Here is a 57671-nt window from a genome sequence, read left to right on the forward strand (position 1 = left end):
CGCTCGGCGCTTGCCGTTCCCGCAATCGAAACCGCGACGACGCCGTCCCGACCACAGCTGAGACTCGTCTAATGAACAATGGCTTCATGACGCCTTCCTTCGAAGGCCTAAGAGCGCTGATCCTGCACCGCCAACACGCCAATACCGAGGCGCTGGAACGCCAGTTCGCGCGCATCGGCGTCAGCGCCGTGACCGTCTGGCCGGAGCTTGCGGCCGAACAGTCGTTTCAGGATTTCGACGTGCTGATGTTCGACGCAGACATGGGCTATGATGAGCAGTTTCCCTGGAGCGCCGGCGAGGCGCCCATTCCAACGATCGCCCTGATCGGCAGCGAAGCGCCGGGACGGATCACCTGGGCCGTCAGCCACGGCGCCGACGCGCAGCTGCTGAAGCCGATCGGCAGCTCGGGCGTCTATAGCGCGCTGGTCATTGCCACGCATGCGTTTAAACGCCGCAAGTCGCTCTCAAGCGAGGTCGCAACGCTCTCCGAACGTTTGGCGAACCGGGAAAACCTTGCCGAGGCCACCGCGATCCTGATGGTGCGGGAGCGGCTGCCGGCCAACGCCGCCTATGCGCTGCTTCGCCGCCGCGCGATGGACGAACGCCGAACGATCGACGAGGTCGCTCAAATCATTCTGGAGAAAACCGGGTTGAACGAGGGCAAGCGCCGTGGCTGAGGTCGCCATCTCCGTCCCTGTTGCCCCGACACCTGGCGTCTTTCGCCGCCTCCTGAAGCGCAAACTTGCCGTTTTCGGGCTGATCGTCATTGCACTGATCGTTTTCGCTGCAGTGTTTGCGCCATGGATCGTTCCTTACAATCCGGATGAACAGTTCTTCGAAGGACTGACGCTCGAGGGCGCGCCGCTCGCGCCGACCGCGCAGTTCTGGTTCGGCACCGATCTGGTCGGCCGCGATCTCCTGAGCCGCATCATCTACGGCGCGCGAACCTCGCTGATCATTGGCGTCATCGCCAACGGCGTTTCCGTCCTCATCGGCTCGGCGATCGGTATCACTGCCGGCTATTTCAAGGGCTGGGTGAGTACTGTGCTGATGCGTTTCACCGATCTGATGATGGCATTTCCGGCGCTGTTGCTTGCCATCGTGCTTGCGGCGATCTTCCGCCCGAGCCTCCTGATCGTTGCCATGGTGATCGCCATGGTCAACTGGGTGCAGATCGCCCGCGTGCTCTACACGGAAACGCGTTCGCTTGCCGAGCGGGATTTCGTAGAGGCTGAACGGGCGCTCGGAGCAGGGACTTTCCGCATCCTCACCCGCCACATTTTCCCGCATCTGGTATCGACCATCGTCGTCTATGCGACGCTCGGCATTGCAACGACGGTGCTGCTCGAGGCGACGCTCAGCTACCTCGGCATCGGCGTCCAGCCGCCGACCGCCTCCTGGGGCAACATCATCTTCGAGAACCAGACCTATTTCACCAGCGCGCCCTGGCTCGTCTTCATTCCGGGTTTTGCGATCATCTTGCTCGCGCTCGCGTTCAATCTCGTCGGCGATGCGCTGCGCGACATCCTCGACCCGACTCAGCAGGGGCACCACTGATGATCTCCTACATCGCCCGCCGCCTGCTGCAATCGGCGCTCATTCTGGTCGGCATCAGTCTGGTCACCTTCGTGCTGCTTTACCTTTTGCCGGCCGATCCGGCCCGCCAGATCGCCGGGCGCAGCGCGACGGCCGAGACAGTGGAAAGCATCCGTCAGCAACTCGGGCTCAACCTGCCATTCTACCAGCAGTATCTGCGCTATGCGACCGGACTGCTGCACGGCGATTTCGGCCGCTCCTACCTGCAGAAAACCGAGGTGGTAGAGCTGATCGCCTCGCGCCTGCCGGCAAGCCTGCTTCTGATGGCAGGGGCGATCACCTGCGAACTCATTCTCGGCATCGCCATGGGTCTCGTCTCGGCGCTGCGCCGTGGCTCGGGGCTCGACAACGGGCTGATGCTCCTTTCCTTCGTCGGCGTTTCGGCGCCGCAATTCGTTATCGGCATCCTGATGCTCTACGTTTTTTCCGTGCAGCTCGGCTGGTTTCCGATCGGCGGCTACGGCACCTTTTCGCATCTGGTGCTCCCGTCGCTCACTCTCGGAGTGCTGGGAGCGGGGTGGTATGCGCGCATGATGCGTTCCTCGATGATCGACGTGCTGCGCCAGGATTTCATCCGCACGGCTCATTCCAAGGGGCTTGGCCGCGCCACGGTGATTTTCCGCCACGCGCTGCCCAACGCCATTCTGCCGGTAATTGCGATGATCGGCATCGACATCGGGATGTTCATGTCGGGCATCGTCGTCGTCGAAAGCGTATTCGGGTGGCCCGGTATCGGCCAGCTTGCCTGGCAGGCGATCCAGCGGGTGGACATTCCGATCATCATGGGAGTCACGCTGGTCTCGGCCCTGGCCATCGTCGTCGGCAATCTCATGGCGGACCTCATCGCTCCGATGATCGATCCGCGCATCAAGCTTCGCTGACGATCGTCGGCGGATAACGTGAACAGGTACAAAAAAACCAGAGGAGAATTGCAAATGCGTAAGACACTTCTTGCAGGCGTGGCGTTCTTTGCCATTGCCGCAGCGGGCATGACGGCGGTACACGCCGATGACATCAAACAGGGCGGCCAGATGGTCGTGACCTACAAGGACGACGTGTCGACGCTCGATCCGGCCATCGGCTATGACTGGCAGAACTGGTCGATGATCAAGAGCCTGTTCGACGGTCTCATGGACTACGAACCCGGCACTTCCACACTTCGGAAAGATCTCGCCGAGGACTACACCATCTCCGACGACGGCAAGACCTTCACCTTCAAGCTGCGCAAGGGCGTGAAGTTCCACAACGGCCGCGAAATGACTGCCGAGGACGTGAAATACTCGCTGGACCGCGTCACCAACCCGGCGACCCAGAGCCCCGGCGCCGGCTTCTTTGGCTCGATCAAGGGCTTCGACAAGATGGCCGACGGTTCGGCCAAGTCGCTGGAGGGCGTCACTGTCGTTGATCCCTACACGATCAAGTTCGAACTGACCCGTCCGGACGCCACCTTCCTGCATGTCATGGCGATCAACTTCTCCTTTGTCGTCCCGAAGGAAGAAGTCGAAAAATGGGGCGCCGATTTCGGCAAGCATCCGGTCGGTACGGGCGCGTTCAAGCTGGGCGAGTGGACGCTCGGCCAGAAGCTCGTGTTCGAGCGTAACAAGGATTACTGGAACGCTGGCCTTCCGAAGCTCGACCAGATCACTTTTGAGGTTGGCCAGGAGCCGGTTGTGGCACTTCTGCGCCTGCAGAAAGGCGAGGTCGACGTCGCCGGCGACGGCATTCCGCCGGCGAAGTTCCTCGAGGTGAAGAACGATCCGACCTATGCCAAGCTGATTGTCGAGGGCGGTCAGCTGCACACCGGCTACGTCACCATGAAGACGACGATGAAGCCCTTCGACAACGTCAAGGTGCGCCAGGCCGTCAACATGGCGATCAACAAGGATCGCATCATCCGCATCATCAACGGCCGCGCCGTTCCGGCGAACCAGCCTCTGCCGCCGACCATGCCGGGCTTCGCCAAGGACTACGAAGGCTACAAGTACGACGTGGAGGGCGCCAAGAAGCTTTTGGCGGACGCCGGTCTGGCGGACGGATTCGAAACCGAACTCTATGTCTACAACACCGACCCGCAGCCTCGCATCGCCCAGGCGATCCAACAGGATCTCGCCGCCATCGGCATCAAGGCTGAAATCAAATCGCTGGCCCAGGCCAATGTCATTGCCGCCGGCGGTGAGCCGGACCAGGCGCCGATGGTCTGGTCGGGCGGCATGGCCTGGATCGCCGACTTCCCGGATCCGTCCAACTTCTACGGCCCGATCCTCGGCTGCTCGGGCGCGGTCAAGGGTGGTTGGAACTGGTCCTACTACTGCAACAAGGCGCTGGAAGAGCGCGCAACCGCGGCCGATTCGATCACCGATCCGGCCAAGAAGGCTGAGCGCGAGGAAGCCTGGCGGTCGATCTTCCTCGACATCATGAAGGATGCCCCGTGGGCACCGGTCTTCAACGAGCAGCGATTCACCATCCGCTCCGAGCGGCTCGGCGGTCCGGACGCGATTTTCGTCGATCCGGTCCACATCCCCATCAACTACGAGCAGGTTTACGCCAAAGATGTGCAATAACTGTAACTACACCATCCACGGCGCGCATCATCACTTCGGGTGGGATCGTTCGATCCCGCCCGTCGAGAAAGTCGCGCCAGGCTCGACGATCCGCTTCGAATGCATGGATAGCGGCAGCGGGCACTTCAATCCCAACAGCACCGCGGCCGATGTCGCGACGCTGGATTTCTCGAAGGTCAATCCGGTCACCGGTCCCGTCTATATCGACGGGGCCGAGCCCGGGGACGCGGTCAAGATCACCATCCACGAGTTCGAGCCGTCCGGTTTCGGCTGGACAGGGATCATTCCGGGTTTCGGACTTCTGGCGGATCAGTTCACCAGCCCGGCCCTGACGGTATGGAAATACGATCCCGTCAGCATGGAGCCGGCCATGTTCGGCAAGAACGGCCGCGTGCCGTTGAAACCGTTCGCCGGCACGATCGGGCTGGCGCTGGCGGAAGAAGGGCGTCATTCGGTTGTTCCGCCGCGGCGGGTGGGGGGCAACCTCGACATCAGGGACCTGTCCTCCGGCTCTGTGCTTTACCTGCCGGTTGAAGTCGCTGGCGGCCTGTTCTCGATCGGCGACACGCACGCTGCACAGGGCGATGGCGAGGTTTGCGGCACGGCGATCGAAAGCCAGATGAACCTCACGGTGACGCTGGATCTCGTCAAGGGCGCCAAGCTGTCCATGCCGCGCTTCACCACGCCCGGCCCGGTGACCCGTCATCTCGACGCCAAGGGCTACGAGGTGACGACCGGGATCGGAGCGGACCTGATGGATGGGGCCAAGGCCGCCGTTTCCAACATGGTCGATCTGCTCGGCAAGCTTTACAACCTCTCCGCCGACGACGCCTATATGCTCTGCTCGGTCTGCGGCGACCTGCGCATCAGCGAAATCGTCGACATGCCGAACTGGGTCGTGTCGTTCTACTTCCCGCGGATCGTGTTCGAATAAGCCATGCGGAGCCGCGTTTCAGACGCGGCTCCGCTTCTTTCACCCTTATTGATCGCAAGCCATGACGACGACGCACAAGACATCCTCAGAACCGCTACTTTCTGTTCGCGATCTCGTGACACAGGTGGCGACCCCCATGGGCGCGAAGACCGTCGTCGACGGCCTGAGTTTCGATCTCATGCGCGGCGAAACGCTGTGCATCGCCGGCGAAAGCGGTTCCGGCAAGTCGATGACGGCACTGTCGCTGATCCAGCTGCTGCCGAAACCGATGGCACGGGTCGCTTCCGGCCTGGCTCTGTTCAAGGGCCGTGATGTCTTCGCGCTCGACGACGAGGGATTGCGCAAGCTGCGCGGCAAGGAAATCGGAATGATCTTCCAGGAGCCGATGACCTCGCTCAATCCGGTGCTGACGATCGGGCGCCAGCTCGTCGAAGCGATCACGGCGCAACGGCCGATGAGCCATGCCGAAGGCATGGCCGAGGCCCTGCGGCTTCTCGAACAAGTGCAGATTTCAGACGCGGCACGGCGGTTAAGCCAATACCCGCATGAACTTTCAGGCGGCATGCGTCAACGTGTGATGATCGCGATCGCGCTGTCGCAAGGCCCCGATATCCTGATCGCCGACGAACCGACCACGGCGCTCGACGTAACCGTGCAGGCGCAAATCCTGAGCCTGATCCGCCACCTGCAGAAGGAGCATGGAACCGCGGTGATCATGATCACCCACGACATGGGCGTCGTCGCGGAAATGGCCGACCATGTCCTGGTGATGAAGAATGGCAAAGCCGTGGAATACGGCACCGTGCACGATATCTTCGAAAGACCGGGCGCGCCCTACACCCAGATGTTGCTCGAGGCGGTTCCAACGCTCGGGGAAATGCACGGCATCGACACGCCGAAGCGTGCAAAACCGATCCCGGCGGTTCCCGCTTCTGCCGCCACGGGGGCTGCGGCACGGACCGACGGGGCGCTGGTGGAGGTGAGGGATCTCACCGTCCGCTTCGACATCAAGGGCGGTATCCTCCAGCGTCCGGTGAGCCGCGTCCATGCGGTCGAGGGCCTGAGCTTCGAGATCGCGAAGGGCGAGACACTCTCGCTGGTCGGTGAAAGCGGCTGCGGCAAGTCGACGACCGGCAAGGCGCTGATGAACCTGATCCCGTGGACAGGCTCGATCCGGGTTGCCGGAAAGGAGACGAGCGGGCTCGGTCGCCGGGCGATGAAGCCGATCCTCCGCGACGTGCAGATGGTGTTCCAGGATCCCTATGCCTCGCTCGATCCGCGCTATCGCGTTGGCGATCTCGTGGCCGAGCCGTTGGTAATCCATGGCCTTGCCAAGGGGTCCGAGCTCAAGGACCGGGTGGAGTACTTGTTCCGCCGGGTTGGTCTGTCGCCGGATCAGATCAACCGCTATCCGCACGAATTTTCAGGCGGCCAGCGCCAGCGCATCTCGATTGCGCGCGCCTTGTCGCTGTCACCGAAGGTCATCATCGCGGACGAAAGCGTCTCGGCGCTCGACGTGTCGATCCAGGCGCAGGTTCTTGATCTACTGCAGGATATCCAGAACGAGACCGGCATCGCCTATCTGTTCATCTCCCACGACATGGCCGTGGTCGAACAGATCAGTCACCGCGTCGCGGTGATGTATATGGGCCAGTTCGTGGAAGTGGGAACCCGCCGGCAGATCTTCGAAAACCCGCGGCACAGCTATACCCGCCAGCTGCTCAGCGCGGTGCCGGTACCGGATCCACGCCGAGAGCGCCGGCTTTATGACGCCGCAGCGCGCGAGATCAAAAGCCCGATCCGGCCGCTCGGATACCAGCCGGTCTACAATCAGCTGACGGACATCGGCGATCGGCATCTGGTCGCGGCGGCCTGAGGCGATCACGGGCAGGGGACGGTGTTGCCCGCATTGCTGGGCGTCCGCCCACTTTGGTCATGAGGGATGACGAGTGGCGCACCTCACTCCAATAACCCTCCGCGACGACGTAACCGAAGATTTTGAGTGGGAGAGAAATCATGGATTGCGGCTCTCACCCCAGACCGGCCGCCGCGGCGATTTGCTAGACCGCCTTCAGATCCCCGAGCAATGTCGGAATGAGTTCGGACACGGTTGGATGGATCGGCACCGCCCATTTCAGCACCGGATAGGGCGCCTTGGCATTCATCGCGTCTATGAAACCGTGGATCGCCTCGTCACCCTCGATCCCGAGGATTGCAGCACCCAGGATCTGCTGCGTTTCGGCATCGGCGATCACCTTCATGAAGCCCTTGGTCTCGGCGCGCTCGTTGGCGCGGCCGACACGGCTCATCGGCCGTGTGGAGATCATGATGGTGCGGCCCGACGCCCGTGCTTCCTTCTCGGTCATCCCGACGCGACCGAGCGGCGGGTCGATATAGAGCGCATAAGCAGGAATGCGATCGCTGACCTTGCGATCCTCGCCGTCGAGAAGGTTCGCGGCAGCGATCTCGAAGTCATTGTAGGATGTGTGGGTAAAGGCGCCTCGGCCATTGCAATCGCCGAGCGCGAAGATCCCCTCGACATTGGTGGCAAGCTTGTCGTCAACGGTGATGTAACCGCGCCGGTCGGTGGCGACGCCTGCCTTGTCAAGACCGAGGTCGTCGGTGTTCGGCGTGCGCCCCGTGGCAACCAGCACGTGGCTCGCCTCAATGGCCGGCTGACAATTACCGATGCTGACACTGATGCCGTTGGCCGTCTTGGCAAATCCGATCCCGTCGGCATCCGTGTGTACGGCAATGTCTTCCGAGCGCAGGATGTCAGCGATCGCGTCTGAAATGTCGGCATCCTCACGCGAGGCAAGCTTCGGCCCGCGTTCGATCACCGTCACCTCAGCGCCGAACCGGCGGTACATCTGCGCGAACTCAAGCCCGATATAGCTGCCGCCGATGACAGCAAGGTGCCTCGGAAGACGGTCAAGATGGATGATCGAGGTGCTTGTCAGGTAGTCTATGCCGCCAATGCCGGGCATATCGGGAATGGTCGGCCGCGCGCCGACATTCAGGAAGATCTTTGGGGCCGTCATGATCTCGCCGTTGACGATCACGCTATGGGCGTCCTCGAAGCGGGCATGCCCATAGATGACGGTCATGCCGTCCATCCCGGCGAACCAGTTGATCAGGCCGTTGCGGGCGTTCATCGTCACGGTTTCGGCACGCTTGCGCACGACAGTCATGTCGATGCCCACGCCACCCGGCAGCACCACGCCGAAGTCCGCGCCGCGCCGCGCCATGTGGGCGGCACGGGCACTTGCCACCAGCGTCTTGGTGGGCATGCAGCCGGCATTGACACAGGTGCCGCCCAGGAACTTGCGTTCGATCAACGCCACCTTCATGCCATTGGCGACCATGCGCGCGGCGAGGAAGGGACCGGATTGGCCGGCCCCGATGACGATGGCGTCGAAACTAGGCATCACACTGCTCCCACGATGATGAGCGCGCCGATGATCGCAACCGCATCCTCGATCAGCGCTGCCGGTGTATCCTTGCCGAAGGCGGCGGCGAGTTTACCACGAGCCGCCGCTCCACCGAACGTGCCAATCGCTGCGCCAACGACGCCCGCAATCAGTCCGCCAATGAGTGAGACGCCGGTAACCCCGATCGTGGCGCCCGCCAGCCCGCCCATGATCAAGCGGGCGGCAAATTGCATCGGAACCTTGCGGGACGGGGTCGAGGGCAGCTGGTCGGTGATCAGCTCGACCACAGCGAGCAGGGTGAATACCCATGGGGCCCAACGGTATCCCATGAAGGCAAGCGGCGTCTGCGAAACGTCAAGCCAGCCGAGAGCAGCCGCCCAGGCAACGGCGGCAGGCGCCGTCATGGCCCTGAGACCCGCGATAATTCCAATCAGAAATGCAAGAAGCAAAAGCATGTGCAATCCCCCATGCCGCGCACAATCTAAGCGCGGTCATGGGAAGCTTGCACATTGTCGCGCAGGTTTCAATTTGCGCGATGGTTTACGTGTTTCAATTGGCGAAGGCGGCGATGCCCGTGACGGCGCGGCCGAGGATAAGGGCGTGGACGTCGTGGGTCCCCTCATAGGTGTTGACCACCTCGAGGTTGACGAGATGGCGGGCAATGCCGAACTCGTCGGAAATGCCATTGCCGCCGAGCATGTCGCGCGCCAGCCTTGCGATGTCGAGGGCCTTGCCACAGGAATTGCGCTTGACGATGGAGGTCAGTTCCACGGGCGGGTGCCCGTCCTCCTTCATGCGGCCGAGCCGGATGCAGCCCTGCAGGCCGAGCGCGATTTCGGTCATCATGTCGGCGAGCTTCTTCTGGATGAGCTGGTTGGCAGCCAGCGGCCGGCCGAACTGCTTGCGGTCGAGCACATATTGACGTGCCTTGGCATAGCAGTCCTCGGCAGCGCCGAGCGCCCCCCAGGCAATGCCGAAGCGGGCCGAGTTCAGGCAGGTGAACGGGCCCTTGAGGCCCGAGACATTGGGAAGCAGGTTCTCCTCCGGTACGAACACCTCATCCATCACCACCTCACCGGTGATCGAGGCGCGCAGGCCGACCTTGCCGTGGATCGCCGGCGCCGACAGGCCCTTCCAGCCCTTCTCGAGGATGAAGCCGCGTATGACGCCGTCTTCGGTCTTGGCCCAGACGACAAATACGTCGGCGATCGGGGCATTGGAAATCCAGGTCTTGGCGCCGGTCAGGCTGTAGCCCCCATCAACCTTTCTCGCCCGCGTCACCATCGAGCCCGGATCTGAGCCGTGGTTGGGTTCGGTGAGGCCAAAGCAGCCGATCCACTCGCCGGTCGCAAGCTTCGGCAGGTACTTCTGCTTCTGCGCCTCGGAGCCGAAGGCGTCGATCGGCACCATGACGAGGGACGACTGCACGCTCATCATCGAGCGGTAGCCGCTGTCGACGCGCTCAACCTCGCGGGCAATCAGACCGTAAGCGACATAGCCCAGGCCGGCGCCACCATACTCCGGCGCGATCGTCGGCCCGAGCAGTCCGAGTTCGCCCATTTCGCGAAAGATCTCCGGATCGGTCTTCTCGTGACGGAAGGCTTCGAGCACGCGCGGCGCCAGCTTGTCCTGTGCGTAAGCCTGCGCCGTCTCCTGCACCATGCGCTCCTCGTCGGTCAGCTGCTCGACAAGGCGAAACGGATCGGCCCAATCAAAGATCTCGCGGGTATGCTGCATGGTCACTTCTCCTCATTTACCTGCTGGCACCAACATCCTTCGGGCATAGACCCGGCCGTCGAATGGGTCAACTCGCCAAGAACACTGCTCGGTGGCGCCTTATCGCTTCACCCAGGGCGGGATGAACCTGACATCCTCGCCGGTCACCGCCTCGCGCAGGAAATCGATGACCGCACGCACCCGCGGCGACTGGCGAAGATCGCGATGGCAGGTGATCCAGTAGTGCCGCCTGAGATCGACCTCTTCAGGCAGAACCCGCTCGAGTTCGGGGTAGCGACTTGCGAAGAAATAGGGAAGCACGCAAAGCCCAAGACCGTTTCTGGTCGCCGTCAGCTGCGCAAAGATGCTCGAGCTCTGGAACTGCGGCTTGATGCGCGGATGCACGTCGCCAAGATAGTCGAGGCCAGGGGCGAAGATCATTTCCTCTATGTAGCTGATGAACGGGTGCCCCAGGAGGTCGTCGCGGCAGGTGATGGGCGCGCTTCGGTAGAGATAGTCCCGCGAGCCATAGACCTGAAGGTGGTAGTCGGTGAGCTTGTCGGAGAAATACGGTCCGCCCTTAGGCTCATCGAGAACGACGGTGATATCGGCCTCCTTGCGCGACAGCGACATGATCTGCTGGATCGTCACAAGTTCGAGCGACAAATTCGGATGCCTTGCGACGAACTGCGGCAACACACGCGCGAAGAAGAAATTGGAGAAGCCCTCGGGCGCACTGAGGCGTACCACGCCGCGTTGGGCCGTTGCGCCGTCGGTGAGGTCGGCGCGCAACCGCTCGGTCTCCTGCTCCATCTTCTCGGCTGTCTCGACGAAGCGGGCGCCCATCGCCGTCATCACATAGCCGCGAGGGTTGCGTTCGAAGAGCTTGACCTTGAGCGCAAACTCCAGCCGGTCGATGCGGCGCGACACGGTGGCGTGGCTGCTGCGCAATTGCCGCGCCGCAGTCGACAGCTGTCCGGTGCGGGCAACCGCGAGAAAGAACTGCAGGTCATCCCAGGTAAATTGCGGCGGATTGTTCATTCGGATCCCCCAAATCGGCGCTTGCATCATCCAGCCGTTCGATATTGGTCTTTCGTCTAATGCACCCCAGCCTGCACGTCGACGTCTTCCGCCCTAGGTTCCAACGCAAGCGCCCTAACGATCTGCATTCATTGGGGAACCGCGACAGACCAATAGTTCTGTTCAAAAACGAACAGATACTGTTTGGAATTAGTTGTAAAGCGGCCTTGCCTGATTGGTGCAATTCCTTGATCGTGGGGCATGCGCTGGCGGCCTTGAGGAGGGCGGCTGGCCAAATTTGAACAGATCCGCATTCTGGCCAATCTCTGGGAGGAGAGACATATGCGAAAGAATCTCATTGCGTCGCTGGCATTCCTGCTTGCAAGCAGCACTGCCGTGCTTGCCGATGGTGCATCCGACGGCAAGGTGAAGATCGGCATCCTGAACGACCAGTCCGGCGTCTACGCTGATTTCGGCGGCAAGTCCTCCGTCGAGGCGGCCAAGATGGCGGTCGAGGATTTCGGCGGCAAGGTGCTTGGCGTGCCGGTGGAGATCGTCGACGCCGACCACCAGAACAAGCCTGACATCGCCTCCAACATTGCCCGCCAGTGGTACGACACGGAGCAAGTGGACGCGATCATGGAATTGACCACCTCGTCGGTGGCGCTCGCGGTTCAGGCGATCGCGAAGGAAAAGAAGAAGATCAACATCGTCACCGGGGCCGCGACCACGGATCTCACCGGGAAGGCCTGCTCGCCCTACGGCTTCCACTGGGCCTATGACACGCATGCGCTTGCCGTCGGCACCGGCGGTGCGCTCGTCAAGCAAGGCGGCGACAGCTGGTTCTTCCTGACGGCCGACTACGCATTCGGCTACTCCCTGGAGCAGCAGACGAGCGATTTCGTCAAGTCCGCCGGCGGCAAGGTCGTTGGTTCTGTCCGCCATCCCCTGTCGAACCAGGATTTCTCGTCCTTCCTGCTGCAGGCACAATCCTCCGGCGCCAAGGTGATCGGCCTCGCCAATGCCGGCCTTGATACGTCCAACGCCATCAAGCAGGCTGCCGAGTTCGGCATCACTCAGGGTGGCCAGCATCTGGCGGCACTGCTCTTCACGCTGGCCGAAGTTCACGGCCTGGGGCTCGAGGCAGCGCAAGGCCTGACGCTGACGGAAGGCTATTACTGGAACCTCGACGACAAGAGCCGCGAATTCGGCAAGAAGTTCTTCGCCCGCACCGGCAAGATGCCGAACATGATCCACGCCGGTACCTATTCGGCCGTGCTCCAGTATCTCAAGGCGATCGACAAGGCCGGCACCGACGACACCGAGGCTGTTGCCAAGCAGCTGCACGAACTGCCCGTTGACGACGTCTTCGCTCGCGGTGGCACCGTCGGCCCGAATGGCCGCATGATCCACGACATGTACCTGCTGCAGGTCAAGAAGCCGGCCGACAGCAAGGAACCGTGGGACTACTTCAACGTTCTCGCGACCATTCCGGGCAAGGAAGCCTATATCGATCCCGCCAAGAGCGGCTGCGCCCTGGTGAACTAGGCGATGGCGGTTTCCGCGACCCAATCGAACGCTATGCCGCGGGTGGTCCTTTCCGCTCGCGGCCTGCGTCGTGACTTCGGCGGCTTCACTGCCGTCAAGAATGTGGATCTCGACGTCCATGACGCGAGCGTGCATGCCCTGATCGGCCCCAACGGCGCGGGAAAGACGACGGTATTCAACCTGCTGACGAAGTTCCTGCAGCCGACATCGGGCACCATCACGCTGATGGGTACGGATATCACCAGAACGGCACCCGACAAGGTGGCGCGCATGGGGTTGGTGCGATCATTCCAGATCTCGGCCGTGTTTCCACATCTCAGCGTTCTCGACAATGTGCGGGTAGCGCTGCAACGGCCCAACAAGCTGTCAACGCAATTCTGGCGCCCACTATCAGCACTCGACGCATTGAACGATCGCGCCGAACAGCTGCTTGCAAAGGTCGGCCTCTTCAAGGAGCGCGACGCCATCGCCGCCGATCTTTCCTATGGCCGCAAGCGTGTCCTTGAGATCGCAACGACCCTGGCACTTGATCCAAGAGTGCTCCTACTCGACGAACCGATGGCCGGCATGGGGCACGAGGATGTCGGCGTCGTCTCCGCTCTGATCCGCGAGGTGGCGCGCGACCGCGCCGTCCTGATGGTCGAGCACAATCTGTCCGTCGTCGCCAACATCTGCCAGCATGTGACCGTGCTGCAGCGTGGTGAAATCCTTGCCGAAGGCGACTATGCGACCGTCAGCGCCGATGAGCGGGTTCGCCAGGCCTACATGGGCACGGAGGAGGGCTGATGGCGACACTTCTGGACGTCCAGGGGCTCAACGCCTGGTACGGCGAAAGCCACATCCTGCACGGTGTCGACATGCGTGTCGGCGAGGGTGAGACGGTTACCATTCTTGGCCGCAACGGCGTTGGAAAGACGACGACGCTGCGCACCATCACCGGCATCGTCCGCACCCGCAAAGGCAAGCTGACATTCGCAGGTAAGGACATGATGCAGGTGCCGTTACACAAGACGGCGCATCGCGGTATCGGCTTCGTGCCGGAGGAGCGCGGCATATTCTCGACGTTGACGGTGTCCGAGAATCTGCTGCTGCCGCCAGTCGTTGCCTCGGGCGGCATGACGGTCGAGGAGATCTACGAGCTGTTTCCAAACCTTTACGAGCGCCGCAACAGTGCGGGCACGAAGCTGTCGGGCGGTGAGCAGCAAATGCTGGCAATCGCCCGCATTTTGCGCACCGGTGTTCGCATGCTCCTGCTCGACGAACCCACGGAGGGGCTGGCGCCCGTCATCGTCCAGCGCATCGGCGAAGTGCTGAGGCAATTGAAGGAGCGGGGCATGACGATCCTGCTTGTCGAGCAGAATTTCCGTTTCGCTAGCCGGATCGCCGATCGCTTCTATCTTATGGATCACGGGCAGATGGTTTCGGAGTTCCCGGTGGGCGAGTTGCCCCAGAGGATGGATACGCTGCACAAGGTTCTGGGAGTGTGATCTGAATGACAATGATCTTCGGCATTCCCCTGCAGGCGTTCATGGGCCAGTTGCTGATCGGTCTGATCAACGGCTCTTTCTATGCGCTCTTGAGCCTCGGGCTCGCCATCATTTTCGGCCTGTTGCGCGTCATCAATTTCGCGCACGGCGCGCAATACATGCTCGGCGCCTTCGCCGCCTACCTTCTGCTTGCCTATGCCGGCATAGGTTACTGGCCATCGCTGATCCTTGCCCCCGTGATCGTCGGATTGGCCGGCGCGGTGATCGAACGCTTGTTCCTCCGTCGGCTCTATGATCTGGACCCACTCTACGGGCTGCTCTTCACATTCGGTCTTGCCCTGACGGTCGAAGGCACCTTCCGTTACCTCTACGGCTCATCCGGCCAACCCTACGCGCAACCCGCTGCGCTCACCGGCGCCGTCAATCTCGGCTTCATGTTCCTGCCGATCTATCGCGGCTGGGTGGTCGTCGTGTCGCTTGTGGTCTGTCTCGGCACCTGGCTCCTGATCGAGAAGACAAAGCTCGGCGCATATCTCAGGGCCGCCACCGAGAATGCAACGCTCGTCCAGGCATTCGGCGTCAACGTGCCGGTTCTCCTGACATTGACCTACGCACTTGGAGCCGGTCTTGCAGCCTTTGCGGGTGTACTGGCCGCGCCGATCTATCAGGTGTCGCCGTTGATGGGCTCCAGCATGATCATCGTCGTGTTCGCCGTCGTCGTGGTTGGTGGCATGGGCTCGATCATGGGCGCGATCATCACCGGTTATGTACTCGGCATCGCGGAAGGCCTGACCAAGGTCTTCTATCCGGAGGCGTCCAACATCGTGATCTTCGTCATCATGGCAATTGTTCTTCTCATCAGGCCCGCGGGCCTCTTCGGCCGGGATGCCTGACGATGACAGAGATCACCGAAACCATCCGTCCGGAAAAAAGCCGCACCGCGCTATCGGTACAGGCGGCATTCCTGATCATCGGCCTGCTGCTCCTGCTATTGGCGCCGTTCTTCTTCTACCCGATTTTCCTGATGAAGCTCTTGTGCTTTGCGCTGTTTGCCTGCGCCTTCAACCTGCTGCTCGGCTATACCGGCCTGCTGTCGTTCGGTCATGCGACCTTCTTCGGCGGGGCGGCCTATTTTACCGCCCATGCCGTGAAGGAATGGGGGTTTTCGCCGGAACTCGGCATCCTGGTCGGCGTCGCAGGTGCGGCCATCCTCGGCCTCGTCATGGGTTTCTTCGCGATCCGCCGTCAGGGTATTTATTTCGCGATGATTACGCTTGCCCTCTCGCAAATGTTCTTCTTCTTCTGCCTGCAAGCGGCGTTCACGCATGGCGAGGACGGTATCCAGTCCGTGCCGCGCGGTCAGCTGTTCGGCGTCCTCGATCTCAATAGTTCGACCAACATGTATTATTTCGTGCTGGCCGTCTTCGTCGTCGGCATCCTGATTATCTGGCGCTTCATCAATTCGCCGTTCGGCATGATCCTGAAATCGATCCGCGAGAACGAGCAGCGGGCGATATCGCTCGGTTATTCCGTCGCGCGCTACAAGCTGGGCGCCTTCGTGATGTCGGCGGCACTCGCGGGCCTGGCCGGGGCAGTAAAATCCCTCGTCTTCCAGTTCGCGACCTTGACCGATGTCGCCTGGCAGATGTCGGGCGAGGTGATCCTGATGACCCTGCTTGGCGGTATTGGTACCTTGATCGGTCCGCTGTTTGGCGCGGGCCTTGTCGTCACGCTGGAAAACTACCTTGCAACATCGGAATTCCCGGTGACGATCATCACGGGCATCGTGTTCATGGTATGCGTGCTGATCTTCCGCCGCGGCATCATCGGCGAGTTTTATGCGTCGCGTCTCGGTCGGAAGCTCGGCTTCGTCTACCGCCGCTAACCTGCGGGGTGGCATTTGCATGGATCGCTTCGACTACATCATCATTGGTGCCGGCAGCGCCGGCTGCGTTCTCGCCAACCGGCTGTCCGAAGATCACAACACGCGCGTTCTGCTGCTGGAGGCCGGTGGCAGCGACAATTACCACTGGATCCATATTCCTGTCGGCTATCTCTATTGCATCAACAACCCGCGCACCGATTGGTGCTTCACGACGGTTCCGCAGCAGGGATTGAACGGGCGCGCCCTCAATTATCCGCGCGGCAAGGTGCTCGGCGGCTCATCCTCGATAAACGGCATGATCTACATGCGCGGCCAGGCACGCGACTATGATCTCTGGCGGCAGATGGGATGCTCGGGCTGGAGCTGGGACGACGTGCTTCCCTTCTTCCGCAAATCGGAGGACTACTATCGCGGCGAGACCGAGATGCATGGAACAGGCGGCGAGTGGCGGGTGGAAAAAGCCCGCGTTCGCTGGGCGGTACTCGATGCGTTCCAGGCCGCCGCCAGGGAGGCCGGCATTCCGGAAACGCCCGACTTCAACACCGGCGACAACGAGGGATCAGGCTACTTCGACGTCAACCAGCGGTCCGGCATTCGCTGGAATACGACCAAGGCCTTCCTGCGTCCGGCCATGCGGCGAGGCAATCTGACGGTTCTGACGAAGGCGCAGGCGCGCCGGCTGCTGATCGAGGAGGGCGCTGTCACGGGCGTCGATTATCAGCATGCGGGTGCTACCAAGCGCGCCTACGCGAGGCGGGAAACGATCCTCGCGGCGGGCGCGATCGGTTCGCCACACATCCTGGAGCTGTCCGGTCTGGGCCAAGGCGAGGTGCTGAGACGCGCGGGCGTGGAGGTCATTGCCGAGGTAAAAGGCATCGGCGAGAACCTTCAGGACCACCTGCAGCTTCGTATGGTCTACAAGGTCACCGGCGTTGCGACGCTGAACGAGAAGGCAACAAGGTTCATCGGCAAGGCTCAGATCGGCCTGGAATATCTGATCAGACGTTCCGGGCCGATGGCAATGGCGCCAAGCCAGCTTGGCATCTTCACCCGCTCCGGCCCCGACAAGGAGACACCGGACCTTCAATACCATGTACAGCCGGTGTCGCTCGACAAGTTCGGCGATCCAGTTCACCCATTCCCTGCCATCACCGCGAGCGTCTGTAACCTCAGACCCGAAAGTCGCGGTTCGGTCCATGTGGCGAGCCCGGATTTTGCTCTCCAGCCGACGATCAGTCCGAACTATCTCTCGACCGAACGAGATCGCGACATAGCTATTCGCGCGATACGCATGACGCGGAAGATCGTCGCGCAGCCGTCCTTTGCGCGGTTCCGGCCCGAGGAGTTCAGGCCTGGCCCGAATTACCAAAGGGACGCGGAACTGGCGCAGGCAGCCGGGGATATTGGCACGACGATTTTCCACCCTGTCGGAACATGCCGGATGGGTTCCGATCGCGAAAGTGTCGTCGATCCTCGCCTCAGGTTCCGGGCGTTGGCGAAGCTCCGGATTGCAGACGCCTCCGTGATGCCGGCCATCACGTCGGGCAATACCAATTCGCCGACGATCATGATTGCCGAAAAGGCAGCTGCGATGATCCTGGCGGACAACAGATAGGAGAACGGCATGGCACGGATTGCATTTATCGGGCTTGGCAACATGGGCGGGCCGATGGCCGCCAACCTCGTCAAGGCTGGCCATGACGTCACCGGTTTTGACCTCGCCGCCCCCGTCCTGCAGGCTGCGGAAGAGCACGGCGTGAAGGCGGCAGGCCATATCAGCCAGGCTGTTTCGGACGCCGAGATCGTCGTGACGATGCTGCCGCAGGGCAAGCATGTGCTCAGCGCCTGGACTGACATCCTTCGCTCCATCCCCGCCGGGACGCTTGTCATCGATAGTTCCACGATTGACGTCGACAGCGCCCGCCAGGCGCACGTAATGGCAAGCAATGCCGGTTGCCTTTCCCTCGATGCACCTGTGTCCGGCGGCACCGGCGGGGCCGGCGCAGGTACACTGACCTTCATGGCCGGCGGATCGGACGAGGCGTTTGCGAAGGCAAAGCCGGTCCTGGAAGCCATGGGTAGGAAAATCGTCCATTGCGGGGACGCGGGCGCAGGGCAGGCAGCGAAGATCTGCAACAACATGATCCTTGGCATCTCGATGATCGGCGTCTGCGAAGCTTTCGCGCTTGGCGAAAAGCTCGGTCTTTCGCATCAGGCGCTGTTCGACGTCGCCTCGACCTCATCGGGACAATGCTGGTCGATCAGCACCTATTGCCCTGTCCCGGGACCGGTTCCGACATCGCCCGCGAACAATGACTACAAGCCTGGTTTTGCGGCCGCACTGATGCTGAAGGACCTGCGCCTGTCGCAGGAGGCGGCACTGTCGACCGGCGCCTCGACGCCGCTCGGCGCCGAAGCTTCTCAGCTCTATGCGCTTTTTGAGAAGCAGGGGAATGGCGCGCGCGATTTCTCTGCAATCATCGAAATGCTGCGGGGCAAGACCGAATAGCCCTCTGCCGTGGCTTGACACTCCCGCTGATATGCGCGACGCCGCCGGCTGCCGCGATGCGGCGACCGGCAACAGGAATTCCGACATGCAACCGCAGCCTACCGAGACCGGCCTCAAGAACTTCGTGCTACTGGGCGTTGTTCTGATGCTTCTCGGGGACTTTCTCTTCGCGCTCAATGACGCGATGGGCAAGTGGCTCGTGACGAGCTTCTCTGTCGGCCAGGTGTTGCTGATCCGCTCGTTTGGATGCTTCATCATCCTGGGACCCCTGATTGCCAGGCAGGGCCCAGCCCAACTGTTCAGGGTAGAGCAGAAGGGGCTGCAGTTTCTTCGCGTGCTCTTTGCAACACTCGATGTCGGCCTGTTTTACGCTGCCGTCGCCTACCTGCCGCTCGCTGACGTCATGACCTTCTACATGGCCGGACCGATCTATGTCGCCGCGCTCTCGCATTTCTTCCTCAACGAACGGATTGGCTGGCGCCGTTGGCTTGCGGTCTTCGTCGGCTTCTGCGGCGTGGTGATCGCGCTGCGTCCGTCCTCGGCGATGCTTTCGCTGCCCTCGCTTTTCGGCATTGTCGGCAGCCTGTCCTTTTCAATGGCCCTGGTGCTCAACCGATACCTCCGCAGCACCAGTGACACGACCCTTGTTACCTGGCAGATGGTCGCCGCACTCATCGTCGGGGCGGTGCTTTCCATCGGCGCCTGGCAGCCAACAACCCCGGTCGAACTCACCGGCATGCTCGCCCTCGGCGTCGTTGCATCCTGTGCGCACCTTCTGATCACACGTTCGCTGAAGCTCGCCCCGGCATCCCTGCTGGCGCCGCTGCAATACAGCCTTCTGATCTGGGCGATTGCGCTCGGATATCTGTTCTTCGGCGACGTTCCGGATCTCTATGTGATCTCAGGTGGCACGATCATCGTCGTCGCCGGCCTGTTCATCTTCCATCGCAAGAACCTGCTGGAAACAGTGCCGCCGGAGGCTGTTGCCCCCGACGGCCACTAATTCGCAGTTCATTTCCGCTATGCGGCAGCGGGCTTGATGACACCGCGGCGTATCTGGTCGGCTTCGATCGATTCGAAAAGCGCCCGGAAGTTGCCTTCGCCGAAACCTTCGTCGCCCTTGCGCTGGATAAACTCGAAAAAGATCGGACCAATCACCGTCTTCGAGAAGATCTGCAAGAGGATCTTCGTCGTGCCGCCGTCGAGCACGCCTTCGCCGTCGATCAGGATGCCATGCCTGGCCATTCTTTCGATCGGCTCGTCATGTCCATGAACGCGCTCGCGTGACATATCGTAGTAGGTCTCCGGAGGACCCGGCATGAAGCGCAGGCCGTTTTCGGCAAGCTTGTCGGTCGCCTCGTAGATGGCGTCGGTACCGACGGCAATGTGCTGGATGCCTTCGCCTCTGTACTTCTTCAGATACTCCTCGATCTGGCTGGTCTCGTCCTTCGATTCATTCAGAGGAATACGGATCTTGCCACAGGGAGAGGTGATTGCACGGCTCATCAACCCCGTGATCCGGCCGTCAATATTGAAGAAGTGGATCTGCTTGAAGTTGAAGAGTTCGCGATAGAAGTCCCACCACTTGTCCATGTTGCCGCGATAGACGTTATGGGTCAGGTGGTCGAGATAGAAGAAGCCGACACCCTTGGGCCGCGGATCACGCTCGGCCAGCCAGTCGAACTCGAGATCATAAGCCGAGCCCTTTGCGCCGTAGCGCTCCACGAAGTAGAGAAGCGAGCCGCCGATGCCGACGATCGCTGGCACGTCGAGGGTCTTGTCCTTGCCCTCGTAGGGTGTCGCGCCCCTGGCAACGGCATGGTCGAAGGCATGCTTGGCATCGACGACACGCCACGCCATCGACGGCGCGCAGGGCCCATGATCCTCGACGAAGCGCATGGCATGGCTGCCCGGCTCGGCATTGACGATATAGTTGATGTCGCCCTGACGCCAGACCGTGATGTTCCTGCTCTTGTGCCTGGCGACGGCGCGATATCCCATACGGTCGAACAGTTCCGCCAGCTTCTCGGGCGCTGGATGTGCGAATTCGACAAACTCGAACCCGTCCGTGCCGGCAGGATTGTCAACGGTGATCTGAGACGGCGGTGCGTCGTGCGGATAGGGGCCCATTTTTCCTCCTCAGGCAGTAGCCAGTTGGATGCAAATTATGGACCTGTCCTTGTGCAATGTGCTTGCATTGTGGTGGCTTATGACCAAGTATCCGCACGGAATATGCATAGGACGAGACAATCGTACAATGCCTGAGCAGCTGGATGGTTTCGACCTGAAGATCCTCGCCGAACTTCAAAGAGACGGACGGTTGACCAATATCGAACTGTCCGAACGCATCAGCCTCTCGGCCTCCCAATGCTCGCGACGGCGAACGCGGTTGGAGGCAGAGGGCTTCATTCGCGGCTATCAGGCAAATCTCGATCCGGACAGGCTGGGGCTCAATCTGCTGGTCGTCATCTCGGTCACGCTGGCAACCCATAATCGCGACAATGCCCGCCGCTTTCAGCAATTGGTCAACGGCCTGCCAGAGGTCCTGGAGGCCTATGCGCTGACGGGCGAGATGGACTATCACCTGAAAGTCGCGACGCGCGGCCTGTCGGGCCTTTCGCGGTTCGTCAACGACGTTCTGTTGCCGCACGAATCTGTCCAGCACGTGAAAACCTCGATCGTGCTCAACACGTTGAAGCACTTTGAAGGCTACCCGCTCACCGGTTCATAGGTTTATTTCGATTTGCGCCGCAGTCCTGCGGAAGCCTCAATCGCCGAAAGCGCGAGGTCGAGGTGGCGGATCGCCTCTTCGCCAAGCTTCAGGCACACCGTCTCCTGGTACTTGTGCGCAAGGACTGTGATCCTGCGGTAGTATTCGCGCCCGAGCGCCGTGAGTTCGATCTCTTCGAAACGTCTGTCTGTATAGCTCGGAATTCTCTTCAGCCAATGGCGCTGCTCAAGCGCATGGACGGCCCGGCTCACCTTGGTCTTGTGCATGTGTGAATGAGCGCCGATGTCCTTTGCCGTCATCACGCCGACACTGCCGAGTGCTGCAAGCGTGCGCCATTCGGGCCGGGTCAGATCGAACTCCTGCTTGTACTGCCGCGCGAATGACAGGCTGATGAGTTCCGACGCCCGATTGAGCCGGTAGGGAATGAAGCCGTCGAGCTCGAATCCACTCTCCATGGCTGCTCCTTGATAGTTACAAAATCGACGGTTACGTTTGTAACTATATCGATGGAGGAGACGCAAGCATGGACACCACCGAAGCACCAGGTTCCCGTGCGCGGGCGGGGACCAGCAAGCTGGCCTACATGCCGGGGTTCGGCAACGACTTCGAGACGGAGGCGCTGCCAGGGGCATTGCCACAGGGCCAGAACAGTCCGCAAAAATGCAGCTATGGCCTTTATGCCGAGCAGCTGTCCGGCTCGCCATTCACGGCTCCGAGAGGAACGAACGAGCGTTCCTGGCTCTATCGCATCAGGCCGAGCGTTCGCCACACGCGCCGCTTCGCCAATGCGAGCTACCCCTTCTGGAAATCGGCGCCATGTCTCGACGATCACTCCCTGCCACTTGGTCAATTGCGCTGGGACCCGATCCCGGCTCCAATGGCAAGCGCCGACTTTCTTGCCGGAATCCGAACGATGACGGCAGCCGGCGACGTCATGACCCAGGTCGGGATGGCCGCGCATGCCTATGCCTTCAATGCGGACATGGTGGATGAGTATTTCTTCAATGCCGACGGGGAACTGCTCATTGTTCCGCAACTTGGCGCCATCAGCGTCTTCACCGAGATGGGTGTCATGGAGCTCGCACCGGCGGAAATCTGCCTCATCCCCCGTGGGATGATGTTCAAGGTTTCACGTCTCGGCGACGGGCCCGAGTGGCGCGGCTACATCTGCGAAAACTACGGAGCGAAGTTCACCATGCCGGATCGTGGACCGATCGGCGCCAACTGCCTGGCGAACGCCCGCGACTTCAAGACGCCGGTCGCCGCCTTCGAGGACAAGGAGACAGCGTGCCGCGTGCATGTGAAATGGTGCGGCAAGTTCTATGTGACCGAGATCGATCACTCGCCGCTCGACGTCGTCGCCTGGCACGGAAACTACATCCCGTTCAAATATGACCTAAGGACTTTCTCCCCGGTCGGGGCCATTCTCTTCGATCACCCGGACCCGTCGATTTTCACGGTCCTGACAGCGCCGAGTGGCGAAGAAGGGACGGCAAATGTCGACTTCGTGATCTTTCCGCCCCGCTGGCTCGTTGCCGAGCACACGTTCCGACCGCCGTGGTATCACCGCAACATCATGAGCGAGTTCATGGGGCTGATCCATGGACAATACGACGCCAAGGAAAAGGGCTTCGTCCCAGGCGGGATGAGTCTGCACAACATGATGCTGCCCCATGGGCCGGATGCCTCCGGCTTTGAAAAAGCGTCCAACTCCGAGCTGAAACCGGTCAAGCTCGATCACACGATGGCGTTCATGTTCGAGACGCGCTTCCCGCAGCAGCTGACAAGATACGCTGCAGAACTGGAGACGCTGCAGGATGACTATATTGATTGCTGGGACGGTCTGGAGCGCCGTTTCGATGGGACGCCTGGCATCAAGTAGTCTCGAACGCGGAGGATCACATGAAACTTGCCACGCTCAAAGACGGTTCGCGCGACGGCCGGCTGATCGTTGTCACCCGTGACCTGACGCAGTTTGCCGATGCGGGCGAGGTCGCCCGCACCCTGCAGGCAGCGCTGGACGACTGGCCGGCAACCGCGCCAAAACTTAGCCACCTCGCCGAAAGCCTCGAAGCCGGCTCAGTGCCATCCGAGCCCTTTGATCCGCGCCATGTGCATTCCCCACTGCCACGCGCCTACCAGTGGGCGGACGGATCGGCCTACGTCAACCATGTCGAGCTGGTGCGAAGGGCCCGGAATGCCGCCATGCCGACGACATTCTGGACCGATCCCCTGATGTACCAGGGCGGCTCCGACAACTTTCTCGCCCCTTGCGACCCGATCCTTGCCGCCGATGAACGCTTCGGCATCGATATGGAAGGCGAGGTTGCCGTTATCGTCGATGACGTTGCGATGGGCGCAACGTCTCGGCAGGCACATGAAGCAATCCGGCTCGTGATGCTCGTGAACGACGTGTCGCTGCGGGGTCTCATTCCCGATGAGCTCGCCAAGGGATTCGGCTTCTTCCAGTCGAAACCCTCGTCGTCTTTCTCGCCCGTCGCCGTAACAGTGGACGAACTCGGCGACGCCTGGAAGGACGGCAGGGTCCATCTTCCATTGCTCGTCAGCTTGAACGGCATTCCGTTTGGCCGCGCCAACGCCGGCAGAGACATGACGTTCGACTTCGGACAGCTCGTTTCGCACGCGGCGAAAACACGCGCGCTGGCGGCAGGCTCGATCATCGGTTCAGGCACGGTTTCCAACAAGCGTGACGGCGGCCCCGGCAAGCCGATCGTTGAAGGCGGAGACGGCTATTCCTGCATCGCCGAGATCAGAATGATCGAGACCATTGAGCACGGAGGCCCCAAAACGCCTTACCTGCACTTCGGCGACAGGGTTCGCATCGAGATGAAGGACAAGCACGGTGCATCGATTTTCGGCGCGATCGAGCAGACCGTACGACGCTACGCCGGGGACGAGCGGCAATGACCGGGATCGTGCTTTACGACTACTGGCGCTCCTCGGCCAGCTACCGGGTCCGCATCGCGCTTCATGTGCTGGGGCTTGCCTTCGAGACCGTCCCGATCGACCTGCTTGCCTTGGCGCACAAGGATCCTGACTACCTGAAAATCAATCCCCAGGGTCTGGTCCCCACCTTGCGCATCGGCGGACGCACGCTCACCCAATCCCTGGCCATCATCGAATACCTTGCCGAGACCTATCCCGAAAGCGGGTTCCTGCCCGACACCGCGGTGGGGCGGCAGCGGGTGAGGGCACTGTCTTATGCCGTTGCGATGGATATTCATCCGATCTGCAACCTTAATGTCGTCTCGCACGTCGCTCACCTGATTGGAGAGGAGGGCGCCCGAGCCGAGTGGATGACCAAGTTCATCGGCAGCGGACTGCACGCGGTGGAACAGATGCTCGATGAGCCGACGACCGGTCGCTACACATTTGGAGACACACTGACGATGGCCGATTTCTGCCTGGTGCCGCAGGTCTACAACGCCGCTCGCTGGGGTATCGAAATGTCGGCGTTTCCTCTCGTCGCACGCATTGTCGACGCGTGCAACGCACTGCCGGCGTTCAAGGCTGCCCATCCGGACGCGGCAAAGCCGATCTAACCGATATCACAATACACACCGCAGGTTGTATTTCACCACTTGCAGCGGGTGACGATCCCTTCGTGGCGCCCGGCACAGGCCGTTGCCGGGACCTGCAATAATTCCTTCTTCCGATTGACGATCGCCAACGCAAGCTGATTAAATCAAATTGATTGATCAAATCGGAACAACACAGTCCCTAACCCTATCAAGAGATGATGATGTCGATACAGCGCCAACCCGCCCTGCGGCTCGAAACCTCATGGCTGCCCGCTTCGGAAGAACGAGACCAGGCCTACACGCTCAACCTCAAGAACCTTTCATCGAATTCCCTTGCCAACTTCACCCTCTGCATCAGCGGTCCGGGACGGGTGGATCCGGCTGTTCACATCGAGGGTGGCAGGATCGGCCGCCGGCTATCAAATTTCACCGAATTTCTTCCGCCCGAGAATTTCGAGCTTGAGGCGGGCAAGACCTGGACGCTGACCATCTCCGCTCTCAGCTGGCCGTTCCAGCATTGGACGGATGGGGCAACCGGCGCCTATGTGGCGTTCGCCGACGGCGGCACGCTTGCACTTTCTGTCGAGCCGACCCGCTCGCTTGCCAACAATGCCCCATTGAAGCGTGGCGCAGAAATCTATCCCGTGCCGGTCAGTCCACCTGTGCCTGTCGCGATCGTCCCGTGGCCTGACGTGGTGTCGGTATCCGGCAAGCGCTCGGTTCCTACCGGCTTTGCGCTCAACGCCGGCAATCCCCCGGCCATTGCGGCGGCAGCTGCCTTTACCGGCCTCGTCGAACAGCTCTTTGCGGTCGAAGGGATCGTTCGTCCTGCCTCGGAAGGCGGAATGCCCGTGATGCTTGACGTCGTCGAGGGCCTGGCGCCAGAAGCCTATCGCGTGTCCTTCTCGAGCGAGATCGTACACATTTCATCCGGCACACAGACCGGCCTGCTCTATGGCCTGATCACGCTTGGCCAGGTCTGGCGTGGTGCGCACCTTTATCCGCACGCCTTCCGTTTTCCGGTCGAAGGCGAGATCCGCGACGAACCATCCATGGGATGGCGCGGCCTTCATCTCGATGTTGCCCGTCAGTTCTACGGCAAGGCTGAAATCAAGAAGCTGCTCAGCATTCTCGCCTGGAACAAGGTCAACCGCTTCCATTGGCACCTCTCGGACGACGAGGCGTGGCGGATCGAGATCGACGCCTATCCTGCCCTGACCGAAGTCGGCGCCTGGCGGGGACATGGCCTTCCCATTCCGCCGCTTCTCGGCTCTGGCGCGGCCCGCACCGGCGGTTACTACACCAAGGCGGCGGTACGCGAGATTGTCGCGCACGCCAAGGAGCTCGGCATCGAGGTCGTGCCGGAGATCGATGTCCCTGGACATTGCTATGCCATGCAACAGGCAATCCCGGAACTTCGCGACCCGCAAGAAGCCGGGAGCTACCATTCGGTTCAGGGCTTCCCCGATAACTGCCTGAACCCGGCACGCGAGAAGACCTACGAAGTTCTGGAGACGATCTTCCGCGAATTGATCGAGCTCTTTCCCTTCAAGACGATCCATATCGGCGCCGATGAAGTGCCCCTCGGCGCCTGGTCGGGTTCGCCGGAGGCCTTGGCGCGTCTGCGCGAGATTGGCGGAGATGCAGTGGCTAAAGCACATGCCAAGCGGCTCAACGTCATCACCAATACTCACGGCGCCGACGACATAGACGGATCGGGAGCCGCGGTTCTTCAGTCGATTTTCCTCGCCCGGATCCAGAAGTTCCTCGCCGAGCAGGGCTGCATCACCGGCGGGTGGGAAGAGGCAGCGCATGGCAATGTCATCGACAAGGCAAAGAGCTATCTCTGCGGCTGGCGCAGTGTCGAAGTTTCGGCGGCGCTGGCCGGTCAGGGCTACGAAATGGTCGTCTGCCCTGGGCAGGTCTACTATCTCGACATGGCAAACAGCCCCGATTGGGACGAGCCGGGCGCCAGCTGGGCCGGGTGGTCGGAGCCCGAGAAGCTCTACAATTTCGACCCGGTCGAAGGCTGGAGCGACGAGCAGAAAAAGAAGCTGCGTGGCATCCAGGCCTGCATCTGGTCGGAGCCGATGACCGATCGCGCGGTCTTTGACCGTTTGGTGTTTCCAAGGATCTCGGCACTTGCCGAGAGCGCCTGGACGAAGCCCGCGGACAAGTCCTGGGAGCGCTTCAAGGCAGTCGCGGGATTGATGCCGGTCCTGTACGCCTATCCGTGAGGTTGTCAGCCCAGAGGTTTTTGAAGGACACCGAACTGCGGGTTCGTTTCCGAGAAGATCGGCAGTGCCGCGGCGCCCAGAAGCGCCGTGTCCCTGCCGGTCGCACCGATCATGATGCGCGGCAGGTTTCGTTCCTCCCCGGGATTGACCGGGCTATGCAGCGGATCCAGCTGACGAGCGAGGCGCTGCAGCAGTGACGGGGGCATCGAACCGCCAAGCACGATCGTTTGCGGGTCGAAGGCCAATTCCAGAACATCCATTGTCTGACGCATGGGCTTCGCGGCAGCCTCGGCCCAGGCATCAATCCGACTGTCCCCTTGCGCGATCAAGGCGGCAAGAGTTTCAGGGTCGTGCTGTCTGGGGTCGCCAATGTCGAGATATTCGTAGACTGCGCCGAGCGAGACATAGCGGTCGAGGCAACCACGCTTGCCACACACGCAGGCCAGCCCATCCGGCACCACGATCATATGGCCGATTTCGCCAGCATTGTTGCGGCTTCCCTTGTAGAGATGGCCGTCGAGAAACATGCCGGCCCCTATACCCCCGCCGAGAAACAGATAGACAAAGCTGCTCAAGCCCCGAGCGACGCCGTGGAGCCGCTCGCCGATCGCAGCACAGGTGGCGTCGTTCTCGACGAGAACCGGGACGCCAACATGTCGGGCAAGTTCCGGGGCCACGGGGAAACCCTGCCAGCCGGGAAGCGTCACTGGGCTCAGCGATGTCACACCTTCGGCCGCATACCGCCCCGGCATTGCGATGCCGACACCCAGCAGGCGGGCGCGATCGAGGCGAAAGTCCCGTTGCAGTTCGTCAGCGATACCGCCGAGGATCGGCATCGCCTCGGTCGGCGTCGGCCTGTCGACGGGCTTGTCGATCCTGGCACGGACACGTCCCGAAAGATCGGTCAGCACGCCAACCGCACGATCCCGCTCAAGCTCCAGGCCAATGGAGTAGGCACCGTCCGGATTGATCGAGTAGGGCGTGATCGGCTGTCCACGCGCCGCCTTTTTCGGGGCTTCGGCCTTCAGCAACTCGGACCGTTCGAGTTCTTCGACAATGTTCGATACCGTCTGCGTGCTGAGCGCCGTCAACCGGGAGAGGGCCGCCCGCGACAACGGTCCATTCGTCCGGACCGCTTCGATCACGACGCGTCGGTTGTGCGATTTTGCCTGTTCGAGATTGGTGCCTGAAATTGCCTTCATTGGCCTGACTTGCGAGCGTTCGAAACAATCACCTTGCTTACCGCATAAGCGGTTCCGTCATTTATATCCAGCAGATTGCACCCCGGCGGTCGGACCCTCCGCGTGATTGTGCGCAGGCGTTGCAACGAGCAAGAGCGAGCTTCAGGAACTTTGCGGGCGCTGGCGCCTGCGCCGTTTTCTGGTCGCCAGCAACGGGCCGGGTTGACAGCATCGGGAGCACATGGCACTTATGTAACTAAATAGTTATTTATGGGAGGAAGACGCAGATGGCGACGATTTCGCTTGGCATTATCATGCATGGGATCACCGGCCGCATGGGCTATAACCAGCATCTGGTGCGCTCCATTCTCGCGATCCGCGAGCAGGGGGGCCTTGAGCTTTCCAACGGCGACCGCCTGATGCCCGATCCGATCCTCGTCGGACGCAACGCCGACAAGATCGAGGCCATTGCCCGCAAGCACGGCCTGACGCGCACGACCACTGATCTCGACAGCGCCCTTGCGGATCCGAACAACAGGATCTTTTTTGACGCAGGCTCGACGCAAATGCGCGTCTCGCTCCTGAAAAAGGCAATCGAGGCCGGCAAGCATGTCTATTGCGAAAAGCCGATCTCGGAGACACTCGAGGAGGCGCTTTCCGTTGCGACGCTAGCCGAACAGCGCGGCGTCAAAAATGGTGTCGTGCAGGACAAGCTCTACCTGCCGGGACTGCGCAAGATCGCCCTGCTCAAGGACAGCGGCTTCTTCGGCAAGATACTCTCGGTACGCGGCGAGTTCGGCTACTGGGTATTCGAGGGTGACTGGGGCGTGAAGGCTCAGCGTCCATCCTGGAACTATCGCGCGGCCGATGGTGGCGGCATGATCCTCGACATGCTGCCGCACTGGCGCTACGTGCTGGACAACCTCTTTGGCGAGGTCAAGGCCGTCAGCTGCTACGCATCCACCCATATCCCGAGCCGCGTCGACGAGAACGGCAAGACCTACAGGGCAGATGCCGACGACGCAGCCTATTCGACTTTTGAACTCGAGGGCGGCGTCGTCGCCCACATCAACTCCTCCTGGGCGGTTCGCGTGCGTCGTGACGACCTCGTGACCTTCCAGGTCGACGGAACACATGGTTCGGCCGTCTGCGGTCTGACCAAATGCTGGACGCAGCATCGGGTCAACACACCCAAGCCTGTCTGGAATCCCGATCAGCCGCAGACGATCGACTTCTACAGGACATGGGACGAGGTTCCGGAAACCCAGGTTTTCGACAACGGCTTCAAGGCGCAGTGGGAAGACTACCTGCGCTACGTCGTCGAAGACGCGCCGTGGAGGTTCACGCTGCGCGAGGGCGCCAAGGGTGTTCAGCTTGCGGAACTGGCGCACCAGAGCTGGAAGGAACGCCGCTGGGTGGATGTTCCCTCGCTAGCCGATACATCAGTCCGCAAGGTTGCCTGACGGCCATGGCAAAGTCACTTCGTCTTCCCGTCTCCGGCGGCACGCTGGAGGATTATGCCATCGCCAACGCACCGCTTGCCGCGCCGGAACGCCCGGCCGGCGGCCATGCCTTCAACCGTGTCGCCTACGCGGCCGCTCATGTGGTCGTCGATCCATTGGCAGACAACGATCCATGGCTCGACCGCAACATCGACTGGGAACGCACCGTTGCATTCCGCGAGTATCTTTGGGATCTCGGCCTCGGCGTTGCCGAGGCGATGGACACCGCCCAACGCGGCATGGGGCTCGACTGGGCTGGCGCCAAGGAACTCATCGCCAATGTCCAATCGGCAGCGCGCAGGCGTCCGGATGCCCTCATCGCCTATGGCGCCGGCACCGACCATCTGCCACCAGGCCCTGGCGTTAGCATCGATGATGTCATCCACGCTTATGAGGAGCAGGTCGCCTACGTCGAAGGGCAGGGCGGCCGGATCATCCTCATGGCAAGCCGCGCGCTTGCGGCCGCCGCCAAGAGCCCCGAGGATTACGTGCGTGTCTATGATCGCATCTTGCGGCAGGTCCGGCAGCCGGTGATCATCCATTGGCTTGGCGATATGTTTGATCCTGCGCTCGCCGGCTATTGGGGTTCGCGTGATGATATGCAGGCCATGGAAACGGCCGTCGCCATCATCAATGACCACGCAACCAAGGTGGACGGCGTGAAGATCTCCCTCCTCTCCGCGGAGAAAGAGATCGTCATGCGTCGAAAGCTTGATCCGGCGGTCAAGATGTATACCGGCGATGACTTCAACTACGCGGAGCTTATCGCCGGCGACGAGAAAGGATACTCACACGCCCTGCTCGGCATTTTTGATGCCATCGCGCCCGCGGCCAGCGCTGCCCTGCAGAAGCTTGGCGCAGACGATCTCGCCGGATTCCACGAGATCCTGGCGCCGACCGTGCCGCTTTCACGGCATATCTTCAAGGCGCCGACGCGGTTCTACAAGACGGGCGTTGTCTTCCTGGCCTATCTCAATGGTTTCCAGAATCACTTCCAGATGCTGGGTGGCCAGCAAAGCACGCGCTCGATGGTGCATCTGGCGGAACTGTTCCGGCTTGCCGACGAGGCCCGCGTCCTGCGGGATCCGGATCTCGCGGTCAGCCGGATGAAGACGATCCTGGCGACTGCAGGCATCTGAAAATCACGGCATGCACTTCGCATCGCGAGGTGAGGGAGGAATATCAAAAATGGCAGTCAATGGCCTTTCCATCAACCTCGCGACGGTGCGAGAGCAGTACGACATGAAGCAGGCGGTCGAGGCCTGCCTCAAGCAGGATATTGTTGCGATCGCTCCCTGGCGTGATCAGGTGCATGCGATCGGCTTGTCCGAAGCTGCCCGGATCGTCGCCGACAACCAACTGCAGGTGACCGGGCTTTGCCGCGGGGGCATGTTCCCCGCCGCGGATGCTGCGGGGCGAGCTGCAGCAATCGACGACAACAAGAGGGCGATCGACGAGGCTGCTGCTCTCAACGCCGATTGCCTCGTTCTCGTCGTCGGCGGCCTGCCTGCGGGGTCCAGGGATATCGCCCACGCGCGCGATATGGTCGCAGACGGGATCGGCGCGATCCTTCCGCACGCACGCGCATCCGGCATACCACTTGCGATCGAACCGCTGCATCCGATGTATGCCGCCGACCGCGCCTGCGTGAACACACTTGAGCAGGCGCTCGATATCTGTGACCTGCTCGGCAACGGCGTCGGTGTGGCCATCGACGTTTATCACGTCTGGTGGGACCCGAAACTCGAGCAGCAAATCACCCGAGCCGGGGCGTCGGGCCGGATCCTGGCACACCACATCTGCGACTGGCTGGTTCCGACAACGGACCTGTTGCTGGACCGCGGCATGATGGGAGACGGCGTGATCGATCTCAAGGGGATCCGACGCTCCATCGAGGCTGCCGGTTATCATGGAGCGCAGGAAGTCGAAATCTTTTCGGCAGCGAACTGGTGGAAACGTCCGGGGGAAAAGGTGCTCTCCACCTGCGTTGATCGCTTCCGCAGCGTCTGCTGACACAGTCGTTGCGCCGCCGCTAAATCATTGACCAACCGTACGCTTTTTTTCACTTACGGCAGTCAACGACCCGTATGGTTCCGCTACGTGACATTGCAGGGAGGGAAGCCAAAGCCGAAGGATGCTGCTGAAATTGCCTCAATGACGGCTGCGGCATCCAGAATATGTCCTTGCGCCGCTTCCCGCAGGCGGCGCAAATGCTGAAGCCTGCCCACAGAATCTCGGACAAAACCATGCTTTGTCAACAACAATCGCCCGATCATCGGGGAATTGTCACCAAGGCACACCAATCACGCCGCGGTTATTTTGAACTGGTTCTGCGCCTCATGCCGGTGGATCAGCGGCGCCACAAATGATCTGACCCTGCTGTTCCCCGCGGGGAACTCCGCATGGCCGGGACCCTGCGAGGCTGGCAGCGACCCGATGGTCAGGGTGCCTCCTGATGCTGCGTCCTGACGATCTTCAGGCCAATGCGAGCGCGAGAAGGGCAGGCAACGCCGAGAGACTTGGCAACTCCGATCGCAGAACCCTTCATCTCCGAGCAAAGCCCCGCGACGACGCCCAACGATACCTTTCGAACTGATGTTTCCCCTCGCGCCGGTCGATAGCGGCACGACAAGTCATCTGGCCCATTGTTCCCCGCGGGGAACTCCGCTTGAACCGGGACTCTGCAAGGTTGGCAGCAACCGCTGGTCAGGGCATCTCCGGATGCTGCCCCCGACGGTCTTCCGGCCAATGCGAGCGCCAGACAGGCAGGCAGCGCCGAGAGACTAGGCAAGTCCAGTCGCTGATCCCTTCATGTCCGAGCCAAGTCCTGCGACAACGGTCAATCATCCCGCATGCACCAACCACCGTCACCGAAGGCGCCGACCGCATTGCCGTTCGCCCCCGAGGCTCTTCGCGAAAAGACCCCTCATGCTTGCCCGGCGAAGGCCTGTGGGTAGCGCCGCCGCCTCCACGCCTCGCCCGCGCACCTGCGAAGTGCGACGCCCGCACACAAGCGACAGCAGGTGCAACACCAACCACGCGCAAATCACAATGCCGACATGACCACAGAAGGTCAGCCCGCCATGGCGCCACGTTTCAGATGACGCAGGCCCGCGCGCCGCTCATCGACAAGAAGATCTCCGCAAACGCAACGGTGAAGCCACCATGATACGCACGAGCGCGCCAACTGGCGTGCCCAAGTCTTTACTTCCAGGACGAAATGTTGTCGCCGCCCAGCACGACCCGCCGAAGGAGGGTGGCGTCCGCCGACTACGGGCAAAGGCCGCACATCTTGCGCCGGCGGCTGTTGCCGCCAACGACGAAGAAGCCTTCAACGCGCTGTGCGCAACGGATCCTGGCGACAACGCCCAACCGTAATACAGAGATCCGACAAGGAGCCCTTCGGCCGTCCCGCGCCTCCCTGCATCCAACACAATCATTGCAAGATGGCGTTGGACGAATAAGACATTGTCCCGCGTCATGGCCCGACAACCAACGCGGCGTGACGCCGCCTTGGTGTCGAATGGACAAACAATCAGGGCCCGGCATTGCCGATCTTCGTGCCAGAACTTTGCAACCATTGCCGCATGGCGTCAAAATCGCCAGGAACCGCTGCAGGGCCAACCTACAAATCCACAGCCGTCGATGATACGCACCTCGACAGCATCGAGCGCAGGAACTATCTCTAAAATATGACTATTCATAACGACGACACGATAGCCGGCCGCATAAGTCGCGCGCTCGCGGAGCGCATCGTGACGGGCGCCTTGCCGCCCGGCTCGAAACTGAAGCAGGACCACATAGCCGAGGAATTCGGATCCTCGCACGTTCCCGTGCGCGAGGCCCTGCGCCGTCTGGAGGCGCAAGGCCTTGCCGTCAGCGAACCGCGCCGCGGCGTTCGTGTTGCCTCCTTCGATCTGAAGGAGGTGCAGGAGGTCGCGAAGATGCGCGCCGCCCTCGAGGGCCTTGCACTGCGCCACTCGGCAGAGCACCTGACGCCTTCGCGTCTCGACCAGGCCGAACAGGCAACGATCGACGGTGACAATGCGCGCGACGTTCGCACCTGGGAAGAGGCCAATCGCAGGTTTCACAAGCTCATCCTCGAACCCTGCGAAATGCCGCGTCTGCTTTCCGCCATTGACGACCTGCATGCGGCGAGCGCTCGATTCTTGTTCGCCACCTGGCTCACCGACTGGGAACCGCGAATCGATACGGACCACCGCACCATTCTCGCATTCCTTCGCGCCGGCAAGGTCGAGAATGCCGTGACCGCGCTGGAGCGGCATGTGCAATGGATCGGCGGCCCGTCGCGGCGAATGCAGCATGCCGTTCGCGAGCGATTTGCAATCGTCGGCTAGCCTCCGTTCCCACTTGCTCCGCGCGCGTTTCCTGCTCAGCGGTAGCCTGCGCTCCGAGCTCGGGCAATAGCGACGCGCGTCGGCCGAGCGATCGCAATCCCTGTTGCGCGCTGGAATGCAGCCTGATTTCTGAGAGTGGCATCGAAAACGCGAAGCCAGTCAGCCGATCGGGCGCTAGCCGACACTGGAGCGCCTGAGTCGGATCGCCAATCTTCCTCAGGCGAACAAACTGAAAAACGCACTTGCCTTATGTCGCATGAAATTATTATAGATAATTTTGATTTCTATCTACGACTCGACATCCCGCAGCGCAAAGGTTTTAGTCAAATGCAGCCACATACCGACTGTCCAACCGCGGAGAGCGGCAACAGGGGGCAACTAACCGCATCGGACGCCACTTTTATCTATAATTTGCCTTTCAGCGACCTTCTCTTTCGCGCCCACGGCATCCATCGAGCCAATTTTGATCCCAATGCCGTACAGATGAGCCGCCTCCTGTCCGTCAAGACCGGCGGATGCGCCGAAGACTGCGGCTATTGCAGCCAGTCGGCCCATTATCCGACCGGCCTCAAGGCTTCAAAACTCATGGAGGTCGACCGCGTACTTTCCGAAGCGCGAAAGGCGAGGGAAGGGGGTGCAACGCGCTATTGCATGGGCGCAGCCTGGCGCAGCCCCAAGGACCGGGACATGGATTCGATCGTCGCGATGGTCGAGGGTGTGCGGGCGCTCGGGATGGAAACCTGCATGACGCTCGGCATGCTGACGCCGCAGCAATCGGCAAGGCTCGCGGATGCCGGCCTCGACTATTACAATCACAACATCGATACCTCGGAGCGCTTCTATAGCGAGATCATCACAAGCCGGACCTTCGCAGATCGCCTTGATACCCTCGCCAATGTCCGCCAGGCCGGCATCAAGGTCTGCGCCGGCGGCATTCTCGGAATGGGCGAGACGGCAGAAGATCGGATCTCGATGCTTGTCACGCTTGCCAATCTTCCGGCGCCGCCAGAGAGCGTTCCGATCAATATGCTGATCCCGATCCCGGGTTCAAAGCTCGCCAATGCAAAGCCGATCGATCCAATCGAGTTCGTTCGGACGGTTGCACTGGCACGCATCCTGATGCCTGCTTCCCACGTTCGGCTGTCTGCGGGACGAACGGATATGTCGGACGAGATGCAGGCGCTCTGTTTCTTTGCGGGCGCCAATTCCATCTTTGTGGGTGAAACCCTCCTGACAGCGGAAAATCCCGGTGAGGATCATGACGCGGCTCTCTTTCGCCGCCTGGGGTTGAAAGCCGAACAGCTGGAACGGGCAGAGTGAGTGCCGGGGGCCTTGCAGTCTATGAGCGCAAGCTCGCTGGCCTTGATCGCAAGGGAAGGAGCCGCAGCCTTGTCGCCGCTTGCGGCGCGGATTTCGCCTCGAACGACTACCTTGGTCTTGCGCAATCGCAGCGGCTAGGAGATGCGCTTCGGTCTGCATTAGACCGCGGCGTGGCAGTTGGGGCCGGGGGTTCGCGCCTGCTACGCGGCAATCATCCGGAGCATGACGCGCTGGAGCGGGAGGCTGCCGCGTATTTCGGGGCAGCACGGGCGCTCTACTTCGCCAACGGTTATGCTGCCAATGTGGCGTTGTTCTCAACCTTGCCGCAGCGCCAGGACATCATCCTTCATGATGCGCTCATCCATGCCAGCGCTCATGAAGGCATTTCTGCCAGCCGAGCGCCATCGATCGCGACCTCACACAACGATGTCAACGCCGTCGCCGACGCCATCCGATCATGGCGCAAAGCCGGCGGCACCGGCCGACCCTGGATCGCTGTCGAAAGTCTCTACTCGATGGACGGGGATCGCGCGCCGCTTGCCGAGTTGGGCGAACTTGCGAGGCTCCATGATGGTTTCCTCGTCATCGATGAGGCACATGCGACGGGGGTCTTCGGAAAGGGAGGACGCGGCCTGGCGGAGCAGCTGGGGCATCCAGAAAACTGCATAACGCTGCACACCTGCGGCAAGGCGCTTGGTGCGTCGGGCGCGCTTGTCCTTGCACCGGCAGTCCTCTGCGATTTCCTCGTCAATCGCGCCCGGAACTTCATCTATTCAACGGCACCATCCCCGCTGATGGCTGCGACAGTTCGGGAGGCATTGAGGATCCTCGACGATGAACCGGAGCGACGCGACAAGCTCGCCGGACTTGTCTCTCTTGCCAATCGCGAGATGGAAAGGACGATCGGGATGCAATCCAGCGGCTCACAGATCCTCCCCATCCTTGTCGGCGACAATCGTCGCGCGGTGCGGATCGCCGAAAGCTTGCGGACCGAGGGTTTCGACGTCAGACCCATCCGCCCACCAACCGTGGCGGAGGGCACGGCGCGTTTGCGCATCTCCATCACCCTCAACGTCGAACCGGAGACAATTTCGCGGCTGTTCGAGAGGCTGGCCGTTGTCATGCGAAAGGAGCAGCAATGACGTCGCGCTTCGTCGTCACCGGCACTGACACCGGCATCGGCAAGACTGTTTTCGCCGCCGCATTAACCTGCGCACTCAAAGGGCATTACTGGAAACCTGTCCAGTCGGGACTGGACGAGGAGACCGACGCAGAAACGGTCGCCCGACTGGGCAACGTTCCGGCCGAACGGATTCTCCCGGAGGCCTACCGGCTAAAGACACCAGCATCCCCCCACCACGCAGCAGCGCTTGATGACGTGACGATCGAACCCGGCGCGCTTGAACTGCCGGCGCTCCCGCATTCGCTTGTCATTGAGGGCGCTGGTGGCGTTCTCGTTCCACTGACATCAGGAATCCTGTTTGCCGATATCTTCGCTCGCTGGCAGGCACCCGTCATCCTGTGCGCCAGAACCTCGCTCGGCACCATCAACCATACGCTGTTATCCGTAGAAGCGCTGCAGCGCCGATGTGTGCCCATCTTCGGCATTGCCTTTATGGGCAAGGAAAACGCCGAAACCCAGAGGATCATCATCCACATGAGTGGTGCTCGGGAATTGGGACGGCTGGAGCCGACCAACCCGCTTACCCACGACGGCCTGATGGCAGCCTTTCATCGCGGCTTCGACGTGTCGGTCTTTCGGAGTTCAAAGTCATGACGCGCTCCCCTGTCTGGCATCCATTCACACAGCACGGCCTCGAGCCGCCGATGAAAAAGGTCATAGAGACGGAAGGCGCCTATCTGGTCGACGAAGCAGGCAGTCGCATTCTTGATGCGATCTCCTCATGGTGGGTCATCACCCACGGGCATCGGCATCCGACGATCATGGAGGCGATCCGCCGTGCGACTGACAGTTATGACCAGGTCATTTTCGCCGAATACACGCATGCCCCTGCCGAAGAACTCGCCCGTGGTCTGATCAAAATAAGTCCGGCCGGGCTTGAGCACGTCTTCTATTCGGACAGCGGGTCGACGGCGGTCGAGGTTGCGTTGAAGATGGCGCTTGGCTTCTTCCACAACACCGGCAGGCGCCGCGATCGGATCGTCGTCATGGAGCACGGTTATCATGGCGACACGATCGGAACGATGTCCGTCGGCGAAAGGGGCGTCTTCAATGCCGCCTACGAGCCTCTGCTGTTTGGCGTCGATCGACTTGCCTTTCCGGAGCCCGGTTCGGAGCAACAGACGCTTGATGCCTTTCACCTCCTTTGTTGCTCCGGCCAGGTCGCGGCTTTGTTGATTGAGCCACTGGTACTTGGCGCCGGTGGCATGAAGATGTTCGAGCCATCCTTGCTCGGCAAGCTCAGGGAGATCGCCCGCTCCCACGATGTGCTTTTCATCGCAGACGAAGTGATGACCGGCTGGGGCAGGACAGGCACCCTGTTTGCCTGCGATCAGGCAGGTATTTGTCCGGATATCCTCTGCACATCAAAAGGGCTGACCGGGGGCGCCATGCCGCTCGCTGCCACACTTTGCACAAGCGAGATCTTTGACGCGCATGTTTCCACCGACCGCCGCAAGACCTTCTTCCATTCGAGCTCCTACACTGCCAACCCGATTGCATGCGCGGCAGCGGTCGCCAACCTGGAGATCTGGGCGAACGAGCCGGTTCAGGCGCGCATAGATCGCCTCGCTGCCCTGCAGGAGAAAGCGCTGCGACGCTTTGCACATGATCGGCGCTTCATGAACGTCCGCCAGATCGGCACCATTGCGGCGCTGGACATGGCTGTCGGCTCGGAAGGATATTTAGCCGACATAGGACCGCACTTGCGCGGCTTCTTTCGCGACCGCCACCTGCTCATCCGCCCACTTGGAAACGTCATCTACCTCATGCCACCTTATTGCGTGTCGGAAGCCGAAATCGATCGCCTTTATGACGCCATAGACGAGGCAGCGGACGAACTGATCGGAACAGCAGCATGATGAAGGTCCGCTCCGCGCGCATCGCAGGCTTTGGGCACGGTGTTCCGGGTCGCTGTGTCGAAAACGCCGAAATCGAGCAATCCCTCGGGCTCGAAACCGGTTGGATCGAGCGTCGCACCGGGATCCGCACCCGATACTGGGCAGAAGAGGGCGACACCCTCAGCGGCCTCGCCACCGAAGCCGGAGCCATGGCCCTCGACAATGCCGGGATCGATCGATCCGAGGTCGGCCTGATGCTCCTGGCAACCTCCACGCCGGATCAGCTGCTGCCACCGACGGCGCCACTCGTGGCACACAGGCTTGGACTCGAGCACTGTGGCGCGATCGACCTGGCCGGCGCCTGCTCCGGCTTTCTTTATGCCCTGACACTCGCAGACGCTTTCGTTCGCACTCAGGGGAGGCCGGTTCTTGTCGTTGCCGCCAATATTCTCAGTCGCCGCATCAATCCGGCCGAGCGTGCCAGTTGCGTATTGTTTGCTGACGCGGCGGGCGCAGTCGTGCTGACGCCCTCCAGCGATCCTTCCGTCGGAATTCTCGGCACAGAACTCTGCTCCGAGGGCAGCAACTATGACCTGATCTCGATTGCCGCCGGCGGCAGCAACAAGCCCTTCGCGCCGGGGCGCGCCGCCACGGACTATCTGATGACGATGCGAGACGGGCGTGAGGTGTTTTCCCGGGCGGTCGAGATGATGAGCACCGCCTCGCAGCGGACGCTCGACATGGCTGGCGTGGAAGCTGCAGCGATCACCCGATTTGTACCGCACCAGGCCAATGTCCGGATATTTCAGGCAGTTGCAACCAATCTCGGGATCGGGCCCGAACGGACCGTCTGCTCGCTGGACCGGTTCGGAAACTCTTCCGCCGCGACGATCCCGCTCACCTTGTCCCTGGATGCAGCCGCGCGGCCTCTCAGGGAGGGTGAAACCCTTCTTCTTGCAGCAGCCGGTGCTGGTCTCACCGGGGCGGCCGTCACCTATCGCGTCTAGTGCTTCCGGCAATCCAGGCTGCCCGCGAGATGCAGGTGCCCCTTAGCGGTTGATGCGCGTCGACAGGATGATCGAAGAGAGGGTTTTCTCGACGCCGTCGATATCACCGATCTTGTCGATGGCGGAATCGAGCTCGCTGATCGAGCCGGCGGCAACGATTGCGATCATGTCGAAGCTACCGCTGACCGAATGGACCGAGCGGACGTCCGCAATTGCCTGCAGCTCTTGGGTGACGCGTCCGAGCGCCTTGGCAGCAAGGGTGATCAGCACGTGGGCCTTTATCTGACCGCTCTCGAAGTTATCCGACAGCCGCACGCCATAGCCTGCTATGACGCCGTCGCGCTCCAGGCGCTCGATCTTGGCCTGCACTGTTGTGCGCGACAGGCCGAGCTTGCGGGCCAGCATGGCAGTCGGCATCCGGGCGTTTTCGCTGAGAATCGACAGAAGCTGCCGATCCTTGTCACTCATCGTCATATTGATCACTCCAGACGGCGATATGCCAAAGAATTTCAGTCGATTTTATCATTCTCGCGCTGTGAATCAACCAACCCGACAGGAATAAAGGGGGCATAAAGATTTCTCGAACCAATATGAGGGAACGCATATGAAAAACATTGTCGTCATCGGCGCTGGCAAGATCGGCTCGACGATCGCCCGTCTTCTCATCCATTCCGGCGACTACCACGTCACGCTTGCCGACCGCAGCAAGCAACAGCTGGATCACATGGAGGCCAACGCCGCGCTCAGCCTGGCGGAAGTGGACATTGCCGACCACGCAGCCTTGGTCAAACTCCTTTCCGGCAAGTTTGCCGTGCTGAGTGCCGCACCGTTCCATCTGACCATTGCCATCGCCGAGGCTGCGGCCGAAGCCGGCGTGCACTACCTCGATCTGACCGAAGACGTCGAATCCACCCGCCGCGTCAAGGCCATTGCCGCCGGTGCATCCACCGCGTTCATACCGCAATGCGGCCTGGCGCCGGGCTTCATCTCGATCGTCGCCAACGATCTTGCGAGCCGCTTCGACAAGCTCGACAGTGTTCGCATGCGCGTCGGCGCCTTGCCGCAGTATCCCTCGAATGCCTTGAACTACAACCTGACCTGGAGCACCGACGGCGTCATCAACGAATACATCGAGCCCTGCGAGGCGATCGTCGACGGCCAGCTTATCGAAGTGCCGGCTCTGGAAGAGCGGGAAGAGTTCTCCCTCGACGGCGTGACTTATGAGGCCTTCAATACCTCCGGCGGTCTCGGCACGCTGTGTGAGACGCTGAAGGGCAAGGTTCGCACGCTGAACTATCGTACGATCCGCTATCCCGGCCACGCCGCGATCATGAAGGCACTGCTCAGAGACCTCGGCCTGCGTCATCGCCGCGAAGTTCTCAAGGACATCCTCGAGCACGCCTTGCCGTCCACGATGCAGGACGTCGTCATCGTCTTCGTCACTGTGTCCGGTTGGAAGAACGGCCGTCTCGTGCAGGAAACCTATGCCAACAAGGTCTACAGCGCTGTTGTCGCCGGCCGCATGATGAGTGCGATCCAGATCACCACCGCCTGCAGCATCTGCGCCGTGCTCGACATGCTGGCCAAGGGTGAGTTGCCTGGCAAGGGTTTCATCCGCCAGGAAGATATTGGTCTCGACGCATTCCTCGACAGCCGCTTCGGCCACCACTATGCGCAGAAGGCGTACGGCGAAAAGATCGCCGGCTGATCGTCCGATCAAAGTAGGCAAGAAGAAGCGCCCGGAGATGATCCGGGCGCTTTTGCGTTGTCAGCCTGGCAACGAAAGCTAAACTCAATTCACTTTGCCTTGTGGCGGGAAAATGGCGACCCTCTCTCACTCAGACAATCAGCCGAGCCGCCTGCAAGCGGCTGCGATTCGCTCCAGGGCTTCCTTCAGGTCCGCTTCCGCTGAAGCGTAGGAGATCCTGAAGTACGGCGACAGGCCGAAGGCCGAGCCCGGAACGACAGCGACATTCGCCTCCTCGAGCAGATAGGCGCAAAACTCGCTGTCCGACGTGATCTTGCGGCCGTCTGGGGCAGTCCGGCCGAGAATGCCGCCACATCCGGAGAAGGTATAAAAGGCGCCCTCGGGAACGCGGCATTCGAGACCATCAATTGCGTTCAGACCGGAAACGACGAGATCGCGGCGCCGCTTGAAGCTCTGCGTTCGCTCGGCAAGAAACTCCTGCGGCCCGTTGAGTGCGGCAACGGCGGCAGCCTGGCTGATCGAAGATGGGCAGGACGTCGCCTGGCTCTGTACCACGGCCATAGCCTTGATAAGCGCCTTCGGGCCACCCGCATAGCCGATACGCCACCCGGTCATGGCATAGGCCTTGGAGACGCCGTTGATCGTCAGCGTGCGCTCACGCAGGCGCGGCTCCAGCTGCAACGGCGTGACGAACCGAAAATCGTCATAGACGATGTGCTCATACATATCGTCGACCATCAACCAGACATGCGGATGCCTGAGCAGTACATCCAGCAACGGGCGATAGTCCTTTGCGCTATAGGCCGCACCGGACGGATTGGACGGCGAATTCAGCAGCAGCCAACGCGTCCGCGGCGTGATCGCCGCTTCGAGTTTTTCGGCGGTCAGCCGGAAGCCGCTCTGCGCATCGCATGGGACAAGCACCGGCTTGCCTTCGCAGATCTGAACGATATCGGAATAGGACGTCCAGTAGGGCGTGGGAATGATAATCTCGTCGCCGGGATCGACGGTTGCCATCATCGCGTTGAAGAGGATCTGCTTGGCGCCGGTGGCAACGGTTATCTCGCCAACCTCGAAGGACACTTCGTTCTCGCGCTGAAACTTGGTGCGGATTGCTTCCTTCAACGCCGGCGTGCCGTCGAGCGCCGTGTATTTTGTGTCGCCGCGCTGCATTGCGTCCCATGCAGCCTGCTTGACATGGTCTGGCGTTTCAAAATCAGGCTCACCGGCTCCAAGGATGATAACCGGCTTGCCGTCCCGTTTCATGGCAGCGGCGCGCGCCCCGATCTGCAGGATCTCCGAGACGCCTATGGCAGATATCCGCGAGGCGGGACGAAAGCCCGCCTCTTCAATCTTCACATCGATCGTCATGGCAACACCTACTCGATCTCGAAGGAAACGCCCTGCGCCAGCGGCAGAGCCTTCGAATAGTTGATCGTGTTGGTTGCACGGCGCATGTAGGCCTTCCACGCATCCGAACCGGATTCGCGGCCACCACCGGTCTCCTTCTCGCCACCGAATGCGCCACCGATTTCAGCGCCTGATGTTCCGATGTTGACGTTTGCAATACCGCAATCGGATCCATCGGCTGACAGGAAGCGCTCCGCTTCACGCAGGTCCAGCGTGAAGATTGACGAGGAAAGCCCTGCGGCGACGGCATTGTGGTCTTCGATAACCCTGTCGAAGTCGGAGTATTTCATCACGTAGAGGATCGGCGCGAAGGTCTCTTCCAGCACCGGCCCGACCTGCGACGGCATTTCCACCAGCGCCGGCTTGACGTAATAGGCCTTGTCGTGGGGCATCGCGACGCGCTCGCCGCCGTTGACCGTGCCACCATGGGCTTTCGCCTCGCCGATCGCCTTTTCCATATTGTCGAAGGCAAGCTTGTCGATCAGGGGACCGACCAGAGCCGTGCTTTCAAGCGGATTGCCGACAGAGACATTGGCATAGGCCTTTTTCAGGCGCGGTACGAGTTGATCATAAACACTCTCGTGGACGAACAGGCGGCGAAGTGTCGTGCAGCGCTGGCCGGCCGTGCCCATTGCCCCGAAGGCAATTGCGCGCAGCGCCATGTCGAGATCGGCAGACGGGCAGACAATGCCGGCATTGTTGCCCCCGAGTTCCAGGATCGAACGGGCAAAGCGGCGAGCAAGTCGAGGACCGACTTCCCGTCCCATGCGCGTGGAACCCGTCGCCGAAACCACCGGCACCTTCGGATGGTCGACCAGGACCTCGCCGATCGCACGGTCGCCGATCAGCACTTCGCTCAGACCCTCTGGCGCATCGCCGAAGCGGGCAATGGCGCGCTGCAGGATGGCCTGCGATGCAAGTGCGGTCAGCGGCGTCTTTTCGGAAGGCTTCCAGACGACCGCGTTGCCGCAGACCAGCGCCAGAGCAGCGTTCCAGGCCCAGACTGCGACAGGAAAGTTGAAGGCAGAGATGACACCGACAACACCGAGGGGATGCCAGGTTTCCATCATTCGATGCCCCGGCCGTTCGGTTGCGATGGTCAGACCATAGAGCTGGCGGGAAAGACCGACCGCGAAATCGCAGATGTCGATCATCTCCTGTACTTCCCCCAGGCCTTCGGACGGAATCTTGCCGGCTTCGATCGATACCAGTCGGCCAAGCTCCGTCTTGACGGCACGCAACTCTTCGCCCAGGAGGCGGACAAGCTCACCGCGCTTCGGCGCCGGGACAAGGCGCCAGGTCTGGAATGCACGCGCAGCCTTGTCGATCTTCGCGCCCGCCGCGTCCTGGCTGTCTGTCTTCAAAGCAGCGAGCTGCTCGCCCGTGACGGGGCTGTAGGAGGCCAGGTCGCCGCCGGTGTAGAGCGCCTTGTCGACGCCGATCTTGTCGAGAAGCCCGACGGCTTCGTGGGCCACATTCACTGTTCTTGCTGCGATGGTCATTTGTGCACTCTTTGACGTTTTGAATTGTTGCTGGTTCGGTCTGTTGGCCTACTCGGCCGCCTGCGCCGCGGTCAGAAGGGCCCGGCATTCGGCGATTGATTGCGCCTCGATATCAGCATAGTGATCGAATTCGTTGAGAACCGAGGCGCCGAGGTCCCGCTCGAAGCGCTGCTGATTGGGGCTTGCAGTAAACTCCTGCGCAGCCTCGTCCCCGAGGTTGGACTGGAAGATGCCCGCCGCACTGACGGGCAGGAAGTCTTCGTAGACAATCGGGTCGAAGCAGATGAGGTCTTCCGCCACAAGTTGATCGACACTGGCATCAGCCGAGGCAATCGCGCTCCGGCCCTTCGGCGTGAGTGAGTAGCTGAAGTAGCCAAGACCCTGGTCGCGAATTTCGGCCCAGCTGTCCGGGAAAGGCGCGAAAGCCTCGGCGAGTGCTTTTTCGTAAGCCGCAGCGTTCGAGCCATCGGCGGCGGGGCGCACGACCTTGCGCGAATCAGCCAGAAGCTTGTCGTAGAGGGCGCGGCCCTTCGGTGTCAGGGCGATACCGCGGCTCTCAATCTCCCCAAAACGCGCGGTATGCGTGCCCTGCTGCCAGTTCCCGCCAGCATCCTTGAAAGAGACGGCTTCCTCGAGGGCCTTGAACGACGTCTGCCGCAGCAGAATCGCGCAACGACGGCTCGGCGGACCTTCGACAACTGCCTTCGGCGCAATGCCATATTCCGGCATCAGCCGCTGCACGTCGTCGATATCAAGCGTGCGGGGTGTCAGGTGATTGATGTGCGGTCCCTTGAAGGAGACAACGTCGGCTATAAGCCGGTGCGCATCATGCAAGCGCCTATACATGGCGAGGTCAACGTTCGCCTGATGATGCCAACGGAAAGTCTCCAGCACTTCTGCGACGAAGCGCTTGGCATCGTCCTCGCCCAGACCGCCCTCGCGCTCGGCCCTTTCAGTCAGTTCGATGGCGCCAGCAGTAAAGATATGGCGCTTCTGCAGGACCGTCTCTGCTTCGGCGCGCAGTTCTTCGTCGGCAATCAGGTCGAGGCGCAGCAGCGAGGTGAAAACACGGAATGGGTTGCGCTTCAGCGCTACATCGCCGACCGGGCGGAAAGCGGTGGAATGGACTGGCACGCCTGCCTCGCTAAGATCGTAATAGCCGACCGGGAACATGCCCATGACGGCAAAGACGCGTCTCATCATCGCAAGTTCGTCGGCAGTTCCGAGACGGATGGCGCCGTGGCGCTCTTCGGAAACACGCTCGAGGGAATCCGTTTCTTCCAACCTGCGCCTTAGGGCTGAATCGGCTGCAAGCGTGGCCGCATTCACTTTTGCAACAATGTCCATCAGGGTGCCGTAAGCGGGCACCTCTGTGCGATACATGGCCGACATTGCCGCCGAGAATGCAGAGCGGATGCTGCAGGAGGAAACGAAACTTCTGGTCAACATTTATTGCCTCACGCGCCATAGTTGGAAGAGTTCATTCTGGATTGCGATCATATCGCGCGTGGAGTACATGAATAACAATAAATCAAGCTTAGATGATGCGGTTTTGGAATGACATTGCCCCGAAAGCTGACGCCCGACCTGACAACGCTGCAGTCTTTTGAATCTGCCGCCCGACACGGCAATTTCACGCGCGCCGCTCTTGAACTTCATCTGACGCAAAGCGCCATCAGCCGCCAGATCAAGGACCTGGAAACCCAGTTGGGGGTCCTTCTGTTTGAACGCGTCCGCCAGCGGGCAATCCTGTCGGAAGCCGGACGGAGGCTGCTGCCTGAGGCAAGGCGGCTCCTCCATCAGACAGAAGAGATGATGATCCGTGCGGCATCGGGCGCCGATGCGACTGCGACGCTTTCGATTGCGACCTTGCCGACGTTCGGCAGTCGTTGGCTGACGCCTCGGCTGCCGAATTTCCTGGCTGCCCATCCCGGCTCCCTCGTTGACATAGCATCGCGCACCGAGCCTTTCGATTTCGAGCAGGAAAACGTCGATCTCGCCATCCATTACGGCCAGCCAATCTGGGCAGGGGCGACCTGCACCTTCCTTTGCGACGAGAAGATCGTTCCCGTTGCCAGCCCAACCCTTTTACAAGCGGATCCGGTTGCAACCCCGGCTGACCTCATGCGCAGGCCCCTGCTGCATCTGGCTACACGCCCCCGACTCTGGCGCCAATGGTTCGAATTTTGCGACGTCGACGCAGATCCTTCCTATCGCGGCAATCGGTTCGACCAGTTTTCGATGATCATCGAGGCAGCTACGATGGCGATGGGGTTCGCGCTTCTACCGCTCTATCTCATCGAACAAGAGTTGAGTGCTGGAAAGCTGCAAATCGTCTTTGACCGGCCGATGGCGACGGAAAACAGCTATTATGTCGTGATGCCAGACGGTAAGCGCGAACATGCCCTCGGCGTGGCGTTCACGACCTGGCTTCTTTCACAGGTAAGCACCAGGGGTGCGACTGAATCGTGAGCAATGATGAAGCACCATCGGACGTTCCCAGTGCACGGATGCTGAGTTGGGCCCGAAACTCCACCATCTATCGGCTCGAGCGGCGAATGATGACCGAAAGACAGCTGTACGATGCCATCATCCGGAAGGCGAAGCACAAATTCGAAAACATCACCGAAATGCAGCTCAGAGCGGTTGCAGAATCGGCCGTGACCTTCGCCTATGACAATGGCGGCCTGAACGATATCAGCTATGCCGAGATCAGCACGCGATCTGGTGTTCGCTGTGGCCGGTCGAAACGGCGCATCGCTCAGACCCTTACACAAAAGGGCGTCAATCAAGAGGTCATTACTGCCGCACTTGATGAGGCGGATGAACTGCTCGCAGCCGTGCATTTTGCGCGCAAGCGTGGCTTCGGACCGTTTCGTCGTGGCGACGTCGATCGGGAGCGCAACGCAAAGGAAATGGCGGCCTTCGGGCGCAATGGCTTCAGCTACGAAACGGGCAGGACGGTGCTCAATATGAGCCAAGAAGAAGCCGAAGATCTGGTGATCACGCGATCTCGCCAGGCTTAAATTTCATCTCTGAAACATTGCGCCGCCATGGCGATGCCGTCCTGTCCGACGATGGCGATATCATCCGGTGTGCTTCTGCCGAGCAAACGGTCCTTGCGATCCTGTTGTCATCCCGGGTGCCCTGCGTGGGCTTCCGCCTCCGGCAGCGCGAGCAGGCGGCGCAATGGTACGGCTGGCCGGGTCAAGTCGGCGAGCGTGTAGCCGTCGAGCACATCGAGAAATGCCGCAGCCGCCGAAGCGAGCGCCCTCTTCAATACGCACGCAGGCTGCACGACACAGACAATCTCGGTACCATTTTCCATGCACGGCACAATCGCAAAGTCGGGTTCGCAGGCCCGCACGATCTCACCGACGCCGATCTGTTCGACGGCACGTGCGAGCCGCATGCCGCCGTGACGACCTCGTACAGTGTCGATCAGGCCCTTTTGCCCGAGTTCGTGGGTGATCTTCATCAGATGCGCCTTTGAAATATCATAAGCTTCGGCGATTTCCGCAATCGTCGACAGCCGCTCTCCCTTGAGCGCAAGATACATCATGAGCCGCAACGCGTAGTCGGAGTAAACGGTCAAACGCATCACCAGATCCTCCCGGAAAAATCGGCGCAATCGCATAAAAGATATCGGCAACGTATATCAAATAGCAAGGCGGCCGTCGCCGGTCGCCTTGCATTTCCGAAAACCTATGCAGCAGCGAGTTCGTCGGCCGGACCGAAGAACTCGTAGTGAATACGATCCTGCGGGACACCGGCCTTTGCGAGCCCGTTCACAAAGACGGCGAGAAAGGGCCGCGGGCCGCAGAGATAGAAGTCGGCCTCTGCGATCGGCGTGTTCTTTGCCAGCCATTCAACCGTGATGAGGCCATCGTGGTCGAAGTGAACGCCCCTCTGATCCTGCGCATGCGGGCTTCCGTAGAAAATTGTCGTCTTGAGATGCTCCCGGTCCTTGGCAATATCGCGGACATGCGATCCCATCGCATGGACACGACCGTTCTCGGCACCATGGACGTAATGAACGGGAACCTCGCGTCCATCGTTTGCAATGGTCTCCAGCATGCTCACCATCGGCGTCAGACCGACACCGCCGCTCAGCAACACGACGGGCCTTTCCTGCCCGGTCGGCAAATGGAAATCTCCCGTAGGAGGGGCAACCTCGATGACCGCGCCTTCCTCAACCTGATCATGAAGGAACCTTGATACCAGCCCATGCGTCTCTCGCTTGACCGAGATGCGGTAGCTCTCGGCATTGGGCGCAGAAGAAATGCTGTAGTTTCGATGCTGCGGAGGAAGACCCGGAATATCGAACCGAAATGTCAGATACTGACCAGGCCGATGACTGATCACCGCCCCGCCATCAACCGGTCGCAGCACGAACGATGTGATGATGTCGCTCTCCCGGCGCTTTGACACGACGGCAAACTGCCTCCATCCATTCCAGCCGCCTTCGGACGCTTGAAGACTATTATAAATCTGTCCTTCACGTTCGATCAGAATATTGGCCAGAAACCAGAAGGCCTCGCCCCATCCATTGAGGATTTCATCCGTCGCCGCCTCGCCGAGGACATCCTTGATCGCATTCAGGAGGGCCGTCGCGACATGGGGATAATGCTCGGGCCGGATGTGCAGGCCGACGTGTTTTTGGGCGATCCGTTCAACAGCGGAGGTGAGTACGGTGAGGTTGTCAATGTTCTGGGCGTAAGCGAGGATCGCCTGCGCCAACGCCTTCGTCTGCCGCCCGCCTTCTCCCTGGTTCGACTGGTTGAACAGGTTGCGGACCTCGGCATTCTCAAACAGCCGCTTATACATGGCCGCCGTGATTTCGGTCCCGTGACTTGCGAGGGCAGGCGCTGTTGCGCGGACAATTGCCTTCGTGGCCTCGGTCAATGTTTGCGTCATCATGGTCTCCAAAATTTGTTCCGTCGACAAAGGTGAGGTAACCATCCTAAGATATATTGGCAATATATGTTTATCCGCCTGTGCCGTTCGGTCGCAGTCGCGCTGCAAAGCTCGGACCCCGCCGAGGCCCGCCTCATGCAGTGCCATGGGCCGAAACGGGGAGCGCGGACCGATGACGACACGGCTCGGTCATCCAGAGGACAAAGGAACTTGCCACTTCCGCCCCAACGAATGCCCGAGACCACGGGCAGGGCCGGGTGGCAACTGCCTCGCCCATGAAGCGGTTGCTCAATTTTTTCCGGATCCAGACGAGTGCCCGTATCTCCTCCCAATCTCGCCTGACAGGGACGCGTTCCTCTGCTCGCCTCAAGCAGAACCTCGCGATTTGCACCGCATGTCGCCCTTTTCCTCTCAAGGGCACTTGCCGTCGACACCGCCCAGGTCTTCGCACATTCGATGCGCGGCAGTCTGCGGATGAAGGACGATCGCGAACCATGCCAATTTGATCACGCCGTAAGGCGCTCGATCGCATAAAGCGCAAGACGCCGCCGGTGAAATAGGACGGGCGTCGAAAGAACCTCCTATGGGTCCAGCCGACGCTAATTGCCGAGATCGAGTATCGCGCCAGGACGCATGACGGCAAGCTGAGACACGCGTCCTACAAGGGGCTACGCGAGGTGTCGGATAATGCAGCGGTTTATGTGGTCGGCGATCAACTTGCAGGCAGTTTGTAAATTAGGGTGAGACGTCCACCAACCTCACCTAGGTAGTTTCCACTGCCGGGAAACGCCACAGCAGATTCCAATCACGGCTAGAAATATTGTAATCTTCGTGCTACATATCCCGCTAATCTGTAGCGCGAAGGTTTCAAATGCCTACTCCCCATAACCCTCCAGCGGCCGTGCGCCGCGCCCTGCGGAAGCTCGGCGCGGATATCCACGACGCCCGCCGCCGTCGCAAACTGCCTATGGCGGTCGTGGCGCAGCGTGCTTTCACATCCCGCTCAACCCTGCAAAGGGTCGAAGCCGGCGACACCAATGTCAGCATCGGCATCTATGCTGGCGTCCTTCAGGCCCTCGGTCTGCTCGAAGGTCTGGGGCAAATCGCCGACATCAGCAACGACAGTGTCGGACAGGCATTGGCCAGTGCCGATCTGCCCAAGCACGTTCATCTTAGGCGGCCAACCCGATCGCCCCACGATGGCTGACTTCGAGGTGCACATCGATCTGCATGGTCGCACGCGCCCGATCGGATCGGCGAGGAGCAATCGCGTCCGCGGCGCGGAAACTATTCTTTTCGAGTACGAAGATACATGGCTTGAGGATCCGCACCGCTTCTCGCTGGAGCCAGCACTTGCATTGACGCGCGGCGCCTTCGCTCCTCCTGCCGGACTAGCAACCTTCGGCTCGATCGGCGACTCCGCGCCAGATACGTGGGGCCGCCGCCTCATGCAGCGCGCCGAGCGTCGCTTTGCCGATCGCGAGGGCCGCGCCGTGCGCACGCTCGCGGAAAGCGACTACCTGCTCGGGGTCGCAGATGAGACGCGGCTCGGCGCGCTGCGGTTTCGCTGGGTCGGTGAGGATATCTTCCAGGCGCCTGTCAGAGCCGGCGTGCCGGCCCTAATAGAGCTTGGCCGCCTGCTTCAGATCACCGAGCGGATTCTGCGGGACGAGGAAACGGACGAAGACCTTCAACTCATCTTCGCGCCCGGCTCCTCCCTCGGAGGTGCGCGGCCGAAGGCGTCGGTCATCGACCAACACGGCCATCTCTCCATCGCCAAGTTTCCGAAGGAGACGGACGAGTACAGCATGGAAACCTGGGAGGAGATTGCGCTGCGGCTGGCCGGCCAAGCCCGCATTGCCACTCCACGACACGAACTTGTCAAAGTGGCCGGCAAGTCAGTGATGCTATCGCGACGCTTCGATCGCGATGGCGTGATCCGCATCCCATTCCTGTCCGCAATGGCGATGATGGGCGCCAAGGACGGCGACCGTAGCAGTTACCCCGAAATTGTCGACGCCCTGGCCCGGCATGGCTCCCAGGGAAAGAGGGACACTCACGCGCTCTATCGGCGGGTCGTCTTCAATGTGCTGATTTCCAATGTCGACGATCATCTGCGTAACCACGGCTTCCTCTGGCTTGGCAACGCCGGATGGTCGCTCTCGCCCGCCTATGATCTCAATCCGGTGCCTACGGATCTTAAAGCGCGGGTGCTGACTACGAACATTGACCTCGACGAGGGCACCTGCTCCCTTGATCTTCTCGAACAGGCTTCCGAATATTTCGCGCTCACGCTGGCGCAGGCACGTGTAATCATCAAAGACGTCGCGGCCGTGACTTCAACATGGCGCGAGACAGCCATAGCCGTTGGTGCCCGGTCGGCCGAGATCAACCGCATGGCCAGTGCCTTCGAACACGACGACCTCACGCGAGCGCTGGCGTTATGACGCGTTGCGATTGTTGTCACATGCTCTTTTATGAAAACGGAAACGGGAGACTTGCCGGCGCGACTGATACGATAGGGGCCTGCGACATCCCACTTTTCGATCTGATCGGCAACCTTAGCCGGCCGGTTGCTCACGGTTCGATGATTATGAGGCCGCATGGCCGGCACAAAGATATCAAGTACACGGGCTGCTTCTCGAAATGACAACCGGGACCCCAGTTCGGCTTGGATGCGCTCCAACTCGGGGGTAGCTCGGCCATTCAACAGGGTCTCGACGCTTCCCATGTACAGCGGCACCACCGCGGCACACGCACTTGGCAAGAGCCAAAGAGCGAATGGATCGTACGGTACCTACTATCATGCACCGACCGACGGCGGTTACAGTCTTGGCACTTCCGATCGCGCTGGCCGGCTTGATCCGTCTGAAACTGCGCCAGTTCCTGTTGTAGGCGCCGCTGGATCTCCTTGGCTTCTTCGAGGGAGAGGCCAAAATCGTTGAGACGGGCCCAATCCGCTGCCTCGAACGGATTTCTACCCCCGCCACCCGCTTCCCTTTCCGAAACAGCTCGCCCCTGCGAAACAATGTCAGGCTTGCATGAACGTGCTATCCCGCCCGCCGTGTTCCGCCGCCGCGTGCTCGCACCAGCGACATCAACATCGGACCGATCGAGAATTCACCTCGTTCGGCGCGACGGGTCAGGTCTCGCAGATAACCACCCGCGGAGTTGATATGCCCGCCACGTTCGAGGATGCACGCCATGACCGTGGCGGCGTTCTCCGGTCCCATCGTGGCAGCAGCCTCCTCGTAGGCCGACTCGCTTACACCGAGCATTCCCCGCACAACGACCGCAGCCGCCATCAAGTCTCGCCAATTTGCAATCGAACCACCCGGGCCGTAGCTCACCATGTCGGGGCAAGCCTGGAGGACCAGCCCGAGGGGGAAGGATTTCAGGTCCGGGCGATCGTTGGCCGCCTGGCTCTGAACCCTAGCTATGCGTCCAGCGTCACTTTTCTGTTTCCGCGTCGACGCCACGGTTTTCGGCTCAATCATGAATTCCGAGTTTGCTCCCTGCTTCGTTTCGAAAGCTGGTTCAAGATCAAAGGTAGAGTCGGGGTTTGAATTATGTAAGTGACGCTCATTTTGATCGTGATTGCCGCTCGTTTTCTTTGCTTTTAGTAATGTTTCCAGTCTGCTAGTGATGTCGTCTCTCAGCGTTTCCATCGTTTCGAGTGCAGTTGAAAGCTGCTCGGCCGTCGCCGTACGTGGTATGGAGCCTACCAGCTCCCTGAAATAGGCGAACGCGGTTTCCCAATCTCCTGCCAGCTGCTCCTCCATCGCGGTCTCAATGAGCTTGGCCACATCGCGGCGGCAAAGGCTGAGTTGCTCACGCAGTCGCTGCATATGTAGCCGCTCGGCCGCCACTTCCGATGCGAGGCGTTCGATCTCCTCGGCACGCACGATCAGCGGCGCCAATGAAAAGCCGAATGCCTCTGCGACCTCACCCTCCTTCGCCCTGCGGGCATAGCGTTTGCCATTTGGGCTATCCTTGCGGATGATCAACCCCGCTTCGACCAGGACCGCCAGGTGGCGGCGGATCGTCTGCTCCGCCATGCCGTGTGAGCGCAGCGAAAGCTGTTCGTTTGACGGAAAGACCACCAGGCCGTTTTCCTCCGACAGGACGTTCTTCGGATAGAAGCTGAGCAGTGCATTGAGGACGGCAAGCGCGCGATCCGTCACTCCAAGCAAGGGCTTGGCTGCACACAGGGACCTGTAGATTTTCCACTTGTCGACCGATTGATCAGCTTGAAGCTCGCTTGCTGCCTTCTGGCTCGCGAGCATGCCAAGCGTCATCGGACGCTGCCCAAAGGGCGTCGTCACACTTCCTGTTTCCATCACCTTCACCTTGTTGAAGGCAAAAGAAATCCACTCACCAGATTGGTGCCCACACTTGACAGGGATTCCCGGAAATGCGATTCTCTAGCTGCTAACCTATGAGAAGGGCTTCCGTTACGGCAACGTTCGGGAGCTTTTTTCTTTTGCGGCGTTATCCTTTGCTTTTGCGTTGTATTGACTGCACGAATTCGCTGTGAAGCGCCTCCATACGATCGTTCAAAAAGTCTACGAAACTATCCGGAACAGCCTTGGTGAAGCTCATCTTCGGGCCGGTCTTCGCGTAGCTTACGGTCGCCAGAAGAAAGCCATTTGCACGTATTTCGGTGACGGAAGGCCGCGCGGCAGTCGGCGCTTGCTCAGCCTTCAGCGCACCTAATGCGACGGCGAAGCGATCTTTCCCGGCGACGAGCTTGTCCTCGCTCAGTGATTGCTTGACGCGCACCACCCCGTCCTGGCGCTTGGCAAAGGCATCCGAAAACTCGATCCATCTACGACGGCCGATCTCCGGCGACGACCCGATCGCCAACAGAACATCCCGGGGGATAGCCGTTGCAATCCGCAGCATCTCCGACACGTGCGACTTTCCTGTCGCCAGCGACGCGCAGATTACGTCGCGCCGATATCCCGCCTGCTCCTGTGACAGTGCGAATGCACACTTCTCGATAAAGGAAAGGTCATTCCTGTTGGCGTTTTCTTCACCTTGGAAGACGATTGCCTCTTCGTCGCTGAGTTCGCGGACAATAGCGCGGAACTTCAGTCCAAGCATCTTGGCGGCAGCCAAACGCCGTCTTCCGAACACGATCTGGTATGGCAGCCCATCACCTTTGTGCGGCCTGATCAAGCCAGGGACAATCTGCCCACGCTCCCTGATGGACGTCGCAATCTCATCAATGGCCGCATCGTCATAGGCGCCATCGAAGCGGTCGGGAATCGAGGAGGGAGCAACGTCATCGGGGTCGACCTCGACAATATGGTCGCCGTCCTTGAGGAGCCTGTCGAGAACCTCGCCCTTTTCCTGTATCTGCCTGACGCCTGCGGCTACCTTGAGGAGGTGTGGAGATGTTGTCGGCTTGGCGGCCGGCGCTGCGCTCGGTTGCTCAAGCTGACCGAGCACATTGGCAAACATGCCACGCGAATCCTTGCGGCTCATTCGCGCCCCCATGCTGCCCAAAGCAACTTCTCGATCTCGGCATTGGCCGCGTTGATCGATTCCATTGCGCGGTCATAGGTTTTCGGTGCCGAGAAGCGCGAACGCTGCACCTCATAGAGGCTCTGCTTCCACGTCAATGCATCAGCAACAGCCGTCGACTTCGTGACCATGTTCAACAGCAGGTCTTCGCCAAAGACCTGTCGCATCAACGCAGTCATGTTGGCCTGCGGGTGATCGTTGGCTTCGAATTTCGTCACGAGGAACTTCGCAAAGTCCCACTGGGCCGAACTCCCCATCTCGCTCAATATCTGCATGTAGGACGAGGCAAGCTCGAGGAATTTCCCCGTCGAATCGACGTCCAGCATGTGTGCCGGGACCGGTATGATGACGCCGGTTGCAGCGGTCAGCGACGACAGTGTAAGGAAGTTCAGGGAAGGCGCGGAATCCATCAGGATTACGTCATAGTCATCCGCCACCTGCTCGAGGGCCTGAGATACCCGCAGAAGGAAGCTCGTGCCGCCATTCTTGCGCATCTCGAGAGCGACAGCCGTTTCAAACTCTGTCAGGTCGAGCCCGGCGCAGATCACATCGAAGCCGGCAATATGCGTGGTGTGGACCAGCGATTTCGTCGGTTTGGGATCCGAGAAGCGAATGGCCGCATAGAGCGTTTCGTCCTCGCGCGGGTCGAAATCCGGAAGCGCTCCGTGCAGGCTTGTAAGCGACGCCTGCGGGTCGAGATCGACCGCCAACACCCGGTAGCCCTTGAGCGCCAGGTAGTGACCTAGATGAATGGTCGTGGATGTCTTGCTGGAGCCGCCCTTGAAATTGGTGACCGCGATGATCTGGCATTCCTCACCATCGACACGGCGCGGGTTCATCCACTTCTTGCGACCCTTTCCGGCCAGCATCAGTCGCAGCTCGAGGATCTGCTCGAGCGTGTACATGCGGCGGCCGTTTGACGTCGTCTCGGGCGAGGGACCCTTGTCCTTCAGAACGATCTGCCTGATATAGGCTTCCGAGACATCCAGGAGCGCTGCGACTTCCGACGAGGAAAATTTCCGCATCTCGCGGCGCGCATCCGGTGGATACTGTGCCATCGAAAGATTTTGCAGGGCGAGCTCCAATTTGGTGGAAAAGCTCTGCATGAAGTCGAGGCTGCTTAAGTGGCGATTCACGATTCTTTCCTCAGTTCGTTCCAATAGCCTAAGCGCCGATACGGTTGATGAACAGTTAATTCAATAATTGTTTCGCTCTACAGCGATAATTCGCTCTTTTTGCGTAGTTACAGAACTAGCTCGATTCGCGAGATTCGGCAAACCCGTCACTGGCTCCCTTATGTGGTCGGCTCACGGAGGCCGCACATAGGAGGACGAGGTTCACCCAGCCGTGCCGCGGCCGGCCGCCGTCGAGTTACATGAGAAGGTGAAAAGGAACGGTTCCGCCTGTAGTTGTTCACAAACGGCGAAAGGGACTGCCCTGAGAGACACGCCTTCAGCGCGACAGAAGCAACCCCGGATCAAGAAGGTGAAGGTTCAGAAGGCACCGATGCGCCTTGGAACAGGCGGCGAAGAGCGGCGGCGCTGCCCCTCCGAGCCATCCCTGGCTCGACCTAAGTAGTGGTTGCGGAGCCCGTGGCTGGTACAAGCTGCATTTTTGGGCCACCGCACGGCGCGTTGTGTCCGTGCGGTGGCCAAGTTTTGAAAGCGTCAGGGCTGTTCGACGATGACCGTCACCGGCGGTGGCGGCGCCTCATCCTCCACAGGCGCGCTTTCGACGGGCTCCGGCGCAGGGTCCTCCACTGGAAGAGTGTCACGAACCTGATCGATCTTGCCAACGGTGGGCCCTACGCCCAAGATGTCCTTTGCTCGCTCGAGAGCCCCGTCACTCACTTCGCCGCCCTTGGTAAAGCTCGAGAGTGCTTCGCGAAGCGCTTCGTCGCTAAGAGCAGGGTCCGTAGGGATGGCATCCGGCCCATTCTCGGCCTCGAATTCTGCATAGGCCATCACATAGGCCGAAACCGCCGCCATTCGCGGATCGTTGGAATGCAAGTAGGCGTGGTAGTTCCTGTTCAGCGAGTTCAGCCCGGCAAACTCCGATTTGGCAGCCTTCGTTCTTGTCGTTGTGGCGGATCTGGTCCTGGTCGTCGTTGCCGCCTTCTTCTCGTGTGCGAAGAACGACTTCAACGTCGGGTGATCTCTCCGGGTGTCGTCCTTACTCTTTGCATGCGAGCCGTGTGAGCCAACGGTATCGGATTTCTTCCCGTGTTCGGAATTGCCGCCCGCGTGGTTCCCCCCGCCGCCGTTGCCCCTGTTGCCGCCCGAGTTGCCGTTGCCGGCCCCGTTGCCGCCTCCGTTACCGCCCCCATTGCCGTTGCCGCCGCCGGAATTGCCATTCCCGTTACCCCCCTTTGCGTAGGCGATACCCTCCAACCCCAGAAAGGCGCCACCGGCGGGTACAACCGCAATTGTCAGCGCAATGACGCTGCGTCCAAGAATGCTGGAAATGCTCATATCAACCTCCGGTTCAAAACCGCTTTGCCGTTGTTCGTACGGCCGGAAAGCCTGGCTCCTCGCGGCGGGCAAGAAGCAGGCATTCCGGCCTGACGCGGACACGCCGCGTTCCAAATCACAACGACGATAGCCCGCGTCACGCACCGGCTCCATGGCGGTCAGACCTTTGCTTCAGCAGATAGGACCAAGGTCCTATCCACAAAAGACCAAAGGTCCGAAACCTGGGGGCTGCCAGGTGATATCGTTTGACCAACCGCCGGATGGAGCTAGGTTACAATCCAAACAAACCGAAGTGCCGCCATAAATTTGGGCGGCCGATCCCGAGACATCTCGTGCGGCCCCGTGAACTCATAAAACGATGGAATTCGCAATCATTGGCCAGGCAGTTCCTGTTCACAGGAGGCGCCGTGTCGCTGGTGGCGATGGTGTTGGTCGGCGCATTCGTGAGCAGTCTGATCGAAGACGCGGTGACCCGCAATTCGGCGGCATCCACCGCCCTCTACGTCGACAGTGTGATTGCCCCCCTCCTGCCCGACATGCTGACGGCC

Annotated in this window: 52 protein-coding genes and 2 pseudogenes (2 of these 54 cut by a window edge); 36 read left to right on the forward strand and 18 right to left on the reverse strand. The window is 60.8% G+C overall.

Annotated elements, in window-relative coordinates; translation table 11 throughout:
• The 7 genes from C934_RS0104230 to C934_RS0104260 form a co-directional block, all read left to right on the forward strand.
• Positions 1-72 carry the 3' end of a transporter substrate-binding protein gene (locus tag C934_RS0104230; RefSeq protein WP_037089238.1) on the forward strand. 1101 nt of this gene lie to the left of the window's left edge, so 72 of the gene's 1173 nt are visible here — the last part of the coding sequence; the start codon falls outside the window, past its left edge; the stop codon is at positions 70-72.
• The gene (locus tag C934_RS0104235) at positions 72-677 is read left to right on the forward strand and encodes an ANTAR domain-containing response regulator (RefSeq protein WP_018855453.1); all 606 of its coding nucleotides are present in this window, start codon (positions 72-74) and stop codon (positions 675-677) included. The genes C934_RS0104230 and C934_RS0104235 overlap by 1 nt, the downstream gene beginning before the upstream one ends.
• Positions 670-1557 carry an ABC transporter permease gene (locus tag C934_RS0104240; protein ID WP_018855454.1) on the forward strand — a complete coding sequence of 296 codons (888 nt, stop codon included), beginning with the start codon at positions 670-672 and terminating at the stop codon, positions 1555-1557. Before C934_RS0104235 ends, C934_RS0104240 begins: the two co-directional genes overlap by 8 nt.
• Positions 1557-2477 (forward strand): ABC transporter permease, encoded by a 921-nt coding sequence (locus tag C934_RS0104245; RefSeq protein ID WP_018855455.1) that lies wholly within the window; start codon positions 1557-1559, stop codon positions 2475-2477. Before C934_RS0104240 ends, C934_RS0104245 begins: the two co-directional genes overlap by 1 nt.
• Before the next feature lie 54 nt (positions 2478-2531).
• Positions 2532-4157, forward strand: a complete 1626-nt coding sequence (locus C934_RS0104250; RefSeq protein ID WP_018855456.1) for an ABC transporter substrate-binding protein — start codon at positions 2532-2534, stop codon at positions 4155-4157.
• The gene (locus C934_RS0104255; protein ID WP_018855457.1) at positions 4147-5091 is read left to right on the forward strand and encodes an acetamidase/formamidase family protein; all 945 of its coding nucleotides are present in this window, start codon (positions 4147-4149) and stop codon (positions 5089-5091) included. The genes C934_RS0104250 and C934_RS0104255 overlap by 11 nt, the downstream gene beginning before the upstream one ends.
• A gap of 61 nt (positions 5092-5152) precedes the next feature.
• Positions 5153-6967 carry an ABC transporter ATP-binding protein gene (locus C934_RS0104260; RefSeq protein WP_026371543.1) on the forward strand — a complete coding sequence of 605 codons (1815 nt, stop codon included), beginning with the start codon at positions 5153-5155 and terminating at the stop codon, positions 6965-6967.
• Positions 6968-7151: 184 nt separating this feature from the next.
• On the opposite strand, the gene C934_RS0104265 is transcribed toward C934_RS0104260, so the two are convergent.
• The 4 genes from C934_RS0104265 to C934_RS0104280 all read right to left on the reverse strand — a co-directional run bounded on the left by C934_RS0104265 (position 7152) and on the right by C934_RS0104280 (position 11279).
• Complete coding sequence (locus C934_RS0104265) at positions 7152-8519, reverse strand: FAD-containing oxidoreductase (protein WP_018855459.1); 1368 nt, start codon at positions 8517-8519, stop codon at positions 7152-7154.
• Entirely contained in the window at positions 8519-8977 is a 459-nt protein-coding gene (locus tag C934_RS0104270) for a membrane protein (protein ID WP_018855460.1), read from the reverse strand. The genes C934_RS0104265 and C934_RS0104270 overlap by 1 nt, the downstream gene beginning before the upstream one ends.
• A 94-nt stretch (positions 8978-9071) precedes the next feature.
• The gene (locus C934_RS0104275; protein ID WP_018855461.1) at positions 9072-10259 is read right to left on the reverse strand and encodes an acyl-CoA dehydrogenase; all 1188 of its coding nucleotides are present in this window, start codon (positions 10257-10259) and stop codon (positions 9072-9074) included.
• Positions 10260-10358: 99 nt separating this feature from the next.
• Complete coding sequence (locus C934_RS0104280; RefSeq protein WP_026371544.1) at positions 10359-11279, reverse strand: LysR family transcriptional regulator; 921 nt, start codon at positions 11277-11279, stop codon at positions 10359-10361.
• A gap of 321 nt (positions 11280-11600) precedes the next feature.
• Here C934_RS0104280 and C934_RS0104285 point away from each other — a divergent pair, with 321 nt between their 5' ends.
• The 8 genes from C934_RS0104285 (at position 11601) to C934_RS0104320 (ending at position 19690) form a co-directional block, all read left to right on the forward strand.
• Positions 11601-12806, forward strand: a complete 1206-nt coding sequence (locus C934_RS0104285) for an ABC transporter substrate-binding protein (RefSeq protein ID WP_018855463.1) — start codon at positions 11601-11603, stop codon at positions 12804-12806.
• A gap of 3 nt (positions 12807-12809) precedes the next feature.
• Positions 12810-13592 (forward strand): ABC transporter ATP-binding protein, encoded by a 783-nt coding sequence (locus C934_RS0104290; RefSeq protein WP_018855464.1) that lies wholly within the window; start codon positions 12810-12812, stop codon positions 13590-13592.
• A complete protein-coding gene (locus C934_RS0104295; RefSeq protein WP_018855465.1) occupies positions 13592-14293 on the forward strand; it encodes an ABC transporter ATP-binding protein in 702 nt (233 codons plus the stop codon). Before C934_RS0104290 ends, C934_RS0104295 begins: the two co-directional genes overlap by 1 nt.
• 5 nt (positions 14294-14298) lie before the next feature.
• Positions 14299-15186 (forward strand): branched-chain amino acid ABC transporter permease, encoded by an 888-nt coding sequence (locus tag C934_RS0104300; protein ID WP_018855466.1) that lies wholly within the window; start codon positions 14299-14301, stop codon positions 15184-15186.
• Positions 15187-15188: 2 nt separating this feature from the next.
• Positions 15189-16178, forward strand: coding sequence for a branched-chain amino acid ABC transporter permease (locus C934_RS0104305; RefSeq protein WP_018855467.1), 990 nt, complete (start codon positions 15189-15191; stop codon positions 16176-16178).
• 19 nt (positions 16179-16197) lie between these two features.
• The gene (locus tag C934_RS0104310) at positions 16198-17793 is read left to right on the forward strand and encodes a GMC family oxidoreductase (protein ID WP_018855468.1); all 1596 of its coding nucleotides are present in this window, start codon (positions 16198-16200) and stop codon (positions 17791-17793) included.
• A gap of 9 nt (positions 17794-17802) precedes the next feature.
• Entirely contained in the window at positions 17803-18687 is an 885-nt protein-coding gene (mmsB, locus tag C934_RS0104315) for a 3-hydroxyisobutyrate dehydrogenase (RefSeq protein ID WP_018855469.1), read from the forward strand.
• Between the two features lie 85 nt (positions 18688-18772).
• Positions 18773-19690, forward strand: a complete 918-nt coding sequence (locus tag C934_RS0104320; RefSeq protein ID WP_026371545.1) for a DMT family transporter — start codon at positions 18773-18775, stop codon at positions 19688-19690.
• A 17-nt stretch (positions 19691-19707) separates the two neighbouring features.
• Here the strand turns inward: C934_RS0104320 and hppD are convergent, their stop codons facing one another.
• Positions 19708-20817, reverse strand: coding sequence for a 4-hydroxyphenylpyruvate dioxygenase (gene hppD, locus C934_RS0104325; RefSeq protein WP_018855471.1), 1110 nt, complete (start codon positions 20815-20817; stop codon positions 19708-19710).
• A 127-nt stretch (positions 20818-20944) separates the two neighbouring features.
• Here hppD and C934_RS0104330 point away from each other — a divergent pair, with 127 nt between their 5' ends.
• Positions 20945-21418 carry an Lrp/AsnC family transcriptional regulator gene (locus C934_RS0104330; protein ID WP_018855472.1) on the forward strand — a complete coding sequence of 158 codons (474 nt, stop codon included), beginning with the start codon at positions 20945-20947 and terminating at the stop codon, positions 21416-21418.
• A 2-nt stretch (positions 21419-21420) separates the two neighbouring features.
• Here C934_RS0104330 and C934_RS0104335 read toward each other — a convergent pair whose 3' ends face one another.
• Complete coding sequence (locus tag C934_RS0104335; RefSeq protein ID WP_018855473.1) at positions 21421-21873, reverse strand: MarR family winged helix-turn-helix transcriptional regulator; 453 nt, start codon at positions 21871-21873, stop codon at positions 21421-21423.
• Between the two features lie 68 nt (positions 21874-21941).
• Here C934_RS0104335 and hmgA point away from each other — a divergent pair, with 68 nt between their 5' ends.
• From hmgA to C934_RS0104355, 4 genes are all read left to right on the forward strand, one after another.
• A complete protein-coding gene (gene hmgA / locus C934_RS0104340) occupies positions 21942-23300 on the forward strand; it encodes a homogentisate 1,2-dioxygenase (RefSeq protein WP_018855474.1) in 1359 nt (452 codons plus the stop codon).
• Positions 23301-23320: 20 nt separating this feature from the next.
• On the forward strand, positions 23321-24346 hold the full coding sequence (locus tag C934_RS0104345; protein WP_018855475.1) for a fumarylacetoacetate hydrolase family protein: 1026 nt from the start codon (positions 23321-23323) through the stop codon (positions 24344-24346).
• Positions 24343-24981, forward strand: a complete 639-nt coding sequence (gene maiA / locus C934_RS0104350) for a maleylacetoacetate isomerase (protein WP_018855476.1) — start codon at positions 24343-24345, stop codon at positions 24979-24981. Before C934_RS0104345 ends, maiA begins: the two co-directional genes overlap by 4 nt.
• Positions 24982-25175: 194 nt before the next feature.
• Positions 25176-27197: a family 20 glycosylhydrolase gene (locus tag C934_RS0104355; RefSeq protein WP_018855477.1), complete on the forward strand. Its 2022-nt coding sequence runs from the start codon at positions 25176-25178 to the stop codon at positions 27195-27197.
• A gap of 5 nt (positions 27198-27202) precedes the next feature.
• Here the strand turns inward: C934_RS0104355 and C934_RS0104360 are convergent, their stop codons facing one another.
• Entirely contained in the window at positions 27203-28399 is a 1197-nt protein-coding gene (locus C934_RS0104360) for an ROK family transcriptional regulator (protein ID WP_018855478.1), read from the reverse strand.
• A gap of 266 nt (positions 28400-28665) precedes the next feature.
• Between C934_RS0104360 and C934_RS0104365 the strand changes: the two genes are divergently transcribed.
• The 9 genes from C934_RS0104365 to C934_RS0104420 all read left to right on the forward strand — a co-directional run bounded on the left by C934_RS0104365 (position 28666) and on the right by C934_RS0104420 (position 39586).
• A complete protein-coding gene (locus tag C934_RS0104365) occupies positions 28666-29841 on the forward strand; it encodes a Gfo/Idh/MocA family protein (protein WP_018855479.1) in 1176 nt (391 codons plus the stop codon).
• Positions 29842-29846: 5 nt separating this feature from the next.
• Positions 29847-31019: a dihydrodipicolinate synthase family protein gene (locus C934_RS0104370; RefSeq protein WP_018855480.1), complete on the forward strand. Its 1173-nt coding sequence runs from the start codon at positions 29847-29849 to the stop codon at positions 31017-31019.
• Positions 31020-31068: 49 nt separating this feature from the next.
• Positions 31069-31893, forward strand: coding sequence for a sugar phosphate isomerase/epimerase family protein (locus tag C934_RS0104375; protein ID WP_018855481.1), 825 nt, complete (start codon positions 31069-31071; stop codon positions 31891-31893).
• 1679 nt (positions 31894-33572) lie between these two features.
• A complete protein-coding gene (locus C934_RS0104395; protein ID WP_018855485.1) occupies positions 33573-34238 on the forward strand; it encodes a GntR family transcriptional regulator in 666 nt (221 codons plus the stop codon).
• 327 nt (positions 34239-34565) lie between these two features.
• Positions 34566-35558: a biotin synthase BioB gene (gene bioB / locus C934_RS0104400; RefSeq protein WP_026371546.1), complete on the forward strand. Its 993-nt coding sequence runs from the start codon at positions 34566-34568 to the stop codon at positions 35556-35558.
• Positions 35555-36700 carry an 8-amino-7-oxononanoate synthase gene (locus C934_RS0104405; protein ID WP_018855487.1) on the forward strand — a complete coding sequence of 382 codons (1146 nt, stop codon included), beginning with the start codon at positions 35555-35557 and terminating at the stop codon, positions 36698-36700. Before bioB ends, C934_RS0104405 begins: the two co-directional genes overlap by 4 nt.
• On the forward strand, positions 36697-37335 hold the full coding sequence (gene bioD / locus C934_RS0104410) for a dethiobiotin synthase (RefSeq protein WP_018855488.1): 639 nt from the start codon (positions 36697-36699) through the stop codon (positions 37333-37335). Before C934_RS0104405 ends, bioD begins: the two co-directional genes overlap by 4 nt.
• Positions 37332-38600: an adenosylmethionine--8-amino-7-oxononanoate transaminase gene (locus tag C934_RS0104415; protein WP_018855489.1), complete on the forward strand. Its 1269-nt coding sequence runs from the start codon at positions 37332-37334 to the stop codon at positions 38598-38600. Before bioD ends, C934_RS0104415 begins: the two co-directional genes overlap by 4 nt.
• Entirely contained in the window at positions 38597-39586 is a 990-nt protein-coding gene (locus tag C934_RS0104420; protein ID WP_018855490.1) for a beta-ketoacyl-ACP synthase III, read from the forward strand. Before C934_RS0104415 ends, C934_RS0104420 begins: the two co-directional genes overlap by 4 nt.
• A 42-nt stretch (positions 39587-39628) precedes the next feature.
• Here the strand turns inward: C934_RS0104420 and C934_RS0104425 are convergent, their stop codons facing one another.
• On the reverse strand, positions 39629-40060 hold the full coding sequence (locus C934_RS0104425) for an Lrp/AsnC family transcriptional regulator (RefSeq protein ID WP_018855491.1): 432 nt from the start codon (positions 40058-40060) through the stop codon (positions 39629-39631).
• 130 nt (positions 40061-40190) lie between these two features.
• Here C934_RS0104425 and C934_RS0104430 point away from each other — a divergent pair, with 130 nt between their 5' ends.
• A complete protein-coding gene (locus tag C934_RS0104430) occupies positions 40191-41294 on the forward strand; it encodes a saccharopine dehydrogenase family protein (protein WP_018855492.1) in 1104 nt (367 codons plus the stop codon).
• A gap of 138 nt (positions 41295-41432) precedes the next feature.
• Here C934_RS0104430 and C934_RS0104435 read toward each other — a convergent pair whose 3' ends face one another.
• From C934_RS0104435 to hglS, 3 genes are read right to left on the reverse strand one after another with little or no spacing between them, the layout of a single operon-like run.
• On the reverse strand, positions 41433-42665 hold the full coding sequence (locus C934_RS0104435) for a pyridoxal phosphate-dependent aminotransferase (protein ID WP_018855493.1): 1233 nt from the start codon (positions 42663-42665) through the stop codon (positions 41433-41435).
• An 8-nt stretch (positions 42666-42673) separates the two neighbouring features.
• Positions 42674-44206, reverse strand: coding sequence for an L-piperidine-6-carboxylate dehydrogenase (gene amaB / locus C934_RS0104440; protein WP_018855494.1), 1533 nt, complete (start codon positions 44204-44206; stop codon positions 42674-42676).
• 48 nt (positions 44207-44254) lie between these two features.
• Complete coding sequence (gene hglS / locus C934_RS0104445) at positions 44255-45655, reverse strand: 2-oxoadipate dioxygenase/decarboxylase HglS (RefSeq protein ID WP_026371547.1); 1401 nt, start codon at positions 45653-45655, stop codon at positions 44255-44257.
• A gap of 108 nt (positions 45656-45763) precedes the next feature.
• Between hglS and C934_RS0104450 the strand changes: the two genes are divergently transcribed.
• On the forward strand, positions 45764-46678 hold the full coding sequence (locus C934_RS0104450) for a LysR family transcriptional regulator (protein WP_018855497.1): 915 nt from the start codon (positions 45764-45766) through the stop codon (positions 46676-46678).
• Positions 46675-47232 carry a recombination regulator RecX gene (recX, locus tag C934_RS0104455; RefSeq protein ID WP_026371548.1) on the forward strand — a complete coding sequence of 186 codons (558 nt, stop codon included), beginning with the start codon at positions 46675-46677 and terminating at the stop codon, positions 47230-47232. The genes C934_RS0104450 and recX overlap by 4 nt, the downstream gene beginning before the upstream one ends.
• 107 nt (positions 47233-47339) lie before the next feature.
• Here the strand turns inward: recX and C934_RS0104460 are convergent, their stop codons facing one another.
• Both C934_RS0104460 and hmpA read right to left on the reverse strand, forming a co-directional pair.
• On the reverse strand, positions 47340-47807 hold the full coding sequence (locus C934_RS0104460) for an RrF2 family transcriptional regulator (protein WP_018855499.1): 468 nt from the start codon (positions 47805-47807) through the stop codon (positions 47340-47342).
• 104 nt (positions 47808-47911) lie between these two features.
• Positions 47912-49123, reverse strand: coding sequence for an NO-inducible flavohemoprotein (hmpA, locus tag C934_RS0104465; protein ID WP_018855500.1), 1212 nt, complete (start codon positions 49121-49123; stop codon positions 47912-47914).
• 512 nt (positions 49124-49635) lie between these two features.
• On the opposite strand from hmpA, the pseudogene C934_RS33460 reads away from it, so the two are divergent.
• The 3 genes and pseudogenes from C934_RS33460 to C934_RS0104475 all read left to right on the forward strand — a co-directional run.
• Positions 49636-49857: pseudogene (locus C934_RS33460) on the forward strand (non-homologous end-joining DNA ligase); the annotation flags it as partial.
• Between the two features lie 137 nt (positions 49858-49994).
• Positions 49995-50330 carry a helix-turn-helix domain-containing protein gene (locus C934_RS0104470; RefSeq protein WP_026371549.1) on the forward strand — a complete coding sequence of 112 codons (336 nt, stop codon included), beginning with the start codon at positions 49995-49997 and terminating at the stop codon, positions 50328-50330.
• Complete coding sequence (locus tag C934_RS0104475; RefSeq protein ID WP_018855502.1) at positions 50323-51570, forward strand: type II toxin-antitoxin system HipA family toxin; 1248 nt, start codon at positions 50323-50325, stop codon at positions 51568-51570. The genes C934_RS0104470 and C934_RS0104475 overlap by 8 nt, the downstream gene beginning before the upstream one ends.
• 29 nt (positions 51571-51599) lie before the next feature.
• On the opposite strand, the pseudogene C934_RS33465 reads toward C934_RS0104475, so the two are convergent.
• From C934_RS33465 to C934_RS0104500, 5 genes and pseudogenes are all read right to left on the reverse strand, one after another.
• Positions 51600-52081: pseudogene (locus tag C934_RS33465) on the reverse strand (hypothetical protein); the annotation flags it as partial.
• A gap of 92 nt (positions 52082-52173) precedes the next feature.
• Complete coding sequence (gene repC, locus C934_RS0104485; protein ID WP_026371550.1) at positions 52174-53463, reverse strand: plasmid replication protein RepC; 1290 nt, start codon at positions 53461-53463, stop codon at positions 52174-52176.
• A 151-nt stretch (positions 53464-53614) separates the two neighbouring features.
• Positions 53615-54613, reverse strand: a complete 999-nt coding sequence (repB, locus tag C934_RS0104490) for a plasmid partitioning protein RepB (RefSeq protein WP_018855505.1) — start codon at positions 54611-54613, stop codon at positions 53615-53617.
• Positions 54610-55788 carry a plasmid partitioning protein RepA gene (gene repA, locus C934_RS0104495; protein ID WP_018855506.1) on the reverse strand — a complete coding sequence of 393 codons (1179 nt, stop codon included), beginning with the start codon at positions 55786-55788 and terminating at the stop codon, positions 54610-54612. The genes repB and repA overlap by 4 nt, the downstream gene beginning before the upstream one ends.
• A gap of 531 nt (positions 55789-56319) precedes the next feature.
• On the reverse strand, positions 56320-57123 hold the full coding sequence (locus C934_RS0104500) for a hypothetical protein (RefSeq protein WP_018855507.1): 804 nt from the start codon (positions 57121-57123) through the stop codon (positions 56320-56322).
• Between the two features lie 407 nt (positions 57124-57530).
• Between C934_RS0104500 and C934_RS0104505 the strand changes: the two genes are divergently transcribed.
• Positions 57531-57671: the 5' portion of an ATP-binding protein gene (locus C934_RS0104505; RefSeq protein WP_018855508.1), read on the forward strand. The gene runs 1185 nt beyond the window's last position; the window shows 141 of its 1326 coding nt (coding positions 1-141); it begins with the start codon at positions 57531-57533; its stop codon lies off the right edge, out of view.

It is taken from the genome of Rhizobium sp. 42MFCr.1 (assembly GCF_000377185.1).
GTDB classification, from domain to species: Bacteria; Pseudomonadota; Alphaproteobacteria; order Rhizobiales; family Rhizobiaceae; genus Rhizobium; species Rhizobium altiplani.

Bases quoted from the DNA above. Each gene is read 5' to 3' on its own strand.
- C934_RS0104235 (WP_018855453.1), top strand. From the start codon at position 72: ATGAACAATGGCTTCATGACGCCTTCCTTCGAAGGCCTAAGAGCGCTG.
- C934_RS0104245 (WP_018855455.1), top strand. From the start codon at position 1,557: ATGATCTCCTACATCGCCCGCCGCCTGCTGCAATCGGCGCTCATTCTG.
- C934_RS0104250 (WP_018855456.1), top strand. From the start codon at position 2,532: ATGCGTAAGACACTTCTTGCAGGCGTGGCGTTCTTTGCCATTGCCGCA.
- C934_RS0104255 (WP_018855457.1), top strand. From the start codon at position 4,147: ATGTGCAATAACTGTAACTACACCATCCACGGCGCGCATCATCACTTC.
- C934_RS0104260 (WP_026371543.1), top strand. From the start codon at position 5,153: ATGACGACGACGCACAAGACATCCTCAGAACCGCTACTTTCTGTTCGC.
- C934_RS0104265 (WP_018855459.1), bottom strand. From the start codon at position 8,519: ATGCCTAGTTTCGACGCCATCGTCATCGGGGCCGGCCAATCCGGTCCC.
- C934_RS0104270 (WP_018855460.1), bottom strand. From the start codon at position 8,977: ATGCTTTTGCTTCTTGCATTTCTGATTGGAATTATCGCGGGTCTCAGG.
- C934_RS0104275 (WP_018855461.1), bottom strand. From the start codon at position 10,259: ATGCAGCATACCCGCGAGATCTTTGATTGGGCCGATCCGTTTCGCCTT.
- C934_RS0104280 (WP_026371544.1), bottom strand. From the start codon at position 11,279: ATGAACAATCCGCCGCAATTTACCTGGGATGACCTGCAGTTCTTTCTC.
- C934_RS0104285 (WP_018855463.1), top strand. From the start codon at position 11,601: ATGCGAAAGAATCTCATTGCGTCGCTGGCATTCCTGCTTGCAAGCAGC.
- C934_RS0104290 (WP_018855464.1), top strand. From the start codon at position 12,810: ATGGCGGTTTCCGCGACCCAATCGAACGCTATGCCGCGGGTGGTCCTT.
- C934_RS0104295 (WP_018855465.1), top strand. From the start codon at position 13,592: ATGGCGACACTTCTGGACGTCCAGGGGCTCAACGCCTGGTACGGCGAA.
- C934_RS0104300 (WP_018855466.1), top strand. From the start codon at position 14,299: ATGACAATGATCTTCGGCATTCCCCTGCAGGCGTTCATGGGCCAGTTG.
- C934_RS0104305 (WP_018855467.1), top strand. From the start codon at position 15,189: ATGACAGAGATCACCGAAACCATCCGTCCGGAAAAAAGCCGCACCGCG.
- C934_RS0104310 (WP_018855468.1), top strand. From the start codon at position 16,198: ATGGATCGCTTCGACTACATCATCATTGGTGCCGGCAGCGCCGGCTGC.
- mmsB (WP_018855469.1), top strand. From the start codon at position 17,803: ATGGCACGGATTGCATTTATCGGGCTTGGCAACATGGGCGGGCCGATG.
- C934_RS0104320 (WP_026371545.1), top strand. From the start codon at position 18,773: ATGCAACCGCAGCCTACCGAGACCGGCCTCAAGAACTTCGTGCTACTG.
- hppD (WP_018855471.1), bottom strand. From the start codon at position 20,817: ATGGGCCCCTATCCGCACGACGCACCGCCGTCTCAGATCACCGTTGAC.
- C934_RS0104330 (WP_018855472.1), top strand. From the start codon at position 20,945: ATGCCTGAGCAGCTGGATGGTTTCGACCTGAAGATCCTCGCCGAACTT.
- C934_RS0104335 (WP_018855473.1), bottom strand. From the start codon at position 21,873: ATGGAGAGTGGATTCGAGCTCGACGGCTTCATTCCCTACCGGCTCAAT.
- hmgA (WP_018855474.1), top strand. From the start codon at position 21,942: ATGGACACCACCGAAGCACCAGGTTCCCGTGCGCGGGCGGGGACCAGC.
- C934_RS0104345 (WP_018855475.1), top strand. From the start codon at position 23,321: ATGAAACTTGCCACGCTCAAAGACGGTTCGCGCGACGGCCGGCTGATC.
- maiA (WP_018855476.1), top strand. From the start codon at position 24,343: ATGACCGGGATCGTGCTTTACGACTACTGGCGCTCCTCGGCCAGCTAC.
- C934_RS0104355 (WP_018855477.1), top strand. From the start codon at position 25,176: ATGATGATGTCGATACAGCGCCAACCCGCCCTGCGGCTCGAAACCTCA.
- C934_RS0104360 (WP_018855478.1), bottom strand. From the start codon at position 28,399: ATGAAGGCAATTTCAGGCACCAATCTCGAACAGGCAAAATCGCACAAC.
- C934_RS0104365 (WP_018855479.1), top strand. From the start codon at position 28,666: ATGGCGACGATTTCGCTTGGCATTATCATGCATGGGATCACCGGCCGC.
- C934_RS0104370 (WP_018855480.1), top strand. From the start codon at position 29,847: ATGGCAAAGTCACTTCGTCTTCCCGTCTCCGGCGGCACGCTGGAGGAT.
- C934_RS0104375 (WP_018855481.1), top strand. From the start codon at position 31,069: ATGGCAGTCAATGGCCTTTCCATCAACCTCGCGACGGTGCGAGAGCAG.
- C934_RS0104395 (WP_018855485.1), top strand. From the start codon at position 33,573: ATGACTATTCATAACGACGACACGATAGCCGGCCGCATAAGTCGCGCG.
- bioB (WP_026371546.1), top strand. From the start codon at position 34,566: ATGCAGCCACATACCGACTGTCCAACCGCGGAGAGCGGCAACAGGGGG.
- bioD (WP_018855488.1), top strand. From the start codon at position 36,697: ATGACGTCGCGCTTCGTCGTCACCGGCACTGACACCGGCATCGGCAAG.
- C934_RS0104415 (WP_018855489.1), top strand. From the start codon at position 37,332: ATGACGCGCTCCCCTGTCTGGCATCCATTCACACAGCACGGCCTCGAG.
- C934_RS0104420 (WP_018855490.1), top strand. From the start codon at position 38,597: ATGATGAAGGTCCGCTCCGCGCGCATCGCAGGCTTTGGGCACGGTGTT.
- C934_RS0104425 (WP_018855491.1), bottom strand. From the start codon at position 40,060: ATGACGATGAGTGACAAGGATCGGCAGCTTCTGTCGATTCTCAGCGAA.
- C934_RS0104430 (WP_018855492.1), top strand. From the start codon at position 40,191: ATGAAAAACATTGTCGTCATCGGCGCTGGCAAGATCGGCTCGACGATC.
- C934_RS0104435 (WP_018855493.1), bottom strand. From the start codon at position 42,665: ATGACGATCGATGTGAAGATTGAAGAGGCGGGCTTTCGTCCCGCCTCG.
- amaB (WP_018855494.1), bottom strand. From the start codon at position 44,206: ATGACCATCGCAGCAAGAACAGTGAATGTGGCCCACGAAGCCGTCGGG.
- hglS (WP_026371547.1), bottom strand. From the start codon at position 45,655: ATGTTGACCAGAAGTTTCGTTTCCTCCTGCAGCATCCGCTCTGCATTC.
- C934_RS0104450 (WP_018855497.1), top strand. From the start codon at position 45,764: ATGACATTGCCCCGAAAGCTGACGCCCGACCTGACAACGCTGCAGTCT.
- C934_RS0104460 (WP_018855499.1), bottom strand. From the start codon at position 47,807: ATGCGTTTGACCGTTTACTCCGACTACGCGTTGCGGCTCATGATGTAT.
- hmpA (WP_018855500.1), bottom strand. From the start codon at position 49,123: ATGACGCAAACATTGACCGAGGCCACGAAGGCAATTGTCCGCGCAACA.
- C934_RS0104470 (WP_026371549.1), top strand. From the start codon at position 49,995: ATGCCTACTCCCCATAACCCTCCAGCGGCCGTGCGCCGCGCCCTGCGG.
- C934_RS0104475 (WP_018855502.1), top strand. From the start codon at position 50,323: ATGGCTGACTTCGAGGTGCACATCGATCTGCATGGTCGCACGCGCCCG.
- repC (WP_026371550.1), bottom strand. From the start codon at position 53,463: ATGGAAACAGGAAGTGTGACGACGCCCTTTGGGCAGCGTCCGATGACG.
- repB (WP_018855505.1), bottom strand. From the start codon at position 54,613: ATGAGCCGCAAGGATTCGCGTGGCATGTTTGCCAATGTGCTCGGTCAG.
- C934_RS0104500 (WP_018855507.1), bottom strand. From the start codon at position 57,123: ATGAGCATTTCCAGCATTCTTGGACGCAGCGTCATTGCGCTGACAATT.